This window comes from Streptomyces sp. NPDC054770 (genome assembly GCF_053611985.1).
On the sequence record NZ_JBSHBL010000029.1, the window covers coordinates 55599 to 113269 of the forward strand.

At 69.0% G+C, this 57671-nt stretch carries 49 protein-coding genes and 1 pseudogene (2 of these 50 cut by a window edge); 35 read left to right on the forward strand and 15 right to left on the reverse strand.

Annotated features, from left to right (window positions below):
• The 4 genes in view from ACWGKQ_RS24640 to trxA are tightly spaced (at most 33 nt apart) and all read left to right on the forward strand, a layout consistent with a single transcriptional unit that may run on beyond the window.
• On the forward strand, positions 1 to 1566 hold the 3' portion of the coding sequence (locus tag ACWGKQ_RS24640; protein ID WP_453294093.1) for an FAD-dependent oxidoreductase. The gene continues 372 nt to the left of window position 1, outside the view; only the last 1566 of its 1938 coding nucleotides appear in the window; the start codon falls outside the window, past its left edge; its stop codon occupies positions 1564 to 1566.
• A gap of 28 nt (positions 1567 to 1594) precedes the next feature.
• Positions 1595 to 2566, forward strand: coding sequence for an MFS transporter (locus tag ACWGKQ_RS24645; protein WP_453294094.1), 972 nt, complete (start codon positions 1595 to 1597; stop codon positions 2564 to 2566).
• 17 nt (positions 2567 to 2583) lie between these two features.
• A complete protein-coding gene (locus ACWGKQ_RS24650; protein WP_453294095.1) occupies positions 2584 to 4287 on the forward strand; it encodes a UGSC family (seleno)protein in 1704 nt (567 codons plus the stop codon).
• A 33-nt stretch (positions 4288 to 4320) separates the two neighbouring features.
• Positions 4321 to 4647 (forward strand): thioredoxin, encoded by a 327-nt coding sequence (gene trxA, locus ACWGKQ_RS24655; RefSeq protein ID WP_453294096.1) that lies wholly within the window; start codon positions 4321 to 4323, stop codon positions 4645 to 4647.
• 68 nt (positions 4648 to 4715) lie between these two features.
• Here the strand turns inward: trxA and ACWGKQ_RS24660 are convergent, their stop codons facing one another.
• Entirely contained in the window at positions 4716 to 5495 is a 780-nt protein-coding gene (locus ACWGKQ_RS24660) for an SDR family NAD(P)-dependent oxidoreductase (protein WP_453294097.1), read from the reverse strand.
• 234 nt (positions 5496 to 5729) lie between these two features.
• Between ACWGKQ_RS24660 and ACWGKQ_RS24665 the strand changes: the two genes are divergently transcribed.
• From ACWGKQ_RS24665 to ACWGKQ_RS24710, 10 genes are all read left to right on the forward strand, one after another.
• Positions 5730 to 6755: a GDSL-type esterase/lipase family protein gene (locus ACWGKQ_RS24665; RefSeq protein ID WP_453294098.1), complete on the forward strand. Its 1026-nt coding sequence runs from the start codon at positions 5730 to 5732 to the stop codon at positions 6753 to 6755.
• 78 nt (positions 6756 to 6833) lie between these two features.
• On the forward strand, positions 6834 to 7625 hold the full coding sequence (locus ACWGKQ_RS24670; protein WP_453294099.1) for an SDR family NAD(P)-dependent oxidoreductase: 792 nt from the start codon (positions 6834 to 6836) through the stop codon (positions 7623 to 7625).
• Positions 7626 to 7634: 9 nt separating this feature from the next.
• On the forward strand, positions 7635 to 8336 hold the full coding sequence (locus ACWGKQ_RS24675) for an SDR family NAD(P)-dependent oxidoreductase (protein ID WP_453294100.1): 702 nt from the start codon (positions 7635 to 7637) through the stop codon (positions 8334 to 8336).
• A gap of 251 nt (positions 8337 to 8587) precedes the next feature.
• Positions 8588 to 9418: an IclR family transcriptional regulator gene (locus ACWGKQ_RS24680; protein ID WP_453294101.1), complete on the forward strand. Its 831-nt coding sequence runs from the start codon at positions 8588 to 8590 to the stop codon at positions 9416 to 9418.
• Between the two features lie 126 nt (positions 9419 to 9544).
• Positions 9545 to 10345: a 2-keto-4-pentenoate hydratase gene (locus ACWGKQ_RS24685; protein WP_453294102.1), complete on the forward strand. Its 801-nt coding sequence runs from the start codon at positions 9545 to 9547 to the stop codon at positions 10343 to 10345.
• Complete coding sequence (locus tag ACWGKQ_RS24690) at positions 10345 to 11286, forward strand: acetaldehyde dehydrogenase (acetylating) (RefSeq protein WP_453294103.1); 942 nt, start codon at positions 10345 to 10347, stop codon at positions 11284 to 11286. The genes ACWGKQ_RS24685 and ACWGKQ_RS24690 overlap by 1 nt, the downstream gene beginning before the upstream one ends.
• A complete protein-coding gene (gene dmpG, locus ACWGKQ_RS24695; protein ID WP_453294104.1) occupies positions 11283 to 12293 on the forward strand; it encodes a 4-hydroxy-2-oxovalerate aldolase in 1011 nt (336 codons plus the stop codon). Before ACWGKQ_RS24690 ends, dmpG begins: the two co-directional genes overlap by 4 nt.
• Positions 12294 to 12458: 165 nt before the next feature.
• Positions 12459 to 13346, forward strand: a complete 888-nt coding sequence (locus tag ACWGKQ_RS24700; RefSeq protein ID WP_453294105.1) for an alpha/beta fold hydrolase — start codon at positions 12459 to 12461, stop codon at positions 13344 to 13346.
• Positions 13336 to 14517, forward strand: coding sequence for a hydroxylase (locus ACWGKQ_RS24705; RefSeq protein ID WP_453294106.1), 1182 nt, complete (start codon positions 13336 to 13338; stop codon positions 14515 to 14517). Before ACWGKQ_RS24700 ends, ACWGKQ_RS24705 begins: the two co-directional genes overlap by 11 nt.
• Before the next feature lie 33 nt (positions 14518 to 14550).
• Positions 14551 to 15114, forward strand: coding sequence for a flavin reductase family protein (locus tag ACWGKQ_RS24710; RefSeq protein ID WP_453294107.1), 564 nt, complete (start codon positions 14551 to 14553; stop codon positions 15112 to 15114).
• 83 nt (positions 15115 to 15197) lie between these two features.
• On the opposite strand, the gene ACWGKQ_RS24715 is transcribed toward ACWGKQ_RS24710, so the two are convergent.
• Together ACWGKQ_RS24715 and ACWGKQ_RS24720 are read right to left on the reverse strand one after the other, a co-directional pair.
• A complete protein-coding gene (locus tag ACWGKQ_RS24715; RefSeq protein ID WP_453294108.1) occupies positions 15198 to 15461 on the reverse strand; it encodes a NifU family protein in 264 nt (87 codons plus the stop codon).
• A gap of 87 nt (positions 15462 to 15548) precedes the next feature.
• Complete coding sequence (locus tag ACWGKQ_RS24720; protein WP_453294109.1) at positions 15549 to 16577, reverse strand: LLM class flavin-dependent oxidoreductase; 1029 nt, start codon at positions 16575 to 16577, stop codon at positions 15549 to 15551.
• Between the two features lie 156 nt (positions 16578 to 16733).
• Between ACWGKQ_RS24720 and ACWGKQ_RS24725 the strand changes: the two genes are divergently transcribed.
• The 3 genes from ACWGKQ_RS24725 (at position 16734) to ACWGKQ_RS24735 (ending at position 21240) form a co-directional block, all read left to right on the forward strand.
• On the forward strand, positions 16734 to 18593 hold the full coding sequence (locus ACWGKQ_RS24725; protein WP_453294110.1) for a flavin-containing monooxygenase: 1860 nt from the start codon (positions 16734 to 16736) through the stop codon (positions 18591 to 18593).
• Positions 18590 to 19435: a mycofactocin-coupled SDR family oxidoreductase gene (locus ACWGKQ_RS24730; protein WP_217561264.1), complete on the forward strand. Its 846-nt coding sequence runs from the start codon at positions 18590 to 18592 to the stop codon at positions 19433 to 19435. Before ACWGKQ_RS24725 ends, ACWGKQ_RS24730 begins: the two co-directional genes overlap by 4 nt.
• A gap of 197 nt (positions 19436 to 19632) precedes the next feature.
• A complete protein-coding gene (locus ACWGKQ_RS24735; RefSeq protein ID WP_453294111.1) occupies positions 19633 to 21240 on the forward strand; it encodes an FAD-dependent oxidoreductase in 1608 nt (535 codons plus the stop codon).
• Between the two features lie 174 nt (positions 21241 to 21414).
• On the opposite strand, the gene ACWGKQ_RS24740 is transcribed toward ACWGKQ_RS24735, so the two are convergent.
• On the reverse strand, positions 21415 to 21642 hold the full coding sequence (locus ACWGKQ_RS24740; RefSeq protein ID WP_453294112.1) for a hypothetical protein: 228 nt from the start codon (positions 21640 to 21642) through the stop codon (positions 21415 to 21417).
• Between the two features lie 302 nt (positions 21643 to 21944).
• Here ACWGKQ_RS24740 and def point away from each other — a divergent pair, with 302 nt between their 5' ends.
• Positions 21945 to 22487, forward strand: coding sequence for a peptide deformylase (gene def / locus ACWGKQ_RS24745; RefSeq protein ID WP_453294113.1), 543 nt, complete (start codon positions 21945 to 21947; stop codon positions 22485 to 22487).
• A 172-nt stretch (positions 22488 to 22659) separates the two neighbouring features.
• Positions 22660 to 25551: an AAA family ATPase gene (locus ACWGKQ_RS24750; RefSeq protein WP_453294114.1), complete on the forward strand. Its 2892-nt coding sequence runs from the start codon at positions 22660 to 22662 to the stop codon at positions 25549 to 25551.
• Between the two features lie 48 nt (positions 25552 to 25599).
• Here the strand turns inward: ACWGKQ_RS24750 and ACWGKQ_RS24755 are convergent, their stop codons facing one another.
• Both ACWGKQ_RS24755 and ACWGKQ_RS24760 read right to left on the reverse strand, forming a co-directional pair.
• Complete coding sequence (locus ACWGKQ_RS24755; RefSeq protein WP_453294115.1) at positions 25600 to 27150, reverse strand: prenyltransferase/squalene oxidase repeat-containing protein; 1551 nt, start codon at positions 27148 to 27150, stop codon at positions 25600 to 25602.
• Between the two features lie 583 nt (positions 27151 to 27733).
• A pseudogene (locus tag ACWGKQ_RS24760) lies at positions 27734 to 27820 on the reverse strand (6-carboxytetrahydropterin synthase); the annotation flags it as partial.
• A 229-nt stretch (positions 27821 to 28049) separates the two neighbouring features.
• On the opposite strand from ACWGKQ_RS24760, the gene ACWGKQ_RS24765 reads away from it, so the two are divergent.
• The 5 genes from ACWGKQ_RS24765 to ACWGKQ_RS24785 all read left to right on the forward strand — a co-directional run bounded on the left by ACWGKQ_RS24765 (position 28050) and on the right by ACWGKQ_RS24785 (position 34475).
• Positions 28050 to 28994: an aromatic prenyltransferase gene (locus ACWGKQ_RS24765; protein WP_453294116.1), complete on the forward strand. Its 945-nt coding sequence runs from the start codon at positions 28050 to 28052 to the stop codon at positions 28992 to 28994.
• 56 nt (positions 28995 to 29050) lie between these two features.
• Positions 29051 to 29944, forward strand: a complete 894-nt coding sequence (locus ACWGKQ_RS24770; protein WP_453294117.1) for a class I SAM-dependent methyltransferase — start codon at positions 29051 to 29053, stop codon at positions 29942 to 29944.
• A gap of 73 nt (positions 29945 to 30017) precedes the next feature.
• Positions 30018 to 30557 carry a YbhB/YbcL family Raf kinase inhibitor-like protein gene (locus tag ACWGKQ_RS24775; RefSeq protein ID WP_453294118.1) on the forward strand — a complete coding sequence of 180 codons (540 nt, stop codon included), beginning with the start codon at positions 30018 to 30020 and terminating at the stop codon, positions 30555 to 30557.
• A gap of 109 nt (positions 30558 to 30666) precedes the next feature.
• Entirely contained in the window at positions 30667 to 31521 is an 855-nt protein-coding gene (locus ACWGKQ_RS24780) for an LLM class flavin-dependent oxidoreductase (RefSeq protein ID WP_453294119.1), read from the forward strand.
• Between the two features lie 143 nt (positions 31522 to 31664).
• On the forward strand, positions 31665 to 34475 hold the full coding sequence (locus tag ACWGKQ_RS24785; protein WP_453294120.1) for a helix-turn-helix transcriptional regulator: 2811 nt from the start codon (positions 31665 to 31667) through the stop codon (positions 34473 to 34475).
• Between the two features lie 97 nt (positions 34476 to 34572).
• Here the strand turns inward: ACWGKQ_RS24785 and ACWGKQ_RS24790 are convergent, their stop codons facing one another.
• From ACWGKQ_RS24790 to ACWGKQ_RS24825, 8 genes are all read right to left on the reverse strand, one after another.
• The gene (locus ACWGKQ_RS24790) at positions 34573 to 35529 is read right to left on the reverse strand and encodes a GlxA family transcriptional regulator (RefSeq protein WP_453294121.1); all 957 of its coding nucleotides are present in this window, start codon (positions 35527 to 35529) and stop codon (positions 34573 to 34575) included.
• A gap of 190 nt (positions 35530 to 35719) precedes the next feature.
• Positions 35720 to 36748 carry a methyltransferase gene (locus tag ACWGKQ_RS24795; protein ID WP_453294122.1) on the reverse strand — a complete coding sequence of 343 codons (1029 nt, stop codon included), beginning with the start codon at positions 36746 to 36748 and terminating at the stop codon, positions 35720 to 35722.
• 54 nt (positions 36749 to 36802) lie between these two features.
• Positions 36803 to 37219 (reverse strand): organic hydroperoxide resistance protein, encoded by a 417-nt coding sequence (locus tag ACWGKQ_RS24800; protein WP_453294123.1) that lies wholly within the window; start codon positions 37217 to 37219, stop codon positions 36803 to 36805.
• A 116-nt stretch (positions 37220 to 37335) separates the two neighbouring features.
• A complete protein-coding gene (locus tag ACWGKQ_RS24805; RefSeq protein ID WP_217561298.1) occupies positions 37336 to 37632 on the reverse strand; it encodes a putative quinol monooxygenase in 297 nt (98 codons plus the stop codon).
• A 431-nt stretch (positions 37633 to 38063) separates the two neighbouring features.
• A complete protein-coding gene (locus ACWGKQ_RS24810) occupies positions 38064 to 39158 on the reverse strand; it encodes an alanine racemase (protein WP_453294124.1) in 1095 nt (364 codons plus the stop codon).
• A 258-nt stretch (positions 39159 to 39416) separates the two neighbouring features.
• On the reverse strand, positions 39417 to 39974 hold the full coding sequence (locus ACWGKQ_RS24815) for an NADPH-dependent FMN reductase (RefSeq protein ID WP_453294125.1): 558 nt from the start codon (positions 39972 to 39974) through the stop codon (positions 39417 to 39419).
• Positions 39975 to 40140: 166 nt separating this feature from the next.
• A complete protein-coding gene (locus ACWGKQ_RS24820; RefSeq protein ID WP_453294126.1) occupies positions 40141 to 42945 on the reverse strand; it encodes an ATP-binding protein in 2805 nt (934 codons plus the stop codon).
• A 460-nt stretch (positions 42946 to 43405) separates the two neighbouring features.
• Entirely contained in the window at positions 43406 to 44104 is a 699-nt protein-coding gene (locus ACWGKQ_RS24825) for an SDR family oxidoreductase (protein ID WP_453294127.1), read from the reverse strand.
• Between the two features lie 332 nt (positions 44105 to 44436).
• Between ACWGKQ_RS24825 and ACWGKQ_RS24830 the strand changes: the two genes are divergently transcribed.
• The 11 genes from ACWGKQ_RS24830 (at position 44437) to ACWGKQ_RS24880 (ending at position 57412) form a co-directional block, all read left to right on the forward strand.
• Positions 44437 to 47307 carry an AAA family ATPase gene (locus ACWGKQ_RS24830; RefSeq protein WP_453294128.1) on the forward strand — a complete coding sequence of 957 codons (2871 nt, stop codon included), beginning with the start codon at positions 44437 to 44439 and terminating at the stop codon, positions 47305 to 47307.
• 128 nt (positions 47308 to 47435) lie between these two features.
• The gene (locus tag ACWGKQ_RS24835; RefSeq protein WP_453294129.1) at positions 47436 to 48041 is read left to right on the forward strand and encodes a muconolactone Delta-isomerase family protein; all 606 of its coding nucleotides are present in this window, start codon (positions 47436 to 47438) and stop codon (positions 48039 to 48041) included.
• Between the two features lie 172 nt (positions 48042 to 48213).
• Positions 48214 to 48927, forward strand: coding sequence for an SDR family NAD(P)-dependent oxidoreductase (locus ACWGKQ_RS24840; RefSeq protein WP_453294130.1), 714 nt, complete (start codon positions 48214 to 48216; stop codon positions 48925 to 48927).
• Positions 48928 to 48979: 52 nt separating this feature from the next.
• The gene (locus ACWGKQ_RS24845; RefSeq protein ID WP_453294131.1) at positions 48980 to 49819 is read left to right on the forward strand and encodes an oxidoreductase; all 840 of its coding nucleotides are present in this window, start codon (positions 48980 to 48982) and stop codon (positions 49817 to 49819) included.
• Between the two features lie 48 nt (positions 49820 to 49867).
• Entirely contained in the window at positions 49868 to 50509 is a 642-nt protein-coding gene (locus tag ACWGKQ_RS24850; protein ID WP_453294147.1) for a mycothiol-dependent nitroreductase Rv2466c family protein, read from the forward strand.
• Between the two features lie 398 nt (positions 50510 to 50907).
• Positions 50908 to 51531 (forward strand): hypothetical protein, encoded by a 624-nt coding sequence (locus ACWGKQ_RS24855; RefSeq protein ID WP_453294132.1) that lies wholly within the window; start codon positions 50908 to 50910, stop codon positions 51529 to 51531.
• 7 nt (positions 51532 to 51538) lie between these two features.
• Positions 51539 to 52609: a hypothetical protein gene (locus ACWGKQ_RS24860; protein WP_453294133.1), complete on the forward strand. Its 1071-nt coding sequence runs from the start codon at positions 51539 to 51541 to the stop codon at positions 52607 to 52609.
• Positions 52610 to 52674: 65 nt separating this feature from the next.
• A complete protein-coding gene (locus tag ACWGKQ_RS24865) occupies positions 52675 to 53553 on the forward strand; it encodes an alpha/beta fold hydrolase (protein WP_453294134.1) in 879 nt (292 codons plus the stop codon).
• A 302-nt stretch (positions 53554 to 53855) separates the two neighbouring features.
• The gene (locus ACWGKQ_RS24870; RefSeq protein ID WP_453294135.1) at positions 53856 to 54200 is read left to right on the forward strand and encodes a cupin domain-containing protein; all 345 of its coding nucleotides are present in this window, start codon (positions 53856 to 53858) and stop codon (positions 54198 to 54200) included.
• A gap of 311 nt (positions 54201 to 54511) precedes the next feature.
• Complete coding sequence (locus tag ACWGKQ_RS24875) at positions 54512 to 55753, forward strand: cytochrome P450 (protein ID WP_453294136.1); 1242 nt, start codon at positions 54512 to 54514, stop codon at positions 55751 to 55753.
• A 162-nt stretch (positions 55754 to 55915) separates the two neighbouring features.
• Positions 55916 to 57412 carry an MFS transporter gene (locus tag ACWGKQ_RS24880; RefSeq protein WP_453294137.1) on the forward strand — a complete coding sequence of 499 codons (1497 nt, stop codon included), beginning with the start codon at positions 55916 to 55918 and terminating at the stop codon, positions 57410 to 57412.
• Between the two features lie 47 nt (positions 57413 to 57459).
• Here the strand turns inward: ACWGKQ_RS24880 and ACWGKQ_RS24885 are convergent, their stop codons facing one another.
• Positions 57460 to 57671, reverse strand: the 3' end of a protein-coding gene (locus ACWGKQ_RS24885) for a serine hydrolase domain-containing protein (protein WP_453294138.1). Its footprint extends 928 nt past the window's final position; 212 of the gene's 1140 nt are visible here — the last part of the coding sequence; the start codon falls outside the window, past its right edge; the stop codon is at positions 57460 to 57462.

Sequence of the window (57671 nt, forward strand, 5' to 3'; positions counted from 1 at the left end):
GACGACCACCCCCGGCTGGCCCGGTGGACGGGAGCCAGGCCGTCCATCCCCGAGGGCTTCCAGGTGGTGGTCATCGGCGCCGGATTCGGCGGCATGGCCGTGGCCGTCCAGCTGGAACAGCTCGGCATCCCCTACACGGTCTACGAGCGGCGCCCGGAGCTGGGCGGCACCTGGAGCATCAACGCCTACCCGGACGTGCGGGTGGACACCACCAACTTCCTCTACCAGTTCTTCTTCGAGAAGAACTACCCGTGGACCGAGTACTTCGCGCGGGCCGGCGAAGTGCGCGACTACCTTCAGCACGTGGCCAAGAAGCACGGCGTCTTCGAACGCATCAGCTTCGACAGCGATGTGCAGGAAGCCGCCTTCGACGCGACGACGGGCCGGTGGACGATCGACGCCGTCATCGACGGCCGGCCGCAACAGCTCAGCGCCAACGTCGTGGTGAGCGCGAGCGGGCTGTTCGCCACGCCCAAGCGCCTCGACACGCCCGGCATCGAGGATTTCGGCGGCGAGATCGTGCACACCGCCGAATGCACGGGCCAGGAGCGGCTGGACGGCCGTGACGTCGCCATCATCGGCAACGGCTCGACCGGTGTGCAGATGATGTCCGAGGTGCGCAGCCGGGCCCGGAGCGTGGGCGTCTTCCAGCGCACCCCGCAGTGGATCAGCCCGCGCGAGCGCTACGGCGAGCCCATCTCCCCGGAGACCCGCTGGCTGCTGGACACGATGCCCTACTACTGGAACTGGTACTGCTACTCGATCGCGACCCTGCGGCTGGGCGGCCAGGTCCTCCAGGAGCCGGACCCTGAGTGGCAGGCCGCGGGCGGCCTCGTCAACGAGGGCAACGACGGCTATCGCGCGAGCCTCACCCAGTACGTGAAGTCGAAGCTGGGCGACCGCCCCGACCTGTGGGAGAAGCTCATCCCGAGCCATGCGCCCATGGCCCGCCGGCTCATCGTCGACAACAACTGGTACTCCTCGCTGCTGGAGGACAACGTCGAGCTGGTCACGGAGAAGATCGAGCGGTTCACCCCGACGGGCATCCGCACGGCCGACGGCAAGGAGCGCCCCTACGACCTCGTCTTCACGGCCACCGGGTTCGCCACCCAGAAGTACCTGTGGCCGACTCGCTATCGCGGCCTGGCCGCGGAGACGCTGGAGGAGCGCTGGAGCGACCCCGCGGGCGGCGGCCCGCGTGCCTACCTCAGCCTCACGGTGCCCGACTTCCCGAACCTGTTCATCATGTACGGCCCCAACTCGCAGAACCGGGCCGGGTCGTTGATCGTGTGGATGGAGACCTGGGCGCGTTACACGGCCGAGGGGCTGGTCGCCCTCATCGAGGGGGGCCACCGCTACCTGACGGTCCGCAAGGAGGTCTTCGAGGACTACAACCGCCGTCTCGACGAGGCGATGCTCTCCCTCATCTGGTACGACGAGGGCTCCAGGGACCGCAACTACTACGTGAACGAGTTCGGCCGACAGCAGGTCAACGTGCCGTGGCGGCTGGAGGAGTACCACGAGCTCCTGGCGAAGTTCCGGCCGGAGGACTACGACTTCGCCTGAGGACGGGATGCGATGAAGGCGGTCCGTTGTGTGCCGCCGGGAGCCGAGGTCGTCGAGACCGACGAGCCCGGCGGGCGGCGGCCGCAGACGCGGACGGTTCCAGGCACTCATCCCCCTGGGTTCGAGCCTGGGGGTCGCCGTCTCCCCGGCGGTGGTCGGCCTGCTGGTGACGGTTCTCGGCACGAAGGACATGGCGCACTGGGGCTGGCGTATCCCGCTGCTGCTGTCCGCGGCGATGACGCTCGCGGTGGTGGTCTACCGGGTACGGGTCGAGGACTCCCCGGAGTTCCGTTCCCTGGCCGAGGCGGCAGCGGTCGAACGGTCGCCCGTGCGCACCGCGCTGCGCGGTCACTGGCGCATGATCACGGTCTCGGCCGTGCTCAACCTCGTCGTCACCATGGTGCTCGGCGTGCTGGTCAACTACATGAGCGTCTACCTGCTTTCGGTCCTGGGCGTGCCGGCCCTCAAGGTGTACTGGCTGTCGGCGGCCTGCCTGTTCCTCGGGGCCGGCGGGTTCCTCGTGGGCGGCTGGTGGACCGACCGCTTCGGACGCCGGTCGGCGATGCTGCTGGGCCTCGGCGGTTCGGCCGCCCTGGTCTTCCCCGTGCTGTACGGCATGCGGAGTGTGCGCTCCGGTGGCGCCTGGGCGCTCGTCGCGGCCGGCGCCCTGTACGTCCTGGCGCTCGCGTTCAGCTACGCGGCCGCGCCGTCGATGTACGTCACGTTGACCCAGGCGTTCCCCACCCGGGTGCGCTACACGGCGGTGGCGTTCGCCTACAACGCCGGCGCCGTCGCGGGCGGTGGTCTCACGCCCTATCTGGCCGCCCAGCTGACCCGGACGGCGGGGCCGCGGGCGGCGGGGTGGCTGGTGGTCGCCGCCGCGGTCACCGGGGTCACGGTGATGTGGCTGCTGACGTCGAGGTCCCGGCCGTCGGCAATCTCCGACCGGAGTATTGACGAACCCAATGAGTTCAATCGTATAACTGATACAGATAACTAAATCCAGGAGGAGAAGCCGTGACGACCGAAGCCGGCGTAGACCAGGCCACCTTCGAGGTGGTCAATCCGACCGCGGACAAGCTGGACTCCGCGGAGACCTCCCTGGCCCCGCGACTGGACACACTCAACGGCAAGGTGCTGGGCCTGCTGTCCAACAGCAAGCCCAATGCCGAGATCGCGCTCCAGGCGGTGGCGGAGAAGATCAAGGAGACCTACCCGGATCTCAAGATCCGCCTCTACCCCGGCTCCATCCGCTTCGAACCCGGGCTGCTGCGGCGGGCCATCGAGGAGAGCGACGCCCTCGTCGGCGCCACGGCCGACTGCGGTGCCTGCACGTCCTGGCTGATCCACGACGGCGCGCAGGCCGAGAAGGCGGGCGTCCCCCAGGTCACGATCGTGGCCCGGGGCTTCGAGCGCGACACGGACACCAGCGCCAAGGTGTTCGGCGTCCCCGGGCTGCAATACGTGGTCGTGCCCCGCGTCTTCACCGCCCTCACGCCGGAACAGGCGACCGAGCAGACGCTGCCGGTGGCGGACGACGTCATCAAGGCCCTCACCCAGACTCCCGCCGCCGCCCCGGCCGACACCGCCGGGCAGGAAGACGCCGAGGAGTGGCAGGAGACGTACACCTTCCGCGGCCAGGACCCGGTGGCGGCCGTCGAAGCCTTCAACGAGTTCTATCTCCAGAAGGACTTCGGTGACGGGCTGCCGCTCCACCCGCCGACCCGGGCGAAGGTGGAGGCCATCATCGAGGCCCAGGGGCGGCCCCGGGACGAACTGATCCTCACCGTCCCGCCGTTGCACGGCCACGGAACCCTGGAGCGGATCGCGGTCAACGCCGCCATGGCCGGGTGCCGTCCTGAGGAGCTGCCCGTGGTCATCGCCGCGCTCAAGGCGATCCACGCCTGCCCCCCTCCGATGAACCTCTCGGTCCTGATGTCGACCGGCGCCTTCGCGCCCGTGATCCTCGTCAACGGGCCGCTCGTGAAGAAGCTCGGCATCAACAGCGGGCGCAGCCCGCTCGGGCCGGGCCTCAACAACCGGGTCAACATCCGCATCGGGCGGGCGGTCGCCCTGACGCTGCGCAACCTCGGCGCGTGGATACCGGGACGCATGGACCTCGACACCATCGGTACCGTGCGCAAGAACATCCAGGTGTTCGGCGAGAACGAGGACGAGAGTCCCTGGGAGCCGTACCAGGTCGGCAACGGCCTGCGGCCCGACGACAGCACCGTGACAGTGGTGCACACCGTGGGGGAGTGGGACCTCGGTTCCAACCACGGACCGGCGGACCGCCGTATCCGGTCCATCGCGGCGCGCACCCCCACGCTCACCCAGGTCGGTTTCATGACGAGCACCCTGGCCGGCCTCGAAGGCAACGAGGACGGGCTGTTCTACCTGCTGCCCCCGGAGACGGCGCGGAAGTTCGCCGACGCGGGGCTGAGCAAGGACGCGGTCAGGAGGTTTCTGCTGCACAACATCCGGCCGCGGATCTGGGACGTCGTCGCGCCGTTCATCGACTTCCGGGAGCGCGGCCTGGTCCGGCCCGAGTGGGAGTGGATGTTCCAGCTCACCCCCGAGGAGCAGCGGACCCAGACGATCCAGGCGTTCAACGACCCGGCCGCTATCAACATCGTCGTCGCCGGGCACGGCACGCCCAAGGAGTTCGTCTTCGGCACGATGACCACGCCGATCACCGTGAAGATCGCCGCCCTCGCGTAGTCGCGCGCGCAGGCGGAGGAAGGAAGCACGCTCATGGCAGCAGTCGTCCGCGCGGTCGGTGACGACGACTTCGACGAGGCCGTCCGGGGGGCCGGGCGACCGGTGCTCGTGGACTTCTGGGCTCCGTGGTGCGGCCCGTGCCGGGCGATGGGACCCATCCTCGACGCGCTGGCCGAGGCGCACGAAGGGGCCCTCGACATCGTGAAGGTCAATCTGGACGAGAGCCCGCGGGCGGCCCAGCGGCACGGTGTCTCCTCGATCCCCGCGCTCCTGTTGTTCTCCGATGGGGAGGTAGTGACGACGCTGGTGGGGGCCAAGCCCCGCACGATGATCGAGAAGGCCATCGCCGAGTACCTGTGAGGCGCGAGAGCGGCGGGCCGGTGCGGACCCCTGGTTTCCGGGGCCGCACCGGCCCGTCTGCGCATGCGTCAGAGGTTGTAGGCGAACTTCCGGGCCGCGCCGCCGTCGACCACCAGGGTCTGGCCCGTGATCCAGGACGAGAGGTCCGTCAGGAAGAACAGGATGGCCGACGCGATGTCGCTCGTCCTGCCCACCCGACCCAACGGCACCTGTCCGGCGGCCCTGTCGTAGTAGTCGGGCTCGGGGTGCCGCTCGGCCACGCGAGGGGTCGCCGTCTGACCGGGGGCCACGACGTTCACCCGGATGTCCGGGCCGAGTTCGAGGGACGCCGTACTGACCAGGTTGACCAGGCCCGCCTTCGCCGCGCCGTACACGGCGTGCTGAGGGGCGGACCGCAGACCCGAGACGGAACCGACGAACACCATCGAGCCGCCCTCCGTCATGGCCTTCGCGCCGATCTGAAGGGCGAGGAAGACATGACGGAGGTTCAGATCGAGCCCGCGCTGCCAGAGTTCGTCGGTCACCTCGCCCAGCGGGCCGTTGTCGGAGATGCCGACGATGTCCGCCAGCCCGTGCAGCGGACCGAAGCGTGCGACGGCCCCGGCGACCAGCCGCTCCACATCCGCGCGGTTGGTGGCGTCGCCGGTGAGGGCCAGGCCGTCGACCTCGTCGGCGACCGCCGCGGCGCGCTCGGGGTCCCGGTCGACCACGGACACCCTGGCACCGATGTTCGCCGCGGCGAGGCAGGTCTGCCGGCCGATGCCCAGCCCCCCGCCGAGTACGAGGACATGCCTGCCCTTGAGATCGATCAGACTGCGGTAGTCGGGCGTGAGTTCGGTGATGCCCATCGTGCCTCCCTCTCTGCCGAGGGGCCGGTCCGCAAGACGCCGCAGAAGGTGCTGACACGTTCCTTGACGCCCGCTGGAGCCACCTCGTTAATATAGCCATATCCGTTAAAGAAGTTAGATGAATAAGCGAGAAGTGTTCAACGCCCCGGCCGAAGTCCGGAGTTGGGGGAGCGGGAAACCGCGACCGTGCCGCACGGATCCGCGTCCGCCGCCCGATGGAGAGGTGAACCCCGAATGATCCAGGTGCAGCCGGAACCCTTTCTCCGTGGTGTGCTGCCGGGACTGTCGTGGGCCGACGGCGGCTCACGACTGCCGCTCGCGGGGTGCGCGAAGCTGACGGCCGACACCGTGCGGGCCGCCCGCGTGCCGGCCGGCGTCCATCTGGCCTTCACCGGCCCGGTGTCGACGGTCGAGCTGACGGTGGAGGTGGGGGAGCGGACGGCGGTGCCGGCCCCCACCGTCCCCGAGGGATTCGTCGTACGAGTGCCGGGGAGTCCCTCCAGCGTGGTGCCGTTGCCCTCCCGGGGCGGAACGGTGCGTGTGCGACTGCCGGAGCGGGAGCGGGAGCGGGACCGTGTGGTGCGGGTGTACCTGCCCGAGTCGGTCGAGGTGACGGTGGCCGGCCTCGCGGGCGACCACCGTCCGGAACCAGCTGCGCGGGGCCCCCTCTGGGTGGTCTACGGCGACTCCATCACGCAGGGCTGGTCGGTCACGGAGCCCGGCCTGGCGTGGCCCTCACAGATCGCCGACACCCTCGGGCTCGACCTGGTCAACCTCGGCTTCGCGGGGGCGGCGCGCGGCGAGCTCCTGACCGCCGACGTGCTCGCCGCTTCCGGGGCGGAGGCCGTCACCTTGGCCTGGGGAACCAACGCCTACTCGTCCCTGCCGACCAGCACCGCCCAGATCGCCGAGACGATGCGGCTCTACCTCACCGCCGTGCGCGAAGGCCTGCCCGAGGTGCCGGTCGTGGTGGTGAGCCCGATCGTCCGCCCGGACGCCGAGCACGTCCCCAACCGGTTCGGCGCGAGCCTCGCCGATCTCCGTGCCGCTCTGGAGGGGGCGGTGCGCCGGTTCGCCGAGGCGAACGGGGACGACCGGGTGACGCTCGTGCCGGGACGGGACCTCGTAGCACCCGAACACCTCGTGGACGGAATCCATCCAGGGGACGCGGGGCACCGCAGCCTCGCCGAGGGCGTCGTCCCGTACGTCGCCGCAGGGCTCGGACGGGGCGTCGTACCCGTGAGTGTGGGGGCGACATGACGAGCCGTTCGAAGCGCGCCCGCCGCCCTAGTGACCGCACCAGCGCAGCACCGCCGTACCACGGCGGGGAGGAGTGAGATGGACCCGTCGAACGTGTTCCGGCTGACCGGAAAGGTGGCTGTCGTCACCGGCGCGGGCAGCGGCATCGGGCGAGCGAGCGCGGGTGTGCTCGCCGTGGCCGGCGCCCGGGTCGTCGTCGCCGATCTGGACCTGGCGGGCGCCGAGGAGACCGTGGCCGGCATCAAGGAGGAGGGCGGGGAGGCCGTGGCCCGCCAGGTCGACGTGTCGGACCCGGCCGCCATGGGCGCGTTGGTCGACGAGGCCGTCTCCGGACTCGGACGGCTGGACGTCCTCGTCAACAACGCGGGCATCATGATCCGCCGTCCGCTCGCCGAGGTCCCGCCGGACGAGTTCGACCACATCCTGTCGGTCAACCTCAAGAGCGTTCTCTACGGCAGCCAGGCCGCGGCACGGGTGATGCGGCCGGGGTCGAGCATCGTCAACACCCTCTCCACGATCATCGACTTCGCCACCGCCGGCACCGGCTCCTACGCCGCAGCCAAGAAAGGCGGCGAAGCGCTGACCCGGACCTTCGCCGTCGAACTGGGGCCCCGGGGCATCCGGGTCAACGGCGTCGCACCCGGCTGGACGGACACCGGCATCACCCGGCAGCGACACGTGGACGACACGGGCGAGTTCCAGCAGAGCGGGTTCAACGAACTCGCGAGCAGGATGGCAGCCGCCGCTCCCCTGGGAACGGTGGCCGAAGCCATCGACTCCGCGTACGCCGTGCTCTATCTGGCCTCGGACGCGAGCCGCTGCGTGACCGGACACGTGATCCGCGTCAACGGCGGCGCGTCCATGGCCTGAGGGGCGATCATGACAGGAAGACTGCACGGCAAGGTGGCGCTGATCACCGGATCAGCGCGCGGTCAAGGCGCCTGCGAGGCCGCTCTGTTCGCGCGGGAGGGCGCCGAGGTCGTCGTCAGCGACGTACTGGACGATCTCGGTGCGGCGACCGCACGTTCGGTGGCGGGCTGCTACCTCCACCTCGACGTCACCTCCGTCGCGGACTGGAGCGCCGCCGCCGACACCGTCCGCGAGCGGTTCGGGCGGCTGGACGTCCTGGTCAACAACGCGGGGATCGCACCCGCACGGCTGGGCCGGGTGGACGAGCTCGACGTCGAGGATCACCTCCGGCTCTTCGACGTCAACGTCCACGGCGCCTTCTACGGCATCCGCGCCCTGCTGCCCCTGCTGCGGAAGGGCCGCGGCGCCTCGATCGTCAACGTGTCCTCGATCGACGGGCTGACCGGCATCGGCTCGATGGCGAGCTATGTCGCGTCGAAGCACGCGCTGACCGGGCTCACCCGGTCGATGGCGATCGATCTGGGCCCCCTCGGGATCCGGGTCAACTCCCTGCACCCGGGGGTCGTCGACACACCTCTGGTCCGCTCGATCGGCGAGGCCAGGTCGGCGAGGCTGGCCCGCACCGTGGGACGGCAGCCCCTGGCCCGGATGGGCCGGTCCGAGGAGGTCGCGGCCCTGGCCCTCTTCCTCGCCTCGGACGAGGCGTCGTAGTGCACCGGGTCCCAGTTCACCGCCGACGGCGGTCATCTCGCGGGCCCCTACCGGGAGTTACCTGTCTGATCAAGGCCCGGCCGACCGGCCGGGACGAGCCGCTTCGACCAAGAGCGGGCTCCGCCGGGAGTCCGCAGCGATCTGAAGTGATCTGACGATGCAGAGCCGATGAAGTCTTTCCCCATGAGGGACCCGTTGGACGACGCCCGGTGCCGACCAGGGCGCCGTCCAGGGATGCTCAGGAGGTCACCGTGTCCGATTCCCCGTCCAGTATGGTCGACAGGGTCGTCATGATCCTGGGTGTCTTCGAACGGTCCACCGGACCGCTCAACCTGGGGCAGATCAGCGCCCGCAGCGGTCTCCCGCGCTCCTCCGTGCACCGGATTCTCCAGCAGCTGGTCAACGCCCGCCTGTTGAGCAGGTACGACAACGAATACCGGCTGGGACTGCGCATGTTCGAGATCGGCAGCCTGGTCGTGCACCGCACCCGGATGAACGAGGCCGCCAGGCCCCTGTTGCAGGAACTGTGCACGGCCACCGGCCACGTGGTGCACCTGGCCGTACTCGACCGGCAGGACGTCGTCTACCTGGACAAGGTCGGCGGGAACTTCGCCAGCACCCTGCCGTCCAGGATCGGGGGCCGTTTCCCGGCCCACTGCACCGCGGTGGGCAAGTCGATCCTCGCCCACTCGCCCAAGGAGGTGGTGGACGAGTACCTCTGGAGCGATCTGGGCCGCCGTACCGAGGCGAGCATCGCCACGCCCCAGGCCCTGGAAGCCGTCCTCGCGCGGATCCGCAGCACGGGATACGCCACGGAGACCGGCGAGTCCGTCTCGGGGGTGTCCTGCGTGGCCGCACCCGTTCTCGTCATGAACCAGGCGGTCGCCGGCATCTCGGTGTGCGGTCCCCAGGAACGCATCCGTGTCGACGAGCTGAAGTTCCACGTGAAGTGGATCGCCGCCGAGATCTCCCGCCGTCTGACGGCCACCTCCACGCCACGGCCGCGCCCGCGCCCGCTGATCACTTCTGTCCCGCTCAGCGGGCACATGGCGTCCGCAGGCGTGGCCGACGCCGGACGATGAGGGCGTGATGGACGAAGCGGCGATGACCGCGAACCCGCGACGACCGGCCCCGGCGCCGGCCCCGGCCGCGATCCGCCGGCCCCGCACACCGCGGTGCCGGTGGACCGTCGCCCGCGGAGGACACTCATGACGGCCGGGGCGGAAGCCGTGCTCGCGGCGGCCACCCGGCTGGAGCAGGCGAGTGCCACCGGGCGGGCGTGCGGGCCGGTCACCGACCTCATCGGCGGGACCGACATCGCCACCGCCTACCGGGTGCAGCAGACCGTCACCGAACGCAGGCTGGCCGCCGGTGCCCGGCTGATCGGGCGGAAGATCGGACTGACCTCCGCGGCGGTGCAGTCGCAGGTGGGCGTCGACCGGCCCGACTTCGGTGTCCTCTTCGCCGACATGCGCTACGCCGACGGTGACGTCGTGCCCTACGGCAGGCTGTTGCAGCCCAAGGCCGAGGCCGAGGTCGCGTTCCTGCTGCGCCGCGACCTCACCGACACCCGCGACCTGTCCGCGCTGCGGGAGGCCGTGGCAGCGGCCTACCCGGCCGTGGAGATCGTCGACAGCCGTATCGCCGACTGGAAGATCGGCATCACGGACACGGTGGCCGACAACGCCTCGTCCGGGGTCTTCGTGCTCGGTGACGAGGGACGGTCACTGGACGCCTTCGAACCGGTGGACACGGTCATGACGATGCGGCGCGACGGAGAGGTCGTCTCCAGCGGCACCGGGCGCGACTGCCTCGGGGACCCGCTCAACGCACTCGGCTGGCTCGCCGCGACCGCGATCGAGTTCGGTGCGCCGCTGCGCGCGGGGGACCTGGTGCTCTCCGGGGCGCTCGGGCCGATGGTCCCGGTGCTCCCCGGAGACGTCTTCGAGGTGACGATCGAGCCGCTCGGCACCATCACCGCCCGCTTCTCGGAGGACAAGGGAGAGTGATGACGGACAGGGTGGGAGTCGCGATCATCGGGTCGGGCAACATCGGAACCGACCTGCTGATCAAGATCAAACGTACCTCGAAGAACCTCGAGGCACTCGCCATGGTGGGGATCGACCCCGAGTCCGACGGACTCGCCCGCGCCGCCCGCCTCGGCGTGGCGACGACGGCGGAGGGAGTCGAGGGACTGCTCCGCATGCCGGAGTTCGAGCGGGTCCGGATCGTGCTCGACGCGACCAGCGCCGCCGCCCATGTCGCCAACGCGCGGGCGCTGGAGGGATTTGGACGGCGGCTGGTTGATCTGACACCGGCGGCGCTCGGCCCCTTCGTGATCCCTCCGGTCAACCTCGGCGAACACCTCGACGCCCCCAACATCAACATGGTGACCTGCGGCGGTCAGGCCACCATCCCGATCGTGGCCGCCGTGTCCCGGGTGACCGAGGTGCCGTACGCGGAGATCGTCGCGTCCGTCGCCTCGCGTTCCGCGGGTCCGGGCACCCGGGCCAACATCGACGAGTTCACCGAGACCACCGCGCACGCCATCGAGACGGTGGGCGGCGCCCGCCGCGGCAAGGCGATCATCATCCTCAATCCGGCCGAGCCGCCGCTGATCATGCGGGACACGGTGTTCTGCCTGGTCGGCCAGGCCGACCACGACGAGATCCGCCGGTCCGTCGCGGAGATGGTGGCCGAGGTCGCCACCTATGTGCCGGGCTACCGCCTGGTGCAGGACGTGCAGTTCACCCCGATCGAACGGGCCGAGGCCGCGACCCTGCTGCCCGAGACGGCCGGCCCGGTCGACACCAAGGTGTCGGTGTTCCTGGAGGTCGAGGGAGCCGCGCACTACCTGCCCGCCTACGCGGGCAACCTCGACATCATGACGTCCGCCGCCTTGCGCGTCGCCGAGCGGATCGTCGAGCAGGCGGAGCTGGTGGCCCGATGACCGAGATCTACGTCCAGGACGTGACCCTGCGCGACGGCATGCACGCCATCCGGCACCGCATCGAGCCCGAGCAGGTCGGCCGGATCGTCGCCGCCCTCGACCGGGCCGGAGTGGCGGCGATCGAGGTCGGCCACGGCGACGGCCTGGCCGGCGCCAGCCTCAACTACGGGCCCGGCAGCCACACCGACTGGGAGTGGATCGAGGCCGCCGTCGCCAACGCCCCCCGCGCGATCATCACGACCCTCCTGCTGCCCGGCGTCGGCACCGTCACCGAACTCCGCAAGGCCTTCGACCTCGGCGTGCGTTCCGTCCGGGTCGCCACCCACTGCACCGAGGCGGACGTGGCGGCCCAGCACATCGCTGAGGCCCGTGAACTCGGCATGGACGTCTCCGGGTTCCTGATGATGAGCCACATGCTCCCGCCGGCCGAACTCGCCCGGCAGGCGCAGCTGATGGAGTCCTACGGCGCGCACTGCGTCTACATCACCGACTCGGCCGGTCGACTCACCTCGGAGGACGTCCGCGACCGGGTCAGGGCCTACCGTGAAGTCCTCGACGAGGACACCCAGATCGGCATCCACGCTCACGAGAACCTCTCGCTCGGCGTCGCCAACTCCCTCGCCGCCGTGGAAGAAGGCGCCTACCGCGTCGACGCCTCGCTGGCCGGACAGGGCGCGGCCGCGGGCAACAACCCCATCGAGCCGTTCGTGGCGGTCGCCAACCTCAAGGGCTGGAAGACCGGTTGTGACCTGTTCACGCTGGAGGACGCCGCCGACGATCTCGTACGACCGCTCCAGGACCGTCCCGTCCGGGTGGACCGGGAGACCCTCACGATCGGCTACGCGGGCGTGTACGGCAGTTTCCTGCGCCATGCCGAGAACGCGGCCCGGCTGTACGGGGTCGACACCCGGGAGATCCTCGTCGAGGCGGGGCGCCGCCAACTCGTCGGTGGGCAGGAGGACATGCTCATCGACATCGCACTGACACTCCAGACCCAGAAGTCCTGAGGTCCCCTGCGCGAGCCTTCCCGACCCGGTCGGGGTCCAGGACCCCGGGTCGGACCACCACATCGAGCTGTCCTCCGGGTCGTCTCTCCTTCGCCCCGGACTGGGAGGCATTGGAATGGAAACGTCCCGAGCCGGAGTACGAGCGGAAGCCAGGGGTGTCGGACGATGACCGCACTCACCTTCGAGTCGACCAGGGTCACCCACGACGTGGACGGACTCACCTTCGCCAGCCACGAGGCCGGTGAGGGCGAGCCGCTGTTCCTGCTGCACGGATCCGGCCCCGGCGTCAGCGCCTGGTCGAACTTCCGCTACAACCTGCCTGTCTTCGCCGAGCACTTCCGCACGATCGCGACCGACCTCCCGGGGTTCGGCGGCAGCGACCTGCCGGAACTCACCGAGGTCTACCCGGTGGCCGCCGCGCGCCGGATCGCCGGCCTCATGGACGAACTGGGCATCGAGTCCGCGGTGTTCGTCGGCAACTCCATGGGCGGCGCGGTCGCGGCGGAGCTCGCCGCCCTGTATCCCGAACGGGTCCGCCGACTCGCTCTGATGGGATCGGGCGGACTCTCCGTGGGGCTGTTCGGCGCCGAGCCGAGCGAGGGTTTCGTACGGCTCTTCGAGTTCCTGGACGAACCCACCCGGGAGCGCATGATCGCCTGGGTCAGGACCATGGTCAGCGACCACAGCAGGATCACCGACGAACTCATCGACGAGCGTATGCACAACGCCCTGGAGGAAGGCGTCATCGACAGGACCCGGAAGATCATCGGGTCGATGTTCCATCCCTCCCTGCGGCAGAAGTACACGCCCCTGTGGACCAAGGCGGCGTCCTTCACCACCCCGACCCTGCTGCTGTGGGGGCGCGACGACCGCATGCTCCCCTACGACCAGGCGCACTTCGCCACCCGGTGGCTGCCGGAGGTCGAGCTGCACACCTTCGCCCGCTGCGGTCACTGGGTGCAGGTGGAGCGCAAGACCGAGTTCGAACGAGTGGTGCTGGAGTTCCTCACCCGGAAGACATCGGAAGCGGAAGGTGCGGGGCATGGCGCATGAAGTCGTCGAGAGAGTAGAGCAGTACGGTCCCAAGCTGGCGCAACTGGCCGTCGGGAACGAGAAGTTGGGCAAGCTGAGCGACGAGACCGTGAGTCTCCTGCGGTCCGCCGGTGTGCTGCGGCTGCTCCAGCCGACCAAGTTCGGCGGCTACGCGGCCCACCCCCGCGACTTCGCCGAAGCCGTGATGGCCGCGGCCCGGCACGACGGTGCCGCCGGCTGGGTGTGCGGGGTCGTGGGGGTCCACCCCTGGGAAGTCGCCCAGATGGACCCGCGGGTCGCCCAGGAGATCTGGGGTGAGAACCAGGACACCTGGATCGCCTCCCCCTACATGCCGAACGGGATCGCCGAGCCGGTGGACGACGGCTACGTCCTCTCCGGGCGCTGGCCCTTCTCGTCGGGGACCGATCACTGCGACTGGGTGTTCCTCGGCGCGCTCGTCGGGGACGGCAAGGGCAGGCCGGCCTCGCCGCCGAGCGTCCTGCACGTGATCCTGCCCAGGCCGTCGTACGAGATCGTCGACGACACCTGGGACGTCATCGGACTGTCCGGCACCGGCAGCAAGGACGTCGTCGTCGACGGCGCGTTCATCCCCGCCTACCGGACCGTCAACCAGGACGAGGTGTCGGCCGGGGAGGCGGCGGCGGGCAACGGCGTCACCGAAGCCCTCTACCGGCTGCCGTTCACCTCGATGTTCCCGCTCGGGATCACCTCGGCCGTCATCGGCATCTGCGAGGGAGCCCTCGACGTCCATCTGGCCCAGCAGCGCGACCGGGTCGCGGTGACCGGTGTGCAGGTGCGCGACGACCCGTACGTGCTCTACTCGGCGGGCGAGGCCGCCGCGGAGATCGCTGCCTCCCGTGTGCAGCTGATCGACGGGATCAGCCAGGTGTACGACCAGGTCGCGGCCGGAGAGCCGGTGTCCGTCGAGGAGCGCTCCAGGGTCCGGCGCAACCAGGTGCGTTGCGCCTGGCGGGCGGTGTCGGCCCTCGACGAGATCTTCGCGAGGTCCGGCGGCAACGTCATCCGGCGTGACAACCCGCTGCAGCGCTACTGGCGGGACGCGCACGTCGGCCTGGCCCACATGATCCACGTCCCGGGTGCGGCCTACCACGCCAACTCCCTGGCCCAGATGGGTCTCGAACTGCCTCCGCAACTGCGGGTGCTGATCTGAATTCCGGCGCCGTGGGCGAGGAGGAGAGAACGCATGCAGAGTGAGAGCGGAACAGACGCCTCTTCCCCCGGCCAGCCGGACTCCCCGCACGACAAGGCCCACTTCCGCCAGGTGCTGGGGAACTTCCCCACGAGCGTGGTGGCCATCACGGCGGGAGTGCCCGGAGGGCGGCCCGAGGGGATGATCGTCGGATCGTTCACGTCGGTCTCCCTCGATCCGCCCCTGGTGGCCTTTCTGGCGGACCGCTCCTCCGGGACGTTCCCCAGGATCCGGGCGGCCGGCCGGTACTGCGTCAACGCACTGGCGGCCGACCAGGAGGTCCTGTGCCGGTCGATGGCGAGCAGGAGTGCCGACCGCTTCGACGGCGTCCCCTGGCGGCTCTCGCCGTTGGGGAATCCCGTACTCGACGGTGTGGTCGCCTGGATCGACTGCGAGCTCGCGGAGGTCGTCGAGATCGGCGACCACTGTCTGGCCGTGGGGCGGGTCCATGCCCTGCGCGCCGAGTCGGCCAAGACACCGCTGCTGTTCTTCCGCGGCGGCTACGGCGACTACTTCTCCACGACTGCGCTGGTACTGGACCGGCTCGTCGGCTGGTAGCGGCGGTCCCGCGCACGCGGAGCGGGCGGCGAGTCCCAGGACCCGCCGCCCGCTCCGCTGTGTGGCCGGCTGAGGGAGCGGCCTCAGCCGGCCGGGTCCGGCTCGCGCACGGTGACCTCGGCCAGTTCGATGCCGCGGGTCTGGAGCCCCTCCTCGATGAACGCCTTGAGCGACTCGCCGTCGAGCACACAGGTGGCGCAGGCGTCGTTGTGGCCTCGGGAGTAGTCGACCGTCAGACGGGACTGCTCGGGAGCGAACTCCGCGAGCCGGATGGAACCGCCGTCGGGAGCGACCATCGGTTCCAGCAGTTCGAGCACTTCGTTGACGACGTCCTGGGCGTGCGGCATGGCCGGTCTCCTCTGTCGTAGGAGTCGTGGGATGAGCGTGCCGGGGGTTTCCGACGGGGTGCGCGATGTCTGCGGGTGGCGGCCCTCTCAGGGCGCTTCGGCGGCGTCGAGTGTGTCCATCAGCGCCAGACTCGACCGTGCGTAGGCCTGCCGGCGGCGCTCGCCGACCATGAACGACGGCGGCGCGAAGTAGGCGACGTCCCGGGCGATCGATGCCCGGCGCCGGCGGAGGGCGGCCGCCGCGTCGGCGGTGCTCCCGCACAACGCGATGGCGTCGACCATGTCGTCCGTCACGGCCCGCGCCATGTCGTCGAACCGTCCGTCGGCGAACGCCTCCCTGATCTTCTCGACCTGGGAGGTCCAGCCGTGGTGTGCGGCGAACGCGTCGTAGGTGCGTACGGTCAGGTAGAAGGCGATCATGCGGCGCATGTCGGTGACGGCGCGCTCGGGATCGTCGTCGTCGATCGCGGTCAGCAGCCAGCCGTGCTCCAGCGGCCGCCGGTCGTGTCCGCGGTCGTGTCCGCTCTCGCGCGCGCCGGCCTCGACGGCCGGACGGACGACGCCGTCCCACCAGTCGTCCGTGAAGAGTCCGTGGCCGATGATCCCGTCGGCGGTGCGGCCGGCGGCGGTCGCCATCCGGCGCTGGAACCCGGCCAGCAGGATCGGTACGTCGATCCGGCCCAGTACCGGGGCCTTCACTCGCGCGTCGATCCGGTAGAACTCGCCCTCGAGAGCGATGCGTTGCCCGTTCTCGGCGTGCAGCCACGCTCGTACGGCCGTCACCAGCTCGGTCATCCGGGCCACCGGGCGGTCCGCGGCCACACCGCACCAGTCGCGGTTGATGGCGAACGCCCCCGAGCCCAGGCCCGCGAAGACGCGTCCGGGTGCCTGCCTCCACAGGTCTCGGATCGCCGTCGCATGGGCGAACGGCGTACGCGAGAACCCGTACGCGATCGCCGGACCGACGAGAGCCCTGCGGGTCGACGCGACCATCCCGGCGACCGTGACATACGCGTCGTGGTCCGCGAACTCGCCGGTGCAGAAGGCCGCGACGCCCGCGGCCTCGGCCTCCGGGCCGACCTCCGCACCGGGCCAGGGCATGCCGAACTCAGTCATGTGCGCCGATCCTCCCGCAGTGTCGCGCGCTGCTCAGCTCAGGGTATGAATTGTAGCATTGAGTTAGCTGATTCAAGTGTTGGATACCTTCACATGATTTAACTGTTCTTCTAAAATCGCTTCGTTGGTCGGAGGCCCCAGGACGGAGAAACAGGGATGACGTACACCTCGGCCGCGCCCACGGATCTGGATCGGGCGCGCGCCAAGTACCGAGCCGAGCGGGACAAGCGCCTGGACCCCTCGCGCCGGGAGATCCTGGACCTCTCGGGACGCGAGGAGCTGGTGGCGGACCCCTTCACGGATGTGGTGCCGCGTGAGCCGCTGCACGACACGGTCGACGTGATGGTGGTGGGAGGCGGATTCGGCGGTCTGCTCGCCGCGGCACATCTGCGCAAGGCCGGAGTCGAACGCATCCGCATCGTCGAGAAGGGCGGAGACGTCGGGGGCGTCTGGTACTGGAACCGGTATCCGGGCGCGATGTGCGACGTCGAGTCGTACGTGTATCTGCCGATGCTGGAGGAACTGGACTACATACCCCGGCGCCGCTACTCGTACGGCCCCGAGATCCTCGCCCACGCCCAGCGGCTGGCCAGGCACTTCGAGATCTACGACCACGCGCTCTTCCACACCTCGGTGACGGGGATGAAGTGGCAGGAGCAGAGCGCCAGATGGAGCGTGCGCACCGATCGCGGCGACGAGTTCCAGGCCCGGTACGTGGTGGTGGCGCACGGCTCCTTCACCTCGCTCAAGCTGCCGGCGATCGAAGGGATCGACGGCTTCGAGGGCGAGCTGTTCCACACCTCGCGATGGGACTACGACTACACCGGCGGCGACAGCTCCAGCCCGCTCACCGGACTCGGTGACAAGAAGGTCGGCGTCATCGGCACCGGCGCCACCGCGGTCCAGATCGTGGCCCCGCTCGCCGAATCGGCCCAGCGGCTCTACGTGTTCCAGCGCACCCCCTCCACGGTCGCCGTCCGGGACAACAGGGAGACGGACTACGCGTGGGCGCGTTCCCTGGAGCCGGGCTGGCAGAAGCGGCGGCGGCAGAACTTCACCGCGGTCACCAACGGCGAGCCGATCACCGAGGACCTGGTGAGGGACGGCTGGACCGTCTTCTACCACGCGATGCTCAGCGGCGACGAACACGGCGCCCTGAGTCCCCAGGAACTCGCGGAGCAGCGTGAACTGACCGACCTGGAGCACATGGAGCACATCCGGGCCAGGATCGACGAGGTGGTGCGGGATCCGGCGACCGCGGAGGCGCTCAAGCCCTACTACCGCTACCAGTGCAAACGGCCCTGCTTCCACGACGAGTACCTGCCGGCCTTCAACCGGCCGAACGTCGAACTCGTCGACACCCAGGGCGAGGGCGTCCGGCGGATCACCCCGCGGGGAGTCGTGGTCGGCGAGGTCGAGTACCCGCTCGACTGCATCATCCTGGCGACCGGCTTCGACCAGGACTCCGCATACGTCGACCGGGTGGGATTCGACGTCACCGGCCGCGACGGCCGCACCCTCTCCCGGAAGTGGGAGGACGGCCCGGAGACCCTGCACGGCGTGATGTCGAGCGGCTTCCCCAACTTCTTCCTCCTGCCGCCGAACTACACGCAGGGCACCGCCGCGGTGAACTTCTGCCACACCCTGGACGAGACCGCGCAGCATGTCGCCTTCCTGGTCGCGGAGTTCGAGCGACGGGGGGTGATCGCGGACGTCACAAGGCAGGGCGAGGAGGCGTATGTCCGGCAGGTGACGGAGGGCTCCGGCCTGGCGCTCCTCGGCGCGGGCGGCTTCCTGAAGGACTGCACGCCGGGCCGCTGGAACAACGAGGGGGATCCCGACGGCCGCCCCCGGAAGAACGTCAACTACCCGGGCACCTCCACGGCGTACTTCACCATGCTGGAGGAGTGGCGGCACCGGGGTGAGTTCGAGGAGCTGAGCCTCACCCCCGCGCCGAAGCCGAGCCCCGAGGCCACCGTTGCGAAGCCCGCCGAGGACGAGAGGAGTGCACGATGACCGGCACCGTTCCCGAGGCACCCGTGCCGAACGCACCGAACGCGCACCGCTTCCAGGGCAAGGTCGTCTTCATCACCGGAGCGGCCCGCGGGCAGGGACGGGCCGAGGCGGTGCGCTTCGCCGCGGAGGGCGCGGACATCATCGCGCTGGACATCTGCGAGGACCTCCCCACCACCACGTACCCGGGGGCGACGCCCGAGGACCTCGCCGAAACCGCCCGGCTCGTCGAGAAGCTCGGCCGGCGCATCCTCACCCACAAGGCCGACGTACGCGACTTCCCCGCCGTACGGGCGGCCCTGGAGGAGAGCGTCCGCGAACTCGGCCGCCTGGACGTCGTGGTGGCCAACGCCGGTATGACGACGTTCGCCCGCACCTGGGAGATCGAGCTGGAGCACTGGAACGCGACGCTCGACATCAACCTCACCGGAGCCTTCCACACCGTGAAGGCCGCCGTCCCGCTGATGATCGAGCAGGGAACCGGCGGCGCGATCGTCTTCACCAGCTCGGTCGCCGGACTGCGCGGGCTGCCGCTGCTCGCCGACTACGTGGCGGCCAAGCACGGTGTCACCGGACTGGCCAAGACCCTGGCGAACGAACTGGGGGACCACCGGATCCGGGTGAACTCCGTGCATCCCCACGGGGTCGACACCAAACTCGTCCCCGGGATCCGGCCGATCCTGGAGAACGACCCGCAACTGAGCGCCTTCTTCCAGGGCGTCCTCCCCGACGGCGTCAGCCAGGCCGAGGACATCGCCGCGGCCGTTGCCTGGATCGCCTCCGACGAGGCACGTCACGTCAGCGGCATCCAACTGCCGGTGGACCTCGGGCGCACCAACCGCTGACGCCACCGCGTCCCGCACATTCCGTACCGGTCACCGGAATCGCGCCACCTGCGTGCCTGAGGCCGACAACACACTGAGGTTGCGGTCGCCCGGCCGGGGGCCATGGGCGTCCGGCCAGGGACGGGCGCCGGAGCTCCAGGACGTCGTCCTCGGCGCAGGTGAGCCGGGCGCGAGAGCCTGAGACGAGGAGGACAGTGATGGCCGGTGGGGAGAGCTACGACGTCGTCGTCGTGGGATCGGGAGGAGGTGGTCTGGTCGGGGCCTATGTCGCGGCGTCGCGAGGCCTGCGCACGCTCGTGATCGAGAAGACGGACCGGGTCGGCGGAACGACCGCCTACTCCGGTGCGGGGCTCTGGTTCCCGGAGTCGGCGCCCCTGCTGCGGGCCGGTGTCGAGGAGGGCAGCGAGGACGCCAGGACCTACCTGCGCGGTGTGGTGGCGGACGACACCAGGGAGCATCTGCAGGACGCCTATCTGGACGCCGGCCGGAAGCTGATCGACGAACTGGAGCAGAACCCCTGGTTCCAGTCGTTCGTCTACGGGCCTGTACCCGACTACTTCGCGGGGGTACCGGGCTCATCACCCGCGGGGCGGACCGTCTTCCCGCCGGACATAGCCGTAGCCGAGCTGGGCGAACGAGCCGAGCTGGTACGGGACTCGATACCAACCGAACGCTGGGGGGTGGAGCGCCCCGCGGTGTTCACGGGCGGCCGGGCACTCATCGGCCGAGCCCTGACGGCTTTCCTGGAGACCGGCAACGGGGAGCTACGGATCAACACCCGTCTGGAGAGCCTGCTGCTGGAGGACGACAGGGTCGTCGGTGTCACGGCGACGACGAGTGGGGGCGAGCGGATCACCTTCCGCGCCGAACGCGGGGTGCTTCTCGCGGCCGGAGGCTTCGAACGCAACGGGGAACTCCGCAAGAAGTACCACGCGGTGCCGCTGGACGGCACGTGGTCGAACGGCTGCCCCGGCAACACCGGCGACGCCCTCCAGGCCGGCATCGCGGTGGGCGCCGCCACCGACCTCCTCGACGAGGCATGGTTCGTACCGGGTCTCGTCCAGCCCGACGGACTGCCGGTGTTCCACACCGGAACCCGCGGCGGCATCTGGGTCAACGGTGCCGGCGAGCGCTTCGTGAACGAGACCCGCCCCTACGACCAGGCCGGCCACGAACTGGTCCGCCTGCATTCGACCAGCGGTGTCTCCCACGTCCCCTGCCACTGGGTGTTCGACCAGCGCCAGCTCGACCGCGACAGCATCGGCGGGGACCCCAGCCGGCCGCCGGACCCGGCGTGGCTGGAGTCGGGCGCGCTGAAGAAGGCGGACACCCTGGAGGAACTGGCGGAGCTGATCGGGGTGCCGTACGAGGCTCTGACGAAGACCGTCGAGGAGTACAACGGCTACTCCGCCACCGGTGTGGACGAGCGGTTCCACCGCGGCGAGACCCCATGGGACCAGATGTACCAGCACATCGTGGGCTTCCCGGCCGGGCCCGTGATGAACTATCCGGCGCCGGCGTCACCGGACTCCGCCCATCCGCTGCTGCCGCCCCTCGACACGGCGCCGTTCTACGCCGCGACCATCGTCCTCTCCGACATCGGCACCAAGGGTGGCCTGAAGACGGACGAGAACGCGCGCGTCCTGCGCCCCGACGGCGGCGCGATCGCCGGTCTCTACGCCGCGGGGAACACGGCGGCGGCCATGTCGGGACGGGTGTACCCGGGCGCCGGGACCCCGATCGGCAGCAGCCTCGCTTTCGCGTACCGAGCCGTCCTGGATCTCGCCGGCGAGAAGACGGGCTGAGGCCCGTTCCGCACCCGTAGCGCACCGAGGCCGCGCCCCCGCACGGGGTCGCGGCCTACTGCCTGGAACGTCGTCTGGCATGGCGGGGTACCGGCACGACTTCGCGAAGCTCATCTGGCGCAACGTCATTCACAACGACCGCTGGCGGCTGGGACTTGCCCAGGGCGACCCCCGCTACGACGGTGTCGAGGCACGCCTCGCGGCAGCGCCCGACATCGCACGGCGTACCGGGCCAAGTTCACGGGCCCCTATGACCACCGGACGCTCAAGGGCATCGGGCGCAACGTGCCACAGGAAGCGCCCGAAGCGTTCGCCCGAGCAGTCCTCGACGTCGATCACGCCGCACAGGTTGGCCGACCAGAAGCTGCGACCGGGGACGCGCCGGACCTGGACCGCGATCATGTAGTCAAATGACGGATACAGCCCTCAGCTGCCCGCTTGCAAGCTGAACACACGTTCCCGCTCGCAGGTGACGACGTCTGGTGCTCGCATGGCGGGAACGCTATCTCCTTTGTCGTTTCTGTTGCTGATGTGGTCACGGGCGGTCGCCGTAGATTCATTGCGCGCCGGGCAGCCGGGGGTCCTTGCACGAGGAGCGATGACCTGAAGGCCGGTCTGGGAGAGCGCCTTCGCTGTCGCGGGGTATCGGGGCTTGCAGTACCCCCGAGCGCAGCTGGTGTCCGATCGACAAGAAAAAGGTTCATATGACGGTTGTACCGATCAGGTCACTCGGTGACCCGGTGCTGCGGGAGCCGGCCAAGCCGGTGACAGACTTCGACGGTGAGTTGCACACATTGGTCGGCGACCTGCGCGAGACGCTGAGCGACAGCGGAGGGGCCGGGCTTGCCGCGCCCCAGCTGGGCGTCGGGCTCCGTGTGTTCGTCTGGAACCCCAAATTGTCCCGCGGTAGTTTGGACCACCTGGTCAATCCCGTCCTGGACTTCCCGGACGAGAAGGAACAGGACGGCGCAGAGGGCTGTCTGTCCGTCCCCGGCGTCTACCTGGATACCAGGCGTCGGATGAACGTCGTGGCGAAGGGCTTCACCAGGCGGGGCGACCCGGTTCAGGTCGTCGGGGACGGGCTGCTGGCCCGCTGTATCCAGCACGAGGCCGATCACCTGGACGGTGTGCTGTTCATCGACAGGCTGACTCCTGCGCAGCAGGAGCAGTGGATGGCCACGCTGCGCTCGGCTGCCTGGTTCGACGGGAACGCCATGGCAAAGATCAAACACTCACCACACCAGTAAAGCGCGGACGACTGTGCGGAAAGCGTCCCGACCTCGCTTTCCGCATGTCTGTCGTCCTGCTGACCTCAACGTCTCCGGGCCTGGACTTCCTCCCCGGCAACCTGGCCCGTCCTGGCCGGTACGCCGGAGCAGAAGGGGGTTGCGTCCCGTCCCAGCAACGTACGGAGTACTCATGTCACTCGACAGCTTGGCGAAACCCGAGGACGGGGCATCCGGCCGGCTGATCGATTCGCCCCGCGAATTGCGCGGGCGGCTCCGGGAGTACGCACTGCTGGGCGGAGTGATCGAGGACGTGCGTGGGGGACGCGGCGCGGCGCTGGTGGTACGAGGCGAGGCCGGTGTCGGAAAGACGGCGTTGCTCAACCACGCGGTGCGTTCCGCGGCACGGGACTTCAGGGTCGTACGGGCGGCGGGCGTACAGTCGGAGATCGAGCTCGGTTTCGCCGCCTTGCACCAGTTGTGCGGACCGTTCCTCCCGCACGTCGACCGTCTCCCGGCCCCACAACGTGAGGCGCTCGAGACCGTGTTCGGCCTGCGGACAGGGCCCGCGCCAGACCGTCTCCTGGTAGGTCTGGCCGTACTGGGCCTGTTGTCCCGGGCGGCCGGCGAGTGCCCGCTCGCGTGCGTGGTGGACGACGCGCAGTGGCTGGACGAGGCCTCGGCTCAGTCGCTGGCCTTCGCCGCTCGCCGGTTGCGGACAGAACCCGTACTCATGGTTTTCGTCGCTCGCGAGCCGGGCCCGGAGTTCCATGGGCTGCCGGTGTTCGTGGTCGGCGGTCTGCGGGACGCCGACGCACGGCAGTTGCTGAGCTCGCTGGTCCGATGGCCGATGGACGGCCAGGTGCGCGAGCGGTTCCTGGCCGAGGTGCGCGGAAACCCGCGCGCGCTGCTGGAGCTGTCCCGCGGACTCACCGCGGAACTCGCCAGCGGGTACCAGACACTGGACGTACCACCGCCCTCCAGCCAGATCGAGCGCAGCTTCCATCGGCGGGTCGAGTGCCTCCCGGCACAGACCCGGCGTCTGCTCCTGACCGCGGCCGCCGACCCGGCAGGTGACCCGGCACTGGTGTGGCGCGCGGCCACCCGGCTGGGCATCCCGGCCGACGCCGCGATGCCCGCGGCCGAGGCCGGCCTGCTCACGTTCGGCACCCAAGTCCGCTTCCGGCATCCATCAGTGCGCTCGGCCGCCTATCGGACGGCGCCGCTCCGTGACAGACAGGAGGCTCACCGGGCCCTGGCGGAGGCGACCGACCAGCGCACCGCACCCGACCGACGTGCCTGGCACCGAGCTCAGGCGACCGCGATGCCGCACGAGGATGTCGCTGCCGAACTGGAACACTCGGCCGGCTGGGCGCAGGCCCGCGGCGGCCTGGCCGCCGCGGGCGCGCTCCTGGAGCGCGCCGCGACGTTGACGCCTGATCCGGCGCGTCGGGTCGAACGAGCGCTCGCCGCGGCTCAGTCCAAGATCCTCGCGGGCGCCTACGCCCCGGCCTCGGAGCTGTTGGCCATGGCGGAGGCGGACTCCGCGGACCAGCTCCAGCGTGCCCGGGTCTCCCAGCTGCGGGCTCGGCTCGCGTTCGCTTCGAACCGGGGCGGCGACGCGCCACTGGTGCTGCTCAGAGCTGCGCGGAAGTTCGAGCCGAGCGACGCCGACCTCGCCCGCGCGACCTATCTTGACGCGCTGACCGCCGCGCTGATCGCAGGCCGTCTCGCCCGTGCGGGCGGGTCCGCACCAGAGGTGTCGCAAGCGGCGCGCGATGTGCTGCGTACCTCCCGCCCGTCAGCGCCCGATCTGCTCCTGGACGGCCTCGCCACCCACTTCACACAGGGGTACGAGGTCGGCGCCCCCATTCTCCGGCGGGCGCTGAACGTCTTCGGCCACGGTATGTCCACGGACGAAGAGCTGCGCAGGCTGTGGCAGGCCTGCGTGACCGCCCTGCATCTCTGGGACGACTGTGCCTGGGACAGACTGACCCGGCGATACGTCGGGCTCGCACGTGACACGGGCGCGTTCAGCGAGCTCCCATCGGCTCTTGGCATGCGGTCCTGTGCGCTGCTCGTCGCCGGCGACCTCAACGCGGCGGCCGCGCTGAGCGAGGAGGAACAGGCTGAGACGGAGACGGCGGGGAGCAACGTCGCGCCGTTCGGCGCCCTGTGCCTTTCCGCCATCCGGGGGCGTGAGGACGAGACCTTCGCGCTGATCAACACCGTGGCCGAGCAAGCGGCGGTGGACGGCGAGGGAATCGGGATCACGCTCACGGAGTGGGCCGAGGCTGTGCTCTGCAACGGCCTCGGTAGCTATGACCGGGCTCTGGCGGCAGCGGAACGGGGCATCTCGTACCCGCACGACATCGGTATTTCCTCGTGGTTGCGGGTGGAGCTGGTGGAAGCAGCCGCCCGGATCGGAGTGCCGGAACGCGCGACGAGTGCGCTCAGGCACCTTGCCGAGGCGGCCCGGGCCAGTGGCACCGACTGGGCGCTGGGAATTGAGGCTCGCTCGCGGGCGCTGCTCAGCAAGGGCGATGCGGCGGAGCCGTTCTATCAGGAAGCCGTCGAGCGGCTCGGCCGCACCCGCGTACGTGTGGAACAGGCTCGTGCGCGTCTGCTCTACGGCGAGTGGCTACGGCGGGAGAACCGCCGCATGGATGCGCGCGAGCAACTGCGCACCGCCTACGAGATGATGACCGCCATGGGCATGGAAGGGTTCGCCGAACGCGCCAGACGCGAACTTCTCGCCACAGGCGAGACCGTACGCAAGCGCACGGTGGACACGGCGAACCGGCTCACGGCCCAGGAAGGCCAGATCGCCAGGCTCGCCTGCGACGGGCTCTCCAACCCGGAGATCAGCGTCCAGCTGTTCATCAGTCCGCGCACGGTGGAGTGGCATCTGAGCAAGGTGTTCACAAAGCTCGGCATCACCTCGCGTAGGCAACTGCGCTTCGCGCTGAACACCCCTGAGCGTGCGGGCCAGGCCACCGGCCAGGATCTCCGGCCTGCCGGTCCGACGCGACCTCGGAGCGCCGCCGAGTCGATCTCACGGCCCGTGCAGACACACAGGGAATGAAGGCGAGTCCGCGCGGCTCAAGGCTGCGGCTCCGGCGGTCTCCACCCGTCATTGCTCCCCTTCCACGGTGTGGTGGCTGAGCGCCCACAGGGCGCAGATGTCAGCAAGGACCGGCACGTCGTAGGGCAGTGGCCGGGGCGCGGCCTGGTCCGGCCGGGAGGAGAACCCGCCGTCGTCGCGCTGCTGGGTGAGGAGGTAGCCGATCCCCTGGCGATGAGCGGGGGTGCGCTGCCACCTCCGGGTGGCGAGCAGGGCGTACGAGGTGCTGATCGGGTCGCTGGGATCCGAGGCGCGCTGGCCCCAGCCGCCGTCGGAGTTCTGCGCGGTCATCAGGTGGCCCAGCGCGAGTGCGGTGGCCCGGCTGATCCGCGTGCGCAGGGGTGCCGACTGCCGTGGTTCGGCGTGGTGAAGAGCTTCCAGGGTACGGAAGACGGCATTGGCCTCGCTCAGACTCCAGCTGCGTTCGAAGGTGCCATCGGGCCGCTGGGACATGAGCAGGTACTCCAGCGAAGCCTGTGCCAGGCCGGAATGGCCCTCCCAGCGCGGAGCAAGTGCGGTCAGCGCGCCGGCCGTCATCGCGGTCTCCGAGGCGTGACCGCGGATGAACGTGGGGAATCCGCCGTCATGGTTGGCGATGCGGAGCAGGTACCGGGTGCCCGCCTCGATCTGCCCGGCATAGCGCTGGGGCGCCAGGGCCTGCAGGAACTGGAGGCAGTACGCGGTGTCGTCGACGTCGGTCTGCCGTACGCCCTCGGCGTAGGCCCAGCCTCCGTCGGCCTGTTGACGTGCCGCGAGGTAGTCGCCCAGTGCCGTCGGACGCGGCGTGGCGTCGGCGTGGGAACGCATCAGAGCGAGTCCCGCGGTCGCCGTGCAGAAGATCTCCAAGCCGGTGATGAAGGGGATGCCGCCATCGGGATTCTGGCAGCCGAGGACCGCGGCGAGGCCCTCCCGCACCAGCCGGTGACCGGGCGTCAGACGGTGCAGCGCAGTCAGCGCCAGCACATGGGCGAGCACGTTGCGCTCCCAGACGTGCTGTGTGCTGCCGCGTTCCAGGCGCTCTTCGAGGAAAGCCTGCTCCACCGGTGCGCCCCCGCCTCGGGCGGCCAGGTGCAAGGCCCGCACCGAGCACAGCGAGAGGTCGACCCAGGAGGCGAAGCCGCGGTACTCGATGGCGTCCGGATCCACGTCATGGTCGTAGGGCAGGACACCGAGCGCGGCGAGAACAGTCTCGAACATCAGCCGCTTGCGGGGTGCGGTGAAGTGCTCGAAGCCGTCGAGCCAGGACAGGGCCCATCCGTTCTCCGCCTCCGGTCCGAGGCGCAGGGCCGCGTTCGACAGGACCCTGTCGAGGGTTCCCCGAGCTCCCGGATGGCGGCGCAGGTAGCGGGCGATCTCCTCCCGCTGCTCCGGACAGTGGCCGGAATCGCGGAGCAGGGCGTGGACCAGCGCCGATTCGAGCACCCGGCTGGCGCAGCGGCCCCGCACCGAACCGTCGGCGGCGACCTGCCCGAGCAGATGATCCGTCAGCCGCTGTCTGGCCGGAGCGACGGACGGGACGGGGACGGGCCGTACGGAGGAGGGGAGGGGCGAGGAGTTCACAGGGCAGCTCCGTCTCGGGACAGGATGGCAATCAGGCCGCTTCTCGCTCTCACCGGCCGAGAACCCCGATCCTGTCGGGGCGGCGGGAGGACCCGCCGACCGAGGAGATGGCCCAGCCCTGCCCGGTGAGCGCATGCCACAGCCGCGTCGTGCAGTGCGCGCAGAGATACAACTCGCCGTCTCGGGCCACGCGGAAAGCCGCAGGCATCGATGGGCCGCACCGATCGCACATCTCATTCATTCAGCGTCTCCGTCGCGCGGATCGTCCTTCGCACGCCGCGTGCGCCACGGGGGCTGTCTCGCGGGTCGTGACCTGCCTGCCACAGACCCTGCTGCGCCCGTCGTCTGATCGCCCCCGTGGAAGACCCTGGTCGCGCTCCCGGGCGGCACGGTCGGCGGCCAAGGCGACGGCCGGAGACTTCTCCGAGGAAGCCGTCGCGGAACCAGGTCGGCGCCATGCCGGACGCCGATCAGCAACCGTCCGGCGTGAGCGCGCCGGCCGCGGCGAGGAACTGGTTCGTCCCGACGCTCGTGGACATCTCTGTCGGGTGCGTTCGTGCGCCCTGCCGACGGGCCGCCGCTCTCACAACGACCGTTCGTAGCCTGCGCAGGCGACGTGCGACTCGTGCAGGGTGACGGCGATCGCGGCCAGACCTCGGGCCCCCTCGCCTGAGACAGGCCTGGCCGACGCCACTGACTGCCGCAGGTTCGACACCCGTGAGCCGAGCCGGTGACCCGGGGCAGTGGCCAGGGTGTGCCACGGGTGCGAGCGAGCACTCCCCAGGGTGATCGTAGACGCGACGCGCAGCCGCGGTGGCCTGCACGGACGGATCGGAAACGGCAGACAGGCCGCTGGATCGAGGAGGCTCCCTTGAAGCCACACAGGAAGAAGGATCACCGTGCGCTCTTGTGAGTTCTCACAGTCGCGTTTTCTGGAGGACATCCGCACTACGGCGGAAGCGATCGACGCACCCTTCTCCTACGCGACGACTCGCGCGGTACTGGACGCGTACGGCCCGGCGTTCAGCGAGGGAGCTGTCCTGTTGCGTACCACTGACCGGACCGGCGACGACCTGAACTACCGTTTCTACGCCCGGCGCCCCATGGACACCGTCACCGTGGCCAGACGCGCGGGATTCATCGCGGCCGACGACGCCCTCGGGGACCTCGTACAGTCCTGGAGCGAGCTCTACGACGGAACGCCGGAGCAGTCCTGCGACTTCGACGCCGATCGCGGACTGACCAAAACCTGGGTGTACCTGAATGGCACTCGACCGTTGGACGACGTCCTCGGCGTCACCGGCGTGCCGTCGCTCATCCGGGAACGTGGTCCCGCCTTTCACCGGCTGGGACTGGACTACGTACGCCATGTCTCGGTGGACTACCACCGCGGGACGGTCAACCTCTACTTCAGGGCACCCGGACCCATCAGCGAAGCCCAGTGCGCGCGCTTCACCGCACTGGCAGGCGCCGCCATGCCGGACGACCGTCTCTTCAAGGAGATGGCCACGTTCCTGTCCCGCGGCGCGTACACGTTCGCGGTCACCATTTCCCCGGCCACCGGCTGGACAGAGAGGGTTGCCTTCTATGCCCTCAAGCTCCCCGAAGGACGCTTCCCCACGATCGGCGGCCGTCTCTCCAGATTCTTCGAGACGGCTCCTTCCTACGACATCGAGGACATGAACGCTGTCGCCTGGTCCTTCGGTTCCGGGAGCGGGACGTACATCAAGGCCGAGAGGAGCTACTGCGGCGATCTGATCTCCCTCATCAAGGGATGGAACACCTTCTTCAGTCAGTCGAACACCATCGATCCGGCGCTCCCGGTCCGAGGTGACGGCAGATGACAGCTACGGGAGAAGGGGAGGGGTCCGCCTACTTGTTGGGTCACTCGCCCACGGAGATGGATCGGCTCGTGCTTCAGGCCCGTTTGTACGATCCGATCACCACACAGGCCCTGCGTCTCGCGGGGCTCAGCTCCGGGATGCGGGTGCTCGACGTCGGCTGCGGTGCTGGGGACGCGACGTTCGCGGCAGCCGCGATCGTCGGGCCCACGGGCGCGGTCACGGGGGTCGACGCGGCTCCGGCCGCACTGGAGGTGGCACGCGCCCGTGCTGCGCGCAGGGGCACCGAACCCGGCCGGGAGCGGGAGGGAGCCATCTCGTTCCGGGAGGCGACCCTGCCCGACGTCACCCTCGAGGAACCGGTGGACGCCGTGATCGGGCGCCTGATCCTGGGACATCTGCCCGACCCCGTCACCGCGCTGCGTCGCCTGTCCCGGCTGGTGCGACCTGGCGGGCTCATCGTCTTCCAGGACTTCGACAACCACCCGCTGCGGGTCGTACCCGCAACCCCGCTGGCCGGCGCCGTTCTGCGGGCCATTGCCGAAGCGCTCACGGTCGATGGAACCGACCTGGGAGCGGGAGCGCGCCTGTACTCCCTGTTCCAGGAGGCGGGGCTTCCCCCGTCCGGGCTCTCGGCGACGACACCGATGGGCGGCGCGGAAGACGCCGCAATCCTCCCGCTCGTCGTTCAGACCTACCGTGCCCTGTCCATGGCGGCTTGCCGTACCGGCACCTGGGCGGTGGAGGCAACCCGGAGCATCGGCGACGTGAATTCGCTGCTCGACCGCATGCGTTCGGAGATAGCTGAGGCCCGAGCAGTGGTGATCATGCCAACCGCGGTGACGGTCTGGAACAGCGTCCAGAGTGTGCGAAGCGCGCCGGTTCCACGGAAGCAGACCGCCGACCTGTGGTGGAAGGAAGGGGCTATCAGCAGGGAGGAAGCCGGTCGGTGATTTCGACCCGCCCGGAGTGCAGAGTTGCCCATGGGCGCCTGGAGAGGGGCCCTGTTCACTGGAAGGATTCACCGTGAGTACCAACGATCCGTTCGCTCGCCTCCCCGAGGTGCCCCGGTTCACCGTTACCAGCACCACGGTGTCCGACGGGGACGCCTGGCCCGCCGAGCAGATGTCCGGCTTGTTCGGCGTCCCGGACGGCAAGGACATCTCTCCGCAGTTGTCGTGGAGCGGCGCCCCCGAAGGTACGAAGAGCTATGCGGTGACGGTGTACGACCCGGACGCCCCGACCGGCTCCGGCTTCTGGCACTGGGCGGTGGCGGACATCCCCGCCACGGTCGCCCAACTGTCCGAGGGCGCCGGCGACGAGACCGGCTCGGGCCTTCCCGAGGGCGCCTATCAACTGCCCAACGACGCCCGCGCGGCACGCTACATCGGTGCCGCCCCGCCGGCCGGGCACGGCCGACACCGTTACGTCATCGTCGTGCATGCCCTCGACGTCGAGCAGATCGGCGTACCCGCCGACGCCACCCCGGCCTACCTCGGCTTCACCATGACGAGCCACATTCTGGGCCGCGCGGTCCTGACGGTCACCGCCGAGATACCCGCCTGACCGCACGCACACCGGCGGCCGGGGTCTCAGCCACCAGAGGGTGTGCCTGTGGCAGAGCGAATATCAGTCGGTGACATCGAGGCCAGCATCGTTGCAAGGAGTGCAGTTCGTGAAAATCGGTATCGGAATTCCCAACCAAATACGCAATGTGAAGGCTGTAGTTGTCCCGGAGTGGGCGCGGCGTGCCGAGGAGGCGGGGTTCTCTTCCCTGGGTAGTGTCGGCCGCGTCGCCTATCCTGGCGTGATGGATACCGTCGCGCTGGCGGCTGCGGCAGGTGCCACGAACAGGATCGGGCTCATCAGCAATGTCTTGCTCGGCCCGGTATGGCCCGCACTGCTGCTGGCCAAGGAGATTCAGAGTATCGACGCCGTTTCCGGCGGGCGGCTTACCCTCGGCCTCGGCCTCGGCGGGCGTTCCGACGACTTCGTCGTGGAAGGTCTCGGCGCCCGCGGCACCGGCAAGCGCCTGGACCAGGACATTGAAACCTACAAGAGCGTGTGGCGCGGCGAGACTCCCGCCGGCTGCGACAACCCGCTCGTCCCCGAGGGAAGCCGCGAGGTACCGGTGCTCTTCGGAGGCATGGTTCAGGCGTCGTACGACCGGGTCGCGCGTTCCGGGCGCGGGTATATCGGGGCCTCGCTACCGGTCGGCATGGTGGCGGGCGCATTCGACGGCGTACGCGCGGCCTGGAAGGAAGCTGGGCGTCAGGGCGCACCGTACCTGGTCGCCATCGCCTATTACGCCATCGCTGATGCCGAGAGGGGCCGAGCGAATGTCTACGACTACTATTCCTCCGCGGGCGCCGATGTCGCAGGGCTCATCACATCTACGGTGAGCGGGGGAGCAGACGCGGTCAAGGCGACAGTCGAGGAGTTCGAGGCGATCGGTGCCGACGAGCTGATCCTCAACCCGACCAACGACGACCTCGATGAGATCCAGCGCGTAGCCGAGATCGTCCTCTGAGCAGGGGAGTGGCCGGCTGACCGGTGGCCCTGCGGTCCCTTTTCGGTGCGCAGCCAAGCCTCGTAGGCGAACCTTGATTCACATCAGGGATCCGCTCTGACCTGCATATGTTCCATTCTCGTCCGGTTTCAGGGAGACGTACGTTGAGCAACCCTGGGTGCCCGCGGCGAGCCGGGGCCGGTGGCCTGGTCGGACGCAGCGAAGAACTGGCGGTCATCAGCTCTTTCCTCGTCGAGTCCGCGGTCAGCGGAGGAGCACTCGTCCTGACCGGTGATGCAGGTGTGGGCAAGACCGTGCTTCTGGAAGTCGCGGCGGAGAAGGCGAGAGACGCGGGAACGCAGGTCTTGCGGGGGGTCGGCGTGGATTTCGAAGCCGATGTCACCTATGCCGGCCTCCATCAGATCCTTCTGCCGCTGGACGGCGCGTTCGGGCTGCTCGACCCCGGACCACGCAAGGTGCTGTCGGCGGCGCTGGGGTTCGGGTCGAGTCCGGTCCCGGCTCCTGAGGATGTCTCCGAGGCTGTACTCGCCCTGCTCCGCCGAGCCGCCGCGGAGCGGCCGGTGCTCGTGATCGTGGATGATGTGCACTGGTTCGATCGGGCCAGTACCGCCGTTCTGGAGTCCGTCTCCCAGCGGGTCTCCGGCACTCGCTGCGGTCTCATCGTGGCGTCGCGTCCGACCGGCAGCCACGTCGAACACCCCGGGGTCACTGAGCACGAAGTGCACCCTCTCGATGACGAGGCGGCGACGGACCTGCTGCGGAGCCGGTTCCCCACGTTGGCCCCCCGGGTCTGCGCGCGGCTCGTGGCGGAGGCGCAGGGCAACGCGCTGGCACTGCTGGAGCTCGGGAGCGAGGAGAGCGGCCTGCACTTCGTCCAGGGGATGGCCCCGGCCGTGGTGGCTCCCGCCCGATCGCTCCGGACCCTGTTCGCGTCCCGAGTGGGCGAGCTCCCTGCTCCCACCCGTCACCTCTTGTTGCGCTCGGCCTTGGACACCACCGGCGATCCACGCATTCTGCGGTCCCCGGTTCCCGGCCGCCACTGCGACGGCGATATCACTCCTGCCGAGCAGGCCGGGCTGATTCAGGTCGACGAGAACGCCGGTCGCATCGTGTTCGCCCACCCCCTGATCCGTTCCGTGGTGGTGAAGCAGTCGACGAGCAGTGAACTCCGCGCGGCTCACCAGGCGTTGGCGCAATTGCTGGCGGATCAGCCCGAGCGGCGGGCGTGGCACCTGGCAGAGGCGACGATCGAGCCCGATACGCAGGTTGCCGTCCTGCTTGCCGATGTCGTCCGACGCAGCATGCAAAGAGGCGACGCGGTGGGCGCTGTCGCCGCGCTGCTGCGATCGGCCGAGCTCAGCCCGCGTGGCAGCGACCGAAGCCGTCGGCTGGCCGAGGCGGCGTACCTGGGCGCGCAAGTGACCGGCGAACTGCGCGCTGCTCCACAGTTGCTGGCCGCCGCCCACGAAGCCGATCCCGCCCACGACAAGCCGTTGCACGCCGCGGTCGCAGCTTCGTACATGCTTCTCAGCGGTGAGGGCGATGTCGACACCGCCCACCGTCTGCTGGTCGGGGCCATGGACGACTTCCCGTCCCGGGACGGCACTGACGAGCGGGTCCTGAACGAGGTTTTGGGCACCTTGCTCATGGTGTGCTTCTTCGGTGGGCGAGCTGAATTGTGGGACTTCTTCGACAAGGCCGTCGAGGCCACCGCTTCCGACACCCTTGTATCCCTGTGCGGCAGTACGCTGCGCGACCCCGTCCAGGCCGGGGCCGCCGTGCTTGAACAACTCGACCGCCTGATCGAAGAAAGCGGTCACGAGGTCGACCCCGGCCGGATCGTGTGGCTGGCGACCGCCGGTGTGTTCGTGGACCGCATGTCGGGCCTTCGCGACGCGCTGTGGCGTGTAGTCCGCGATGGACGGCAGGGGGGTGCCGTCGCCTCGGCCATCAACGCTCTGCTGCTGCTGGGATTCGACGACTTCATGACCGGTACGTGGGACGAGGCGGAGGAGCTCCTCGAAGAGGGGCTGCAACTTTGTGATGCCCGTGGGTATGGGCTCCTGACGTTGCCGGGGCGCTTTGCGCAGGCTCTTCTGGCTGCTGGGCGGGGCGACTTCGAGGCAGCCGGCACGGTGGTCGACGACATCACAGCCTGGGGGAGAGCGCGTGGCATCCGGTTGGCCCGGATGTATGCACATCGCGTCCGGACTCTGATTGCTCTGGGCAGCGGTGACTACGAGGAGGCCTATCGGCACGCGACCGCTGTCAGTCCGCCAGGTGTGTTCGCGTCCGACTCGCCCTTTGCCCTGCACGTTCCCATGGATCTGGTCGAGGCCGCCGTCAGAAGCAGCCGCCAGGCCGAGGCGGACGCCCACGTCACGGCCATGCGCGAAGCCGGCGTCGCCGCCCTGTCGCCACGTCTCGCGCTACTCGCGGCAGGCGCCGCGGCCATCGCCGCCTCCGGTGACGTGGCCGCCGTGCTGTTCGAGGAAGCACTTGCCGTTCCCGGAGCAGAGCGTTGGGGCTTCGAACTGGCTCGCGTGCAGTTGGCCTACGGCGAACACCTCCGGCGTTCCCGGGCCGTCTCTGCTTCCCGGGTGCAACTCGGCGCGGCTCTCGAGGCCTTCGAGCGCATGGGTGCGCGACCATGGGCCACCAGAGCGCGCAACGAGCTGCGGGCCACCGGCGAGAGCAGGTCGCGCGACAAGATCGCGGGGCCGGCCGGGCTCACGCCGCGGGAACACGAAGTCGCCCAGTTGGCCGCGTCCGGGCTGAGCAACAAGCAAATCGGCGTGAAGCTGCGTCTGTCCCCCAGGACCGTCGGAGCGCATCTCCGACACGTCTTCCAGAAACTGGGGGTCGTCTCGCGCGTGGCGCTGGGGGACGCGCTGAGCCCTGCGTCTCCTGACCAGGTCGACGACAGGACACCGCGGCGGAAGCGCGAGATGTGACGGCGCGGCACAGGCTGACGTCGCGGTCACCGGCGGGCATTGCGGGAAGGCCGGCCGCGGCGAGAAGCCGACGAGGCGTCATTCGGACCAGCGGGAATCACTTGCTGCGCAGGGCCGAGGTGGTCTTGCCGGTGCGTTCGCGCAGGAGCACCCGCAGGGTGTTGGGGTGTTCGTAGCCGACCTTCCGGGAGATGGTCTCCAGGGACATGTCGGTGGTACGCAGCAGGTGACAGGCGCGTTCGATTCTCAGGTCCTGGACGAATCGGATGGGAGAGCTGCCGACGGTGCGCTGCACCGCGCGTTGCAGGGTTCTCTCACTGACGCCGATGGCTTTGGCCGCGTCGGGCACGCTGATGGGTTCGGCCAGATGCTCCCGGGCCCAGCGTTCGAAGGCCGCGACGGTGGGGTCGCTCTGCGCAAGCGCGCTGGGGATGGCGTACGCCGACTGTGACGGGCGTTCATCGACCACGAGGTACTGGGCAACCAGGTCGGCAAGCGCGGGGCTGCTTGCCCGGACGATGGCCAGAGCGAGGTCGACATGCCCGAACGCCGCGCCGGCGGTGGTGATGCCCTCGCATGTGATGACCATCTGGCTGTGATCCAACTCGACCCGGGGGTATCTGGCCCGGAAGGCCGGTGACAGCCACCAGGTCGTCGTGGCGCGCAGTCCGTCCAGAACTCCTGCTTCGGCCAGGAGGAAGGAGCCCGCGCATGCCGAGGCGATGGTCGTGCCGCAGTCACGCGTGCGCGCGATGAGGTTGCGGACGGAAAGAGACTCATCGCCGCCGACATGGTCGAGCAGCGCCGAAGGGTCGCTCCCGGCCGGCGCCGGGACGACCAGGAGGTCCACCGCCTCTGCATCCGCAAGTGGTCTGGGCGCCACCAGGAGCCCGGCGCCGGTCCGCACGGACGGGGCGGGGCCGACCATCGTCACGTTCCAGGTCGGCGGTTGGTGGATCTGTCCGCCCAGTTCGTTGGCGTTGCTGAGTACGTCAAGGATCGCTGCGAGTCCAGAGTCGAAGATTCCGTCATAAACGACAACTGCTACCTGCATGGCTGAAACCGTATCATTCAGGTCGTTTCTGCCACTGAGAACACCGGGCGTTATGCCGGAAGGGCTCCACGAACGTTGCTGTACGGTCCGGGAGGGGGCCGCCGCACAATGCCGAAGGCCGCCTCCCGGACAAGGACCAACCCGATATCACCGGGGTGATATCAGCCTCTCGCGTGGTGAATCGATCAGGTCAGGATGTGGGCTCGGCCTCGATGACGGCGAATGCTCCGGCGGAGCTGACTTTGACGCGCCGCAGGCCGGCCGCGGTGAACAGGGTGTCGAATTCGGCGATCTGACGTTCCCTGCCGCCCGTCATGGCGAGCATGTTCATGTCCATCAGGGGGGCGAGTCCAGGCTGCCCGGCCTCGCCGACCAGAAGGTCGACAACGGCGATACGGCCGCCGTTCGCCAGCGATTCCCGGCAGTTCCGAAGGATGCGGACGCAAGCGTCGTCGTCCCAGTCGTGCAGGATGTACTTGAGCACGTAGAGGTCCGCCGACGGCACCGACTCGAAGAAGTCTCCGCCGACGGTGGTGAAACGCCCCTCCAGTCCCTCGGCCTTGGCGGCTTCCGCGGCAGCGGGGACGATGTGGGGCAGGTCGAAGACCCCGCCGTTGAGCTCGGGGTTGACCCTCATCATGGCCCTGATGAGGTCACCGGCGGCTCCACCGATATCGAGGGCGAGGCCGACGCCCTTGGTGTCCAGCACCGCGGCGATATCGAGAGCGGCGGCACGTGACAGGTTGCTCATGGACTCGGTGAAGAAGGATGCTTCGTCGAGGTGCTTGGAGAAGTAGTCGAAGATGTCCGCATCTCCGTGGGCTGCGGTGACCTGGTGCCGGCCCGTTCGGACAGCCTCGGGGAACATGCCCCAGGACAGCCAGTGGCCAGGTGCAGACTGCGAGATGGCGAAGTACCGCAGCGAGTTGGGGTCGTCCTGCTGGAGTGTGCCGAGCAGGGACGTGCCCGTGAAGTGATGCCCGTCCGCGGAGGTCATCAGGCCCAGGGCGGCGCACGTGCGCAGCAGGCGGCGAGTCGCGTCGAGGTCCGTTGATTCCGCCTCGGCGATCTCTTCGGCGGTGTTGGTCCCCGCCGCGAGGTGGTCGGCGAGGTTGTACACCGCGGCAGCTCGAACGGTCTGGGTGACCCAGAAGCCCGTGACCATGCCCATCATGTGCTCATAGTCCTGTGCCTGTGTCGGCATCTGCGTGGTGGTCAAGATCAATATCCTTTGCGGAACGACGGCTGTTGTACGAGGAGACGGGCGGGTCGGTTATTCGACGATGAGTTCTACGGCGATGTTTCCGCGGGTGGCCTTGGAGTAGGGGCAGCCTGCGTGTGCCTGCTCGACCAGCTTGCGGCCGGTCTCGTTCTGCAGGTGCTGGGGCAGCTTGGCCCGCAGTACCGCGGTGATCGCGAAACCGCCGTCCTCGGGGTCCTTGCCGATGCCGACCTCCGCGGTCACCGAGATATCCCCGGTGGCGACCTTGGCCTCCCGGCCGATCACGCCGAGAGTGCTGGTGAAGCACGCGGCGTAGCCGGCGGCGAAGAGCTGCTCGGGGTTGGTGCCCTTACCGTCGCCGCCGAGCGCCGGCGGGAACGCGAGACGCACATCGAGCTGTCCGTCGGAGCTGACGGCCCGGCCGTCCCGGCCGGTGGCCGTGGCGACCGCGGTGTACAGAGTGTTCATGATTCCCATCACTTCTCATGATTAAGTGGATAATGTTCTTGTGTGCGGCGTTGGCGGGGGCCAGTGGTTGCCCCGGCCAGGCGGGCGCAACGTCCGCGGGCCGCAGGCCCTGCCGGTCAGGAGACCTTGGCTCCCAGCACGTTGACCGAGGCGATCACCGGCGGCGCGCTGAGCTTTGTCTTTGCGGCCTCACCCAGCGCTGCGGCGATCTGGCCCGTCAGGTGCGCTTGGCGCCCCTGCTCGTCCTCGAAGGTGTCGAACACCCCGAAAGTGGTGGCGTTCTCACGGAACGAGAACCACGTCACCGTGCCCTGTTCCTGCTCCGCCAGCTCCTGCGCGCCGCGCAGCATGGCCTCGACCTCGTCGGCGTACTCCGGCTTGGCCTCGATACGCACCAGCAGACCGACCTTCATGTGATCACTCCTCGTATGACAGCCGCCGGCTCTTCGGCGTGCACATCGAAATTACGGTGACTGCCCGTGACCGCATCAGTGGCAGAAACGACACGAAAGATAGGGTTCCCGCCATGCAGGGAGCTGTCGTCTCACCTGCGTCCACCCTGCCTGCCGGCCACTGATGCCGTATCAGTCAAATGACTACGGGATCGAGTCAACAGCCCTGAGACCACGGGCAGGCCGGTGGTCGTGCTGACGAAGTCCGCGGCGCGAGCGCCGGTGTCGTCGGACCGCGGAGCGGACAGTGGCGTGGCGTGGCCACCTGGTGCCGTCGCCGCCTGCACCGGCGCCACGAGCGCAGTGCGGAACACCTCCGTGGCTTCGCCGGCAGCACCGCAATCCTGATCTGCTACCTCTGCTACCTCTGCCTTTCTGCCCTGAGGTGGTGTTCAGGTATTGGCGCCTCGTGCCGTCACCTGCCAGCGGTCGATCACCTCGCGGTCGCGGACGACCAGGAGCTCATCGGCGAGATTCACCGGCGTGCAGACGTGGTTGGGGACGACAGCGACCAACGACCCGAGGCGTGGCCCTCGTACCCCTTCCGGAAGCCGGACCACGGCGTGGTGCTCCCACAACCCGGTGATGGTTCCCCGCGGGAACCGGGGCAGGTAGCCGTGGCCCGTCACCCAGGGCGACCGGTCGGAGCCGAGGACCTTGCTGCCGACATCGAGCACGAAGCGGTCCGGGGCGGGAACGCTGATCACCGTCGCGGCGGCGACCAGCGCGAGATCCTCCACCCCGCAGGTGCCGATGGCCAGCTGGGTGGCGTCATTGAAGACGTAGACACCGGGCCGCAACTCGTCCACCACGCCTGGCTGCCATCGCCCCACCGTCGGAGTCGACCCGCCACTGATCACACGGACACCGAGCCCGAGCTCCCGCAGCGCCTGAGCGGCCTCGCCCAGAGTGCGCTCCTCGTCCCGTGCGGCCAGCTCGCGCGCCCGCGCATCGTGACCGTAGCCGTGTCCCGGGAACGTGAACACGCCGGCAACATCCAGACCCGCGTCGGCGGCTGCCTTTCCGACCTCACCGGCAGCGTGAGGCTGCGCTCCCGTCCGATGGCTCCCGCTGTCGACCTCGACGAGCACCTCGACCGCCCGGGCGCTGCCGCGCACGGCATTCCCCAAACGCTGCGCACCTTCGACAGACTCCACGCCGACCCTCAGGGCAACGTCGTCCGCCAGCCGGCGCAGCCGCTGCGCCTTGCCGGCATCGAGCCACACGGGGTAAGCGATGAACAGATCGTCGACGCCGGCCCGGGCGAACGCCTCGGCCTCGCCGATCGTGGCCACCGACAGCCCACGCGCGCCGGACCGAAGCTGACGGTCCGCGATCTGCGGGCACTTGTGGGTCTTGGTGTGCGGACGCAGGGCGAACCCTTGAGCCTGCGAAGCCTCGGCCATCCGCGAGATGTTTCTGTCCAGCACATCCGGATCGACCACGAGCGCCGGCGTAGTCAGCCCATCGGGCAGCGGTATCGCCATCTCTTGCCCCCATCATGGAACACACGGTGAGACGATCATGGCAGGTCGGCGGGCCAGGATCACAGGATCACCGCCGACAAGGCGCGTACCCGGCGGCTGTGGTGGCGGCCGCTTCCGGCGCCAGGCGTCCTCGTGTCGGACCGGTGGTGAATCTCGTCGTGATTGCACCCGGGGCCAGGTCGTCGAAGGCGAGGCGGCATGCGACTCGCGCCGCCTCACCTGCGAGATTTCTGTACTCCCGACCGGACCGATCGAAGGTCAGTCGCGAAGGTGGGCCAACGCGGTGCTCCAGGCGATGACCTCGTCGAGGAGTGTGGTGAGAGCCTCTTGCTGGTGGGCTCCGGGAGCCAGGTCGCTGAAGTCGACGAAGTCGGTGAACAGCGACAGAGCGACCTGCGTGCGGACGTCGGCCATCTTGAGTTCGCCGGCGATCAGGCGCAGGTGCTCGGCGGCGCGTGCGCCGCCGACGGAGCCGTAGGAGACGATACCGACGGCCTTGTTGTTCCACTCGGCGAAGAGGTAGTCGATGGCGTTCTTGAGGACGCCTGAGGTGGAGTGGTTGTACTCGGGCGTGACGAAGACGAACCCGTCGAAACTCCCGATCTTGGCGGCCCACTCCTTGGTGTGATCGTTCTGGTACTGGCCCATGATGGGCGGTGTCGGCTCATCCAGGTGCGGAAGGGGGTAGTCCGCCAGGTCGACCAGTTCGAAGGCGGCATCTGTACGGTGTGCGGCATTCTTCTCGACCCACTGGGCGACTTTCTCTCCATTGCGCCCGGGTCGGGTGCTGCCCAGGATGATTCCGATTCTCGTCATCTCGCCATTCCTCTTGTCTATCCTTGAATGGTCTCCCGAATGACTTGGGAGACCGGCCTGTGAGTATTTTTGGAGACCGGTGGCGCGGGAACATCGGTCATTTGACTGGGATATGGGTTCGGGGCCGGCGAATACGGACTCACATTCCCGACGACGGCGCGGTCGGTCAATCGCCCTGCTCGTCCGTGCCGGCTCCGGCGGAACCCCGAGTCTGACGAAGGTCGGCAAGGGCGTCCCGGAGTGCCGCACGGGAGGTGATTCCGAGCTTGGGAAAGAGCTGGTACAGATGTGAGCTCACGGTTCGGGGGGAGAGGTAGAGGCGTTCCGCGATTTGCTTGTTGGTCAGGCCGGAGGCGGCCAACTGCGCGATCTCGAGCTCCTGCGCGGTGAGGGTCACGGAGCCTCGTACCCCTGCGGTTCGGGCCCGGCGAGTGGCGCGGATCTCGTTGGAGGCCCGGGCGGCCCAGGACCGGGCTCCCAAGCGTTCGAACGCCTCTGCCGCGGTGTTCAACTGCGTTCGGGCATCCTTGAGTGACCGCATACGCCTCAGGCGTTCCCCGTAGGCCAGCCGCACCCGGGCCAGTTCAAAAGGCCACTGTTCCGCTCCGGGAACGGCCAGGGCGTGCTCGAAGCGTTCAGTCGCTTCGTCATCAGGAGAGATCAGCGCGGTCGAGGCCGCCACCAGCAGCGCCAGCCGTGGCGAGAAGGACGCGATATCGGACTCGTGCATTGCGCGTACATGGGCCTCGGCCTGCGCGACGCGCTGAGTGCGGAGGGCTGCCTCCACAAGATCCATGCACACCCACATGGCGTGGGGGACATGGGACGCGAAGCTGCCTGGGGGGCTCATCGCCGCGGCGTGCCGATAGGCCCCTTCGTAGTCGGCCTCGCCGAGATCGGCGAGAACCCGGGCGTGGTCGGCGAACGCGACCGCCCCGAAGGCTCCCCGGGGAACGGCCCATTGGGTGATCCGGTCGGCCAGCGCGAGGCCGGCCTGACGGCTCCCGCTGACCGCGGCCAGCAGCGCCTGGACATACTGGAAATACCACGAGAAGAACGGGTACTCGTGTTGCTCGCACACACGCAGGCCCTCGCCCGCCAGCCTTTCGGCTTCCTGCCACTCGCCGGTCAGGAAATCCTGAAGGCACAGGTGCATGAGCGCACCGATGTGCCGACGGGCGGGACCGCCTCGGCGTCCCTGGCGGACCACCCGCCAAGATGCCTCGCGCACTTCCGAGAGCCGGTCGGGATAGACAGCGGCCGTCCCCATGCGGATGATCCGGCCCAGGTCCTCTTCGTCGCGGATGCCGGCCAGTATCTCGTCGAGCTCCTTGAGGCCGGACGATCCGGTGCGCACGGGATCGGGAAACGTCTTGCTACAGGCGGACAGCAGCAGGGGAGGAGCCGGCCGCAGACGGTCGAGCGCCGCGTAGAAGGGCTCCCACAGCGCGCTGCGCCCTCCGAACCAGCACACCAGGAGCAGGGTGTGCAGGGCCTCGATCAGGGCGCCGTCCTGAGCGTCGTATGCGTGGCTGCCCGACTCGACGGCGCCCACCAGCAGACGGTGCGCGGTGTCGACGTCGCCGTCACCGCTGTTGAGCAGCAGGAAGGCTGCCGCGGCGGCAGCAAGCAGCGAGTTGCCGAGGTTCGGCTCGGCCCGCCGGGCGCTGTCCAGAAGGACGGAGGCCGCGCCCAGCTCCCCGGTTGCGTCGGCGCCGATGTAGGCGGCCTCGGCGAGTCGGCGGCCCCGGTCGGCGGGTCGGGGGCTCAGCTCCGCAGACCTGGTCAACGTCGTGATCGCGTGTATCGCGTCCCCTCGCCGCGCGATCAGCTGAGCTGCTTGTTCGAGGAGATCCGCGACCTCCTCGTCGGGCGCGAGAGACGCCTCCCCCAAATGCCAGGCCCTCCGTTCGGGCTCCTCCTTGCGGAACTCCGCGAGCGCGAGGTGGGCCCGGCGCCGGTCGTCGAGCGTACTGGCCTCGACGGCAGCAGACGCGATCAACGGGTGACGGAAGGCAACGCACCGACTCCGGTCGTCGACGATGACCAGACGGTCCGATTCCGCCTGTGCCAGAGCGCTCAGGTCCGGCGAGTGCTCGGTCGCGAGCGGCAGGATGGCCAGGTCCCCGGTGCCGTCGAGAGCGAGGAGGAGCAGCAGGTGCCGCGATGCCGGCGGCAGGGCGGAGATCCGGGAAACGTAGAGGGCCTGGAGACGTTGGGAGAGAGGCAGAACGGCGGGCACGTTCACCAGAGCAGCCCGCTGCGGGCCGGTCAGTGCGGTGGGAAGCTCCAGGAGCGCGAGGGGATTGCCCTGTGCCTGGGCCAGGACGCGATCCCGTACACGTGCGGCGAGGCCGGGAAACCGTGCGGTGATCAGGGCCATGGCTGCGTCGCCGTCCAGCGGATGCAACTCGTACTCCGTGAGTTGTCCCCGCTCGAAGAAGCTGTCGGCTCCGGACCTGGAAGCCGCCAGGAAGCCGATACGGCTCCCGGCCAGACGGCGGGCGACGAAGCCCAGCACCGCCGCGCTTGCACGATCGAGCCAGGGAAGGTCGTCCACGACGATGAACACAGGACGATCGAGTGCCGCCTGCCGCAACAGGGTATGTACGGCGTTCGCCACCACAAGCCGGTCGGGCACCGTGTCGCTGCCGAACCCCAGGGCACTTCGCAGCGCCTCCCTGTGCGTGTCCCCGAGGCGCTCGAACTGATCACACAGCGGGAAGAGCAGTTGGTGGAGGCCCGCATACGTCAGCTCGGCCTCGAACTGCACACCGGTCGCCGACATCACCAAGGCGCCCGCCGCGGACATGGCCTTGGTGACCTCGTGCAGCAGTACCGTCTTTCCCACGCCCGCATCCCCGGACAGCAGCAGGGCACGGCCCTGGACCGTACCCGCCCCGAAGAATTCTGTGATCTCTCGGACCTGCTGGGCACGGCCGAACAGGTCTTGGGGCGAGTTGCTGTCCAAGGAAGTCCTCTACGCATGGTCCGGCCGTTGGTCGCGTGGGGCGTCCGGCGGTGCGCCGCTGGCGTCGCAGCGGCGGCGACATACCTCCAGCCAGGCTCCGTGACCGGTCGACCGGCTCCGCGTTGCCCAGCTGTGCCCGTGGCTGTGAGCAAACGATGCGCGGTTCCGAGGACGCTTACATCGGCCAAGTGACGGCATGAGCGGGTTTCGGATGCACCGAAGTTTCCGGACACGCGCTCGACCTGTCATGGCGGTGCGCGGTGAGGGGATCTTGAGGTCAGCCGCGGACGAAGGCCAGGAGACCGATCTCGAAGGCGGTGCGGAAGTCTCCGCGCAGGCCGCGGGGGCGCGAAGGCGATGTCTCAGCGCAAGGAGTCGCCGGAAGGCCGGGCAACGGTCAGGAGACTGAGGTGCAGAGGTGACACGGCCGGGCGGTTGTGGTCGACACGGTCTGATCCGGTCAGTGGCCCGGGTGCAGGATCTGTCCGTTCACCCAGTGGCCCGGACCGGCGAGGAACGCAATGGCTTCGGCGATGCCGGCCAGCTCTCCCGATCGTTCGGGATGGGCGGGATCGGCTACGAAGGGGTCCAGAACGACCGCGTTGACGGTCACGTTCCGCTCGCGGAGCTCACCGGTGAGGAAGACGGTGAGAGCGTTCACAGCGGCCTTGCAGGCGACATAGGCCCCGTACGAGGAGCGCGCGGATTCGCTGAGATCGCTGGCAAGGTTGATGAGGGCGCCACCGCTGCGCACTCGGCGTGCGGCATGCCGGCCGACGACGAACGCACCCAGAACGTTCGTACGGTGCATCTGTGCGAACTCCTCCGGCGTCAGTTCCGAGACCGATCCGCACACCACGATCTCGGCGGAGTTGACGACCACGTCGACCGTGCCGAAGACCTCCTCCGCCTGCTGGAACAGGCGCGCGACCGAGGCCTCGTCGGCCACGTCGGTCTCCACGGCCAATGCGCGGCCGGCGATTTCCTCTATCGCTGCCCTGGTGCCCTCGGCGGCCGCCCGATCGTCGGTGTAGGCGACAACCACATCGAATCCGTCCTCCGCCAGCCGCAGCGCCGCGCGCCGACCAATTCCGCGCGAGCCCTCCGTCACGATGGCGACAGGCGACCGCACGAGGTCGGGCCCGGCAAAGAACGGCATGATCAGGTCCTTCCGTGGTGGTGGTCCCTGCGCGGAAGTCCGCCGACGTCCCGACTCGTTGTCCAGCACAATCGTGCGGGGCTCCACCGCCCTGGTCACCCGTCAAATGACTGGAATGCGGCGGAGGCTTTCGAGATCGTTCCAGTGAAGCTGTCTCATCGGGTCTGATCCCGACCACCTGCGGCGGGCCTTGCGGACCCCGATGAAATGACCCCTTCAGGCATAATCGCGCCAGGCGTACCTCTCGTCGCCGCGTGGTGCAAGGCTGCGGCGATGGATATGCGCCCCGGGAGCCGCGGCCGCGATGCCGGCTCTGAGAAGGGAAGCGTTTCATGGGCGGTGACCACGCGGCGCTGCGAAGCGTGGCTGACGACCTGGTCGGGCGCGAAGAGGAAGTAAGGCTGCTCGAGTCCTTCGTCGACGAGGCGACCGTGAGCGGCGGCCTCCTGGTGCTGTCGGGAGAGCCAGGGGTCGGCAAGTCGGTCCTGCTGGACGTCGCCGCGAAAGCTGCGGCGGGAGCCGGAGCACTGGTGCTGCGCTCCGACTGCGTGGAATCCGTGGAGAGCGTGAGCTTCTCGAACCTGTGCAACGTGCTCGCCCCCTTGCACCGGGAGATCGACGGGCTCGAACCTGCGCACCGCCACGCGCTCATGGTGGCGCTGGGCATGAGCGACGAAGCCGTGGTGGACCGCGTCATCGTCTACAACGCCGCCCTCGCGCTGCTTCGCAGAGCAGCCGGTGCCGGTCCGTTGCTGATGGTGGTCGACGACCTGCAATGGGTCGACCGCGCCAGCGCAGCCGCGCTCGCGTTCATTGCGCGGCGGCTGACCGGAAGCACGGTGGCATTTCTTGCCGCATCTCGGCCCGGTGCCGAAACAGGCCTCGACCGGACGGGACTCCCCGAGCTGGAGCTGCGCCCCCTGGACCGCGCGGCTTCGGCCAGGCTGGTCCGCGGCCGGTTTCCCGAGCTGAGCCCGCGAACAGTGCGGTACGTCGTGGATCAGGCGCAGGGCAATCCGCTCGCCCTGCTGGAACTTCCCACTGCGGTCAGCGAGCTGCGACACGTCAGGCTGAGTACGCGATCCACGGTGTTGCCGCTCAGCCGTCGCCTGCAGAACCTGTACGCGTCGCGGGTCGAGGAACTGCCGCCGTCCACCCGACGGCTGCTGCTCCTGGCCGCCCTGGAGGGCACGGGTGACCTGCGCATCCTGCGAGCGGCTGCTTCCGGCGCGGACGCTCTCGGTGACCTGGCCCCCGCGGAGCGGGCCCAACTGGTACGCGTCGGCAATCGAGGCCTGGCGCGGTTGGCATTCCGCCACCCACTGGTCCGCGCGACCATCGTGTCGAGCTCGACGAGCGGAGAGCGCGTGGCCGCGCATGCGGCTCTGGCGCAGGCGCTTTCCGATCGGCCCGATCGTCAGGTCTGGCACCTCGTGGAGGCAACAGCCGAACCCGACGAACACGTCGCCGCACTCCTTGAGAAGACCGCATACCGGACGCGTCGTCGCGGTGACACCACCGGTGCTCTCAACGCGCTGGTCCGGGCTGCTGACCTCAGCCCCGCCCTTGCAGACCGGAGCAGACGCCTGGTCGAAGCCGCCTGCATGGGCTCCGAGGTCGCCGGAGAACTTCCCGCGGCAGCTCAACTGCTCGCGGAAGCCAGGCGTGCCGACCCCCATCTCAGGGGATCGCTGCGCGCCGCGACCGCCGCGTCCAACGTGCTGCTCAACAGTGACGGCGACGTCAACACCGCCTACCGGCTGCTCCTCGGTGCGATCGCCACCCGCACGGGTCGCCCCGAACAGGGTGACGAAGAGGCGCTTCGGGAAGCGCTGCGTGCTTTGATCAGGGTGTGCCTGATCGGCGGCAGAGCCGAGCTGTGGGACAGGTTCCACGCTTTCGCGGCGCAGGCGACCGTACGGTTGCCGAGGCCCCTGGAGCTTGTCAGCGTCTACGCCGACCCGACCCGCGCCACTGACCAATCCCGCGCCCGCCTGGACACGGCGATCCGCGACCTGCACATGGAAGCTGATCCGAGCCGGATCGTGCAGATCGGCAGAGCCGCGGCAATGGTGGACCGAACGGCACAGTGCCGCTCGGCTCTCTGGCGCGTCATCGACGACGGGCGGGACGGCGGAGCCGTCGCTTCAGCGATCTACGCACTGATCCAGCTCTGCATGGACGATTTCACAACGGGGCAGTGGGACGAGTGCGCGCTGCTTGCGGCGGAGGGCCTCAGGCTGAGCGATACCTACGGATACCGACAGCTGGCCCTGTCGTTCCAAGCGGCCCAGGCCCTGCTCGCGGCTGTACGAGGCGACGACGAGACCGTGTGCGCCCTGACCCGGCAGATCACCGAATGGACGGCCCCCCGCGGGTTCCGCAGCGTGGAATGCTGGGCCCACTACGCCTCGGCCCTGGCCGCCATGGGACGCGGTGACTATGAGACCGCCTATCGCAATGCATCGGCGATCAGTCCGCCCGGGGTGCTGCCCACCTACCTCCCCTCAGCCCTCAGGGTGCCCATGGACTTGGTGGAGGCCGCCGTCCGTACCGGACGCCGGGCCCAAGCGCTCGCTCATGCGGCCGCCATGCGACAGGCCGGCATCGCCGCAGTATCGCCACGGCTGGCGCTGCTGACCGCGGGCTCGGCCGCCATCGCCGCGCCCGCGGACCAGGCCACCGCACTCTTCGAGGAAGCCCTCGCAATCCCCGGGACCGAGCGGTGGCCGTTCGCGGTCGCCCGCGTTCGCCTCGCCTACGGTCAGCACCTCCGGCACACACGCGCCGCGAAAGACGCCCGGCTTCATCTCGCCGCGGCCCTCGACACCTTCCGTCATCTCGGAGCCACCCCTTGGGCCGCCCGTGCCGCGGAGGAACTCCGGGCCATCGGCCACGCCACGTCATGGGCGCACGGCAACCTGCCGGCGAACCCGCTCTCATCTCAAGAACACCGGATCGCGACCCTCGCGGCGTCGGGCCTGACCAACAAGCAGATAGGGGCGCGGCTGTCCCTCTCCCACCGGAGCGTGGCAGCCCACCTGCACCGGCTCTACCCCAAGCTCGGCATCACCTCTCGCGTCACTCTCGCCGCGGCTCTGGCCGCACTGCCCCCAGCGGACCCGTCGCAAGGGCCCGGGCAGGAGGCCCCGGACGACCATGACGGCAGGCCGGTGGCACCTCCGGGTTCAGGTGCGGGCTGACACCGGCCCTCGGGCGTCCGGTCAAATGACGGATGTAGTGGCACGGGGCGTTCCCGAAGAATCCAGGCGGTACGGCATCGCGGTAACCCTGCCCTGCGACTCAGCACTGCCTCGAAGGAGCACCTGACATGGAATACCTCGTCACCATGACCACCCGCGTACCGGAGGGAACCCCAGCGGCCGACGTCGACGCGGTCCGCGCCCGCGAGGCCGCGAACTCCCGCAAGCTCGCCGACAAGGGGCAGTTGCTGCGGTTGTGGCGCCCGCCACTGCAGCCGGGCGAGTGGCGCACTCTCGGGCTGTTCGCCGCGCCTGACGCCGCGCGCCTGGAGGACATCCTGAGTTCCATGCCGCTGCGCGTCTGGCGCCAGGACGAGGTCGAGCCGCTGTCGCCGCACCCGAACGACCCGGGACCGGCCTCCGTCGACGCGTCGACCGCCGCTCCTGAGTTCCTGGTGACCTTCGTCGCGGCCGCTCCCGGAGATGCACCGTCCCAGGCACTGGAGGACGCCACCACCGCGGAGGCGGCCCGCGCGAAGGAACTGGCCGGGGAGGGGCACCTGGTGCGGTTGTGGAACGCGCCTGGCGAGGGGCGTGCGCTGGGCCTGTGGCGCGCCCGGGACGCCGCCGAGATGCAGACCCTCCTGGACTCGCTCCCGCTGGCGCCGTGGCTGTCCATGGAGACGACGCCGCTGAGTGAGCACCCGAACGACCCGGGGCTGGGCAGGAACTGACGGCCGCCGTCGGGACCGGCTTTCTCCCTGCTGGTAGGCGCAGGCTTCTATTGCAGGTCACAGCTGGTGGCAGGGCCAGACTCCCGGAGCACCCCCTTTTGACGGTGGCAGGGCGGTCGTCTAGCGTCATTTAGGCGACCGGTCGTCTACTACGCGCTTCGTGAGGGTCTTCATGGGTACTTCGGCTCGAAAGGTCGCCATCATCACCGGTGCGTCACGCGGGGTCGGGGAAGGTCTCGTCGCCGGCTACCGCAGGCTGGGGTACGGCGTCATCGCGACCTCGCGCAGTATCGAGGAGTCCCGGGACTCGGACGTGGTGACGGTCCGGGGAGACATCGCGGACCCGGCCACCGCACGGCGTGTGATCAGGGCGGGTCTCGACCGGTTCGGGCGCATCGACGCCCTGGTCAACAACGGCGGTGCGATTGCCGCCAAGTCCTTCACCGAGTACACCTCGGCGGAGTGCGAGGCGGTGACCAGCGTCAACCTGAACGGGTTTTTCCGACTCACTCAGCTCACGGTGAAGCAGATGCTCACGTACGGTGGCGGGCACGTCGTGCAGATCATCTCCAGCCCGGCGGAGCATGCGAGTTGGGACGTTGCCTCGGTGCCGGCCGCGCTGGCCAGGGGAGGACTTCAGTCCGCAACCAAGGCGTTGGCCGGCGAGTTCGCCTGCAAGGGCATCCGCAGCAACGCAGTCGCACTCGGCGTCATCAGGAACCCGATGCGCCCCGAGGCCTACAACCAGACGCTGGCAGCGATGCATCCGCTCGGCCGCCTGGGAGAGATCGACGACATCGTCGACGCCGTGCTGTACCTGGAGAACGCCTCATTCGTCACCGGTGCGATTCTCCACGTCGACGGCGGACAGAGCGCCGGTCACTGACAAGCGGGGCTACCCGGCAGACAGACGGCGCCCCTTCGCATAGGAGTTTCTGATGAGTAGGACGTTCCTGATCACAGGAGTCGGCAGCGGGATGGGGCGTGCGTTCGCCGAACAGGCCCTGGCCGCCGGACACTCGGTGGCCGGCACGGTCCGCAAGCCGGACCAGATCGCCGAGTTCGAGGCACTCGGGCCCGGTCGTGCCACCGGGCTGCTGCTGGAGGTCACCGACGACGCCGCCGTGAGGCGTGTGGTCGGCGAGGTGGAGACGCGCGTCGGTCCTGTCGACGTGCTGATCAGCAATGCCGGCTACGGCCTGGAGGGGACCGTCGAGGAATCCTCCATGGAGGATCTGCGCCGGCAGTTCGACGTCAACGTGTTCGGCTGCGTCGCGGTCATCAAAGCGGTGCTGCCGTCCATGCGGCGCCGCCGCACCGGACACATTGTCACCGTCTCCTCGATGGCGGGCCTGACCGCGCTGCCCGGGGTGGCCTTCTACGGAGCCAGCAAGTTCGCCATCGAGGGGATTGCGGGCTCCCTCGCCCAGGAGGTCGCGAGTTTCGGCATCCACGTCACGTCCCTGGCCCTGGGCGCGTTCCGAACCGACTGGGCAGGACGCTCGATGACCCGGGTCCCGCGCAGCATCCCCGACTACGACGCCGTATTCGACCCGATCCGGGCCGCCCGCCAGGCCAAGGACGGCAACCAGATCGGTGATCCGGCCCGTGCCGCCCAGGCTCTGCTCACGGTGCTGGACGCGGACGAGCCCCCGGTGCACCTGGTCCTGGGCGCCGACGCGGTGCACCTGATCGAGCAGGGCCAGGATCGGCTGAGCCACGACATCGCTGCCTGGGCACACCTGACATCCTCCACCAGCTACCCGGCTGGTCGGTAAGCTGACCCGCGGCGGACTCTGGCCGCGGCCGTCATTTGGACATCCATGATGAGCGAATCCCGCACACCTGTATCCGTCGACTTCTGGTTCGACGTCGTCTGCCCGTGGACCTGGCTGACGTCACGTTGGATCCTCGAGGTCCAGAAGATCCGCCCGGTCAGCGTGACGTGGCACGTCATGAGCCTGTCGGTCCTCAACGAAGGGCGCATGGACGAACTCCCGCCGCAGAACCGGGAACTGATGGACCGGGCGTGGGCGCCTGCCCGCGTACTGACAGCGGCAGAGGAGGAGTTCGGGTCCCGCGTCCTGGAACCGCTGTACACCGCGCTCGGCACCCGGTACCACCCCCGGCAGCAGGACAAGACCAGGGCTACGATCGAAGCGGCTCTGCGCGAGGTCGGACTGCCCGAACGCCTCGCCGAGGCTGGTGAGTCGGACGCCTACGACCAAGCCCTGCGCCAGTCCCACGGCGAGGGCATTGCTCTGGTCGGCCAGCAAGTGGGCAGCCCGATCATCGCAGTTCCGGGCCCCGAGGGCGACGACAGGACTGCCTTCTTCGGACCTGTGGTGACACCCAGCCCGACGGGCGAGGAAGCCGGCCGCCTGTGGGACGGCACCCTGGCTGTGGCCTCCGTGTCCGGCTTCTACGAGATCAAGCGCGGCCGTACCGTCGGCCCGATCTTCGACTGACCCCGCGGCGCGCCGCTTCCCGCTCCGCCCCGGCCTCGTCGCTGCCGCCGACCACTCCTGGTTAAGGCCCGAGCGTGTATTCGACCCCAATTCGGCCCGCTGTATCTCGCCGCGGGGAACACATCCCCCCAGTCAATTGACTGATGTAAGTCCCTTCACCCTGCGGGAAAGATGGACCTACGTGCATGGCGGAAACCCTATTATCCGTGTCGTTTCTGCGCCTGATGCGGTCACAGACCGGCCCCGTAGATTCGTTGTGCGCCGGAAGGGATTGGCCATTGTGTGGCCGCAGCCGAGCCGCCGTCTACCCGCAAGTTCTCTCGGAATGGCATCCCGGTGGTCGGATCAGGCGGCGCATAACGGCGGCGGCCGCCGACCGAAGCAGGAGAGGAATGTGAGTGAACATCATCAGAGGCAACCGAAAGCATGCGCAAGCCGAGCGCGCAGACAGCGAGGCGAGGGAACCGCTGGGCCGGCGTGGCGTCCTTGGCGGCCTCGCCGCCATCCCTGTCCTGTACGGCCTCGTCGGGGCAGCCACCCCGGCCTCGGCCACCCCGACGCAGCCTGACGGCGTCCCGTCGGCCAACGGTGAACTGGAGCGAGGTGAGGAACGGCGGTACCACGCCCCGCAGCTCACTCGGGGAACCCGTCTGCTACTGCCCGCGGGCGTCAAGGCTGTGTCCGTCCAGGATTACTACCACGGTCCGCACAGCGCGCCGGTCCGGACTGCATGGCCGCAGGTGACGGCGACCGACGGCACCACAGTCGACGCGTCGGTCATTCCCGAACGCGGCGCTCCCACCCGTATCGCGGTCCTGAGCGGTTTCACCCAGGGCTGGTATGAGCTCAGCCATGCGAACGGGCGAGACCACCGCGTGACCTGGGATGCCCACCGGTTCCCGTTCGTGTGGCTCTACGGGGAGTTCGGCGGCACGGACGAGTATCCGTACGACCGCTTCTACACGCTCGCGCTCCAGCCGCTCTCCCTTAACCCGTACCCCTGCAGAACCCCGGCCAAGTAGGAGTGTAATGTCCCACCACCTTGACCTCCCGTCGGATGAAACGCTGGATATCACCGACGCCTTCTGCTTTGCCGGGGCCGGTGATCTGCACGGTCCGCGCACGGTATTCGGAGTCAATACCTCGCCGCTGAACGGCAATCCCTGGAACCCCGAGGGCTACTACGAGCTCAAAATCGACACCAATGACGATTACGTCGAGGACATCACGTATCGCGCCACCTTCCCGATCGGGTCCGACGGCACGCAGTACGTGCGGGTGGAGCAACTCACCGGCGCCGCAGCCGCTGACCGTACCGCCTCGGGCACCGTCATCACGCCTCCCAACGCCCCCGTCGGCGAAGTCGTCGAATGCCTCAACGGCATCAAGCTCTTCGCCGGGAAGCGCCGCGACCCGTTCTACAATTTCGTCCCCTTTCCCATCGCGACGACGAACGCACTGGCGACCGGTACTTTCCCCGACTACGACTCGCTGCGTCCCGCCACCGACACCTTCCTCAACACCAGCGTGAGGTCCTTCGTTCTCGAGGTGCCGGTAAAGGTCACGGGCCGCGGTCGGGTGCACTTCTGGGCGACCACCGCCTACTTCGACAAGGGGCACAGCACCTGGGTCCAGCTCCAGCGGGCCGGAGCTCCCAACATGACCACCTTCTTCAAGTTCGACACCGGCTCGGCGCAGGTCCCCGACTTCAACGCCACCGCCCCCACGTTCGACCTCGTGGGCAGGCCCGCCCGCCCCGCAACCCATCCCGCCTCGGGAATCTGGGGTCAGGTGCGGGACAACATCGCAGCGGTCGTCGAGGCCGGCAAGACGTACCGCAGCCTTCCCCACCGCTTCCCCACCCCACGGGCCTACGGCGCGTGGGCGGCAGACAGGCTCCTTCCGAACGTCATCACGTTCGAACCTGGCACCGTCGCCTTCTGGAACCCCTGGTACGGCATTCGCAATGGCAAGGGCATCATCGAGGACATCGCGTCCAACGTCATCAAGATGATCGTGAACCAGGACTTCTCCTCGGGGCTCAGGCCGCAGCCGGTCCTCGACTACTTCCCTTACCTCTCCGAGCCGCCGACATCCTGACCCGGTGTCGATGACCTGGCCGGAAACCCACCGTCCGGACCGGACGGACACTCAAGGAGGAGACAATGCCACTGCTCACCGCGTCGAAGGTCCCCGACGGGTTCGTCGAGAAGACGAGCCAAGTCAACGGAATCACGGTCAACTATGCCGTAGGCGGCGCCGGCCCCACGGTTGTTCTGATCCACGGATATCCGCAGACCTGGTACTCATGGCGGAAAATCATGCCGGCGCTCGCGGAGCGGTACACCGTGATCGCGCCTGATCTCCGCGGTTCCGGCGGCTCGGACGCTCCCGAGAGCGGATACGACAAGGCCACCCTCGCGGACGACGTACACCAGTTGCTGGTTGCGCTCGGGCTCGAAGAACAGGTCAACGTCGTCGGACACGACATCGGGACCATGGTTGCGTACGCCTACGCGGCCGCCCATCGAAGCTCGACACGGCGGCTCGTGCTGCTGGAGGCCCCGCAGGTCGACGAGATGGCGTACGAGTTGCCCGCGTGGACCGAGAACGGACCTGGCTTGTGGAACTTCGGCTTCTTCACGCTCGACAACGATCTGCAGGAGAAGATCGTCGCCGGACGTGAAGACATCTGGGTCGAAGGCTTCATCGGCTGGATGGAAGAGGTGAAGGGGGGAGTGGACGATCAGGCACTCGCCGAGTACGCGCAGGCCCTGCGACGTCCTGGATACCTGCGCGCGTCCTACGAGTACTTCAAGACCTTCCCCCGTGACGTCCAGGACACGATCCGCAACCGCGGCACGACGCTGACCATGCCCGTGTTGGCCGTCGGCGCCGAGGGCGCGCTCGGCGAACTGGTCCCCGAACAGGCGCAAAGGTACGGCGACGACGTGACCGGCGCTGTGATTCCGGGCGGACACTGGATTCCAGAAGAGGCTCCGGAGGTCCTGCTTGACCACCTGCTGCCGTTCCTTGACAAGTAGCGCCCCAGGACTGGCGTCTCAACCGGTCCCGAAGCCTGCCGGTCGAGCGGACCTCCTGGTCGGGTGATCTTCCCGCCGTACACGCATGAAGGCAGGGCCTCTTGGCGGCTCGGGGTGCAACCCCATTCCGAGCGGTTCCCGGAGGCCCTGTTGCCGTTCCTGCGCGCGTTGCCGAGCAACCCAGCCTCCCGTGAATACGCCTACTGGCGGCTGCAGTTGAGTGCCAAAGCGGTTCGGGTGGCTGCCGGCACGGATCGTAGACTCGTTCTCGGTGTGATCACTGGGCGTAGGAGGATTCGATCATGGGAAGTGCCCCGACCCCTGAGCAGCCGATGACCCGCGAGGTGCTTCTGGACGAGCGGCTGCCGGTGGCACTGGTGACTGATCGGGTCGAGGTGAGGCGGATCCATATTCTGGCGGGGCACCCGGCAGGTCGGCATGTTCACAACGGGCCGGTGTTCGGGAGCATCGTCGAGGGCTCGGTGCTGTTCCAGGTCGAGGGCGAGGACGAGGTGATTCTGCGTCCGGGCGATGTGTTCTTCGAACCCGCCGGGGTTCCTGTCGCGCACTTCGATGCGTTGGACGAGAACGTGACCTTCCTCGGCTACTTCCCGCTCACTGCCGGCCAGGAGCCCGGGTTGCTCTGAAGTCCCCAACGGCCTCACCTGGCGGATGTCTGCCGCTGCCGCGACGAAAGCGTCGTGGAGTTCGGGGCGCCCTTGCGGGAAATCACCGGCATGATCCGACAGCGCCGCAGCTCACGGCACACGGCCTTCGAGTCGTACGCCTTGTCGTCCAGCGATTGATTGTACCGACCGGTCGAAGTATTATTCCGTGCGTGCACATCGGAGTGCCGTCGACCAGGCGCAGGGTGCGCGGCAGGCAGCTCCGTCGATGTCATCGCGAGCGTGCGGTACAGCTCCGTCTGGTGACGAGGTCAAGGAAGAGGAGTGCGGACATGGCCGAGAAGGTGACCGGTGCCGGCGTGACCGAGGAGACCCCGAAGTTCCCTTCGCCCCGGGCGGCGGAGTGCCCGTTCGCACCGCCGCCGGGTCTGCGTGAGCTGCACGGCACGGGCAAGTCGGTGCACAGGGTCGAGACCTGGGACGGCACCACCCCGTGGCTGGCCACGACCCACGCCGCGACGCGGCAGCTGCTGGCCGACCCGCGGCTCAGTGCCAACATCGGCGCTCCCGGGTATCCGCACACCACTGCGGGGATGAAGGCGCACGCGAGCCAGATGCAGCCCTCGATCAACAACACCGACGGCCCCGAGCACCAGCGCTGGCGCCGGATGCTGACGAGCTCCTTCACCCGGCACCGGATGGAGAAGCTGCGCCCGGAGATCCAGCAGATCACCGACGACCTCATCGACAAGATGCTCGCGGGCCCGAACCCGACGGACCTGAACGAGGCGCTGTCGCTGCCCCTGCCCTCCCTCATGATCTGCGCGCTGCTCGGCGTGCCCTACGAGGACCACGACTTCTTCCAGCACCACGCCGGGGTCACCAACGCACGGTTCCAGACACCCGAGCAGGGCGCCGAGACCGCCAGGGTGCTGCGCGAGTACATCTCCGGGCTCATCGAGGCCAAGATGGACGACCCCGGTGAGGACGTCCTCTCCGACCTCGCCGAGCGTGTGAAGGCGGGCGACCTGTCCATGACGGAGGCCGCCCCGCTCGGGCACATCCTGCTCGTCGCCGGCCACGACACCAGCGCGAACATGATCACCCTGGGCACGGCCGTGCTCCTGGAGAACCCCGATCAGCTCGCCGCCCTGCGGGAGCACAGCGACGATCCGAAGTACGTGGCCAACGCCGTCGAGGAACTGCTGCGGTATCTGACGATCCCGCACCTGCTCGCCCGGCGCGCGGTCGCCGAGGACATCGAGATCGACGGCGAGGTCATCCGCGCGGGAGAGGGCGTCATCGCGTCCCTGGCGGCGGCCAACTGGGACCCGGAGGCGTTCCCGGAGCCCGAGAAACTCGATCTCGTACGCAAGGCCGCCCATCACATGGCGTTCAGCTGGGGCCCGCACCAGTGCATCGGCCAACAGCTGGCCCGTATCGAACTCCACGTGGTCTTCAGCACGCTGTTCCGCCGGATCCCGACGCTGCGGATGGCGGCCGACCTGTCGGAACTGAAGTTCAAGGAGGACTCGCAGGCCTACGGCATCTACGAACTGCCCGTCGCCTGGTAGCCCGCACCCGCCTGCAACCGGGACGTGACGAGACAGGTTGTCCCAACCGCCCCATTGCATGACAGCCGCCCCTTGTCGCCCGGCCACCGGGAGGACCGATTGTCGAGGCGGAGAGCACGACCCTAGCGTCGCGTCAAAGAGCCGATCCCACGGGGAGCGACGATGACGCCACGCCAATCCCGCACGGCGAACACGCCGAGTCCGGACCGACAGGGCTGGACACCACAGCTCGTCGTGTCGTCGATCGCCATGGTGATGGTGGTGGAACTGGTCGCGCTGAGCTACACGATGACGTCGACGGCGCTCCCCTCGATCACCCGGCACTTCCGTACCGACCACGGCGGCTGGCTCCTCACCTGCTACATGCTCACCGGCGCGGTCGTCAGCCCGCTCCTGGGCAAGCTGGCCGACCTGCACGGCAAACGGCGGGTGCTGCTCGGCGGCCTGACCGCGGCCACGGCCGGTGCGGCCGTCTCCGCGGTCGCGCCCAGCTTCGGAGTCCTCCTGCTCGGCCGGTGCCTGGAGGGGTTCGCCATCTCGAGTATGTTCCTCACCTACTCGCTGATGCGCGACGTGTATCCGCCACGCACGCTTCCCCTCGCCGCTAGTATCTCGGTGACGGGCATCGGGGCCTTCGGCGTCGGAGTGCCGTTCCTGGTCGGATGGCTGCTCGACACATTCGGCTTCAGGGGCATGTACACCTTCAATGTGATCGTGATGGTCGTTCTGGCCGCGCTGATCCGGCTGACCACGCGGGAGACGCCGTTGCGGCACCCGGCGCGCGTCGACTACGGGGGTGCCGTACTGCTCGGGGCCGGCGTCGCCCCGGTACTGGTGGCGGTCAGTCAGGGACAGCGATGGGGCTGGACCTCGGCCTCCGTACTCGGCCTGTTCGCCGTCGGCTTCGCGGCACTGGCCGGTTTCGTGCTGAGAGCCCGCAGAACGGCGGAACCCATCCTCGACATCGCGCTGTTCACCCGGCGCCCGATCCTCCTGGCCGCCGTCACGGGTGCGACGGCCTACGGCGCGACGGTGGTGCCCGCCACGATCCTCCCCATCCTCTCGCTCACCCCCGCCTCCGTCGGCGGGACGTACGGCCTGGGCATGACCGCGTTCGCCTTCGCCGCCATCGCCTCACCCCAGGCCTTCGCCCAGGTGATCGGGGGAGTGACCGTCAGCCGTGCCGTCCGGCGTCTCGCGGCGCGCTGGTGCATGGTCGCCGGTCTCACGCTGATCGCGGCCGCCGGGGTCTTCCTCGTCTTCTGCCATGACAGTCTGTGGAAGGTACTGGCGGGCGCGGTGTGCGACGGCCTGGGGACGGGGCTCGCCTACGGCTCCGTGCCGAACATGGTCATCGCGGAGACACCCCCGGAGGAACAGGCCTCCATCGCCGGCAGCGTCCAGGTGTGCCAGAGCGGTTTCGCCAGCGTCGTTCCCGTCATCATGTTCGCCATCATGGCGGGCTCGTCGACCGTCTCCGCAGCGGGTGTCCGCTACGGCGAGCCGGGCATTCGCGGCGCGCTGCTGCTCATGGCCGGTCTGGCGCTCGGCGGCGCCCTGCTCGCGGTCACCGTGCTGGCGCCGAGGCGGCACACAACGGCTTCGGCGCCGGTCGCCACGGTACGCACCACGCCGGCGGAGGGGCCCGCGGACGCCTGAGCGAACGCGACAGCCGAGCAGACCTGGGGGCCGGCACCGGAGCCGGGTCAGCCCCGTTCCGCGGCGATCGCGTGCACGGCGTCCGCGACGGCGCCGAAGGGGGCGACGGGCTGCGGGCCGAAGAACATGCGGTTGTGCAAGACGGCCACGGACAGGCCCAGTTCGGGCTCGGTCCAGGCGATCGTGCCGCCCGCGCCGGTGTGCGACAGCACGCCCTCGGTCAGGGCCCCGCCAGGGCTGTCGTCGCTCACGCCGGGGG

What these genes read in the sequence shown, in the direction of transcription:
- trxA (WP_453294096.1), top strand. Translation starts at nt 4,321, where the DNA reads ATGGCAGCAGTCGTCCGCGCGGTCGGTGACGACGACTTCGACGAGGCC.
- ACWGKQ_RS24660 (WP_453294097.1), bottom strand. Translation starts at nt 5,495, where the DNA reads ATGGGCATCACCGAACTCACGCCCGACTACCGCAGTCTGATCGATCTC.
- ACWGKQ_RS24665 (WP_453294098.1), top strand. Translation starts at nt 5,730, where the DNA reads ATGATCCAGGTGCAGCCGGAACCCTTTCTCCGTGGTGTGCTGCCGGGA.
- ACWGKQ_RS24670 (WP_453294099.1), top strand. Translation starts at nt 6,834, where the DNA reads ATGGACCCGTCGAACGTGTTCCGGCTGACCGGAAAGGTGGCTGTCGTC.
- ACWGKQ_RS24675 (WP_453294100.1), top strand. Translation starts at nt 7,635, where the DNA reads ATGACAGGAAGACTGCACGGCAAGGTGGCGCTGATCACCGGATCAGCG.
- ACWGKQ_RS24685 (WP_453294102.1), top strand. Translation starts at nt 9,545, where the DNA reads ATGACGGCCGGGGCGGAAGCCGTGCTCGCGGCGGCCACCCGGCTGGAG.
- ACWGKQ_RS24690 (WP_453294103.1), top strand. Translation starts at nt 10,345, where the DNA reads ATGACGGACAGGGTGGGAGTCGCGATCATCGGGTCGGGCAACATCGGA.
- dmpG (WP_453294104.1), top strand. Translation starts at nt 11,283, where the DNA reads ATGACCGAGATCTACGTCCAGGACGTGACCCTGCGCGACGGCATGCAC.
- ACWGKQ_RS24700 (WP_453294105.1), top strand. Translation starts at nt 12,459, where the DNA reads ATGACCGCACTCACCTTCGAGTCGACCAGGGTCACCCACGACGTGGAC.
- ACWGKQ_RS24705 (WP_453294106.1), top strand. Translation starts at nt 13,336, where the DNA reads ATGGCGCATGAAGTCGTCGAGAGAGTAGAGCAGTACGGTCCCAAGCTG.
- ACWGKQ_RS24710 (WP_453294107.1), top strand. Translation starts at nt 14,551, where the DNA reads ATGCAGAGTGAGAGCGGAACAGACGCCTCTTCCCCCGGCCAGCCGGAC.
- ACWGKQ_RS24715 (WP_453294108.1), bottom strand. Translation starts at nt 15,461, where the DNA reads ATGCCGCACGCCCAGGACGTCGTCAACGAAGTGCTCGAACTGCTGGAA.
- ACWGKQ_RS24720 (WP_453294109.1), bottom strand. Translation starts at nt 16,577, where the DNA reads ATGACTGAGTTCGGCATGCCCTGGCCCGGTGCGGAGGTCGGCCCGGAG.
- ACWGKQ_RS24725 (WP_453294110.1), top strand. Translation starts at nt 16,734, where the DNA reads ATGACGTACACCTCGGCCGCGCCCACGGATCTGGATCGGGCGCGCGCC.
- ACWGKQ_RS24730 (WP_217561264.1), top strand. Translation starts at nt 18,590, where the DNA reads ATGACCGGCACCGTTCCCGAGGCACCCGTGCCGAACGCACCGAACGCG.
- ACWGKQ_RS24735 (WP_453294111.1), top strand. Translation starts at nt 19,633, where the DNA reads ATGGCCGGTGGGGAGAGCTACGACGTCGTCGTCGTGGGATCGGGAGGA.
- ACWGKQ_RS24740 (WP_453294112.1), bottom strand. Translation starts at nt 21,642, where the DNA reads ATGATCGCGGTCCAGGTCCGGCGCGTCCCCGGTCGCAGCTTCTGGTCG.
- def (WP_453294113.1), top strand. Translation starts at nt 21,945, where the DNA reads ATGACGGTTGTACCGATCAGGTCACTCGGTGACCCGGTGCTGCGGGAG.
- ACWGKQ_RS24750 (WP_453294114.1), top strand. Translation starts at nt 22,660, where the DNA reads ATGTCACTCGACAGCTTGGCGAAACCCGAGGACGGGGCATCCGGCCGG.
- ACWGKQ_RS24770 (WP_453294117.1), top strand. Translation starts at nt 29,051, where the DNA reads ATGGATCGGCTCGTGCTTCAGGCCCGTTTGTACGATCCGATCACCACA.
- ACWGKQ_RS24790 (WP_453294121.1), bottom strand. Translation starts at nt 35,529, where the DNA reads ATGCAGGTAGCAGTTGTCGTTTATGACGGAATCTTCGACTCTGGACTC.
- ACWGKQ_RS24800 (WP_453294123.1), bottom strand. Translation starts at nt 37,219, where the DNA reads ATGAACACTCTGTACACCGCGGTCGCCACGGCCACCGGCCGGGACGGC.
- ACWGKQ_RS24805 (WP_217561298.1), bottom strand. Translation starts at nt 37,632, where the DNA reads ATGAAGGTCGGTCTGCTGGTGCGTATCGAGGCCAAGCCGGAGTACGCC.
- ACWGKQ_RS24810 (WP_453294124.1), bottom strand. Translation starts at nt 39,158, where the DNA reads ATGGCGATACCGCTGCCCGATGGGCTGACTACGCCGGCGCTCGTGGTC.
- ACWGKQ_RS24815 (WP_453294125.1), bottom strand. Translation starts at nt 39,974, where the DNA reads ATGACGAGAATCGGAATCATCCTGGGCAGCACCCGACCCGGGCGCAAT.
- ACWGKQ_RS24825 (WP_453294127.1), bottom strand. Translation starts at nt 44,104, where the DNA reads ATGCCGTTCTTTGCCGGGCCCGACCTCGTGCGGTCGCCTGTCGCCATC.
- ACWGKQ_RS24830 (WP_453294128.1), top strand. Translation starts at nt 44,437, where the DNA reads ATGGGCGGTGACCACGCGGCGCTGCGAAGCGTGGCTGACGACCTGGTC.
- ACWGKQ_RS24835 (WP_453294129.1), top strand. Translation starts at nt 47,436, where the DNA reads ATGGAATACCTCGTCACCATGACCACCCGCGTACCGGAGGGAACCCCA.
- ACWGKQ_RS24840 (WP_453294130.1), top strand. Translation starts at nt 48,214, where the DNA reads ATGGGTACTTCGGCTCGAAAGGTCGCCATCATCACCGGTGCGTCACGC.
- ACWGKQ_RS24845 (WP_453294131.1), top strand. Translation starts at nt 48,980, where the DNA reads ATGAGTAGGACGTTCCTGATCACAGGAGTCGGCAGCGGGATGGGGCGT.
- ACWGKQ_RS24850 (WP_453294147.1), top strand. Translation starts at nt 49,868, where the DNA reads ATGAGCGAATCCCGCACACCTGTATCCGTCGACTTCTGGTTCGACGTC.
- ACWGKQ_RS24860 (WP_453294133.1), top strand. Translation starts at nt 51,539, where the DNA reads ATGTCCCACCACCTTGACCTCCCGTCGGATGAAACGCTGGATATCACC.
- ACWGKQ_RS24865 (WP_453294134.1), top strand. Translation starts at nt 52,675, where the DNA reads ATGCCACTGCTCACCGCGTCGAAGGTCCCCGACGGGTTCGTCGAGAAG.
- ACWGKQ_RS24870 (WP_453294135.1), top strand. Translation starts at nt 53,856, where the DNA reads ATGGGAAGTGCCCCGACCCCTGAGCAGCCGATGACCCGCGAGGTGCTT.
- ACWGKQ_RS24875 (WP_453294136.1), top strand. Translation starts at nt 54,512, where the DNA reads ATGGCCGAGAAGGTGACCGGTGCCGGCGTGACCGAGGAGACCCCGAAG.
- ACWGKQ_RS24880 (WP_453294137.1), top strand. Translation starts at nt 55,916, where the DNA reads ATGACGCCACGCCAATCCCGCACGGCGAACACGCCGAGTCCGGACCGA.